Source organism: Corynebacterium sp. H78 (assembly GCF_037572275.1).
Taxonomy (GTDB): Bacteria; Actinomycetota; Actinomycetes; order Mycobacteriales; family Mycobacteriaceae; genus Corynebacterium.
The window spans coordinates 173,015-227,935 of record NZ_JBBHKX010000005.1 but is presented as its reverse complement, the minus strand read 5'-3'; the positions used below and the strand labels follow the sequence as shown (position 1 = coordinate 227,935).

53 protein-coding genes, 5 tRNA genes and 2 riboswitches (1 of these 60 running past the window's edge) are annotated in these 54,921 nt (G+C 56.3%); of the genes, 22 read left to right on the top strand and 36 right to left on the bottom strand.

The annotated features are described in order from the left end of the window. Positions 1-285: 285 nt before the first annotated feature. Positions 286-1,548: a UDP-N-acetylglucosamine 1-carboxyvinyltransferase gene (gene murA, locus WG934_RS09530; protein WP_339980040.1), complete on the bottom strand. Its 1,263-nt coding sequence runs from the start codon at positions 1,546-1,548 to the stop codon at positions 286-288. A 47-nt stretch (positions 1,549-1,595) separates the two neighbouring features. Here murA and WG934_RS09525 point away from each other — a divergent pair, with 47 nt between their 5' ends. Then, entirely contained in the window at positions 1,596-2,174 is a 579-nt protein-coding gene (locus tag WG934_RS09525) for a cob(I)yrinic acid a,c-diamide adenosyltransferase (RefSeq protein ID WP_339980039.1), read from the top strand. A gap of 75 nt (positions 2,175-2,249) precedes the next feature. On the opposite strand, the gene ramA is transcribed toward WG934_RS09525, so the two are convergent. The 5 genes from ramA to WG934_RS09500 form a co-directional block, all read right to left on the bottom strand. Then, entirely contained in the window at positions 2,250-3,086 is an 837-nt protein-coding gene (ramA, locus tag WG934_RS09520; protein WP_339980037.1) for an acetate metabolism transcriptional regulator RamA, read from the bottom strand. A gap of 317 nt (positions 3,087-3,403) precedes the next feature. Continuing rightward, a riboswitch (cobalamin riboswitch) is annotated at positions 3,404-3,663 on the top strand. A 198-nt stretch (positions 3,664-3,861) separates the two neighbouring features. Continuing rightward, positions 3,862-4,656 (bottom strand): energy-coupling factor ABC transporter ATP-binding protein, encoded by a 795-nt coding sequence (locus WG934_RS09515; protein ID WP_339989884.1) that lies wholly within the window; start codon positions 4,654-4,656, stop codon positions 3,862-3,864. A gap of 12 nt (positions 4,657-4,668) precedes the next feature. Further along, positions 4,669-5,421: a cobalt ECF transporter T component CbiQ gene (gene cbiQ / locus WG934_RS09510; protein ID WP_339989883.1), complete on the bottom strand. Its 753-nt coding sequence runs from the start codon at positions 5,419-5,421 to the stop codon at positions 4,669-4,671. Beyond that, on the bottom strand, positions 5,421-5,798 hold the full coding sequence (locus tag WG934_RS09505) for an energy-coupling factor ABC transporter substrate-binding protein (RefSeq protein ID WP_339989882.1): 378 nt from the start codon (positions 5,796-5,798) through the stop codon (positions 5,421-5,423). The genes cbiQ and WG934_RS09505 overlap by 1 nt, the downstream gene beginning before the upstream one ends. Positions 5,799-5,804: 6 nt before the next feature. Beyond that, positions 5,805-6,554, bottom strand: coding sequence for an energy-coupling factor ABC transporter permease (locus WG934_RS09500; RefSeq protein WP_339989889.1), 750 nt, complete (start codon positions 6,552-6,554; stop codon positions 5,805-5,807). Positions 6,555-6,620: 66 nt separating this feature from the next. Then, positions 6,621-6,856, bottom strand: a riboswitch (cobalamin riboswitch). A gap of 224 nt (positions 6,857-7,080) precedes the next feature. Here WG934_RS09500 and cysK point away from each other — a divergent pair. After that, entirely contained in the window at positions 7,081-8,013 is a 933-nt protein-coding gene (gene cysK / locus WG934_RS09495) for a cysteine synthase A (protein ID WP_339989881.1), read from the top strand. A gap of 99 nt (positions 8,014-8,112) precedes the next feature. After that, positions 8,113-8,706 carry a serine O-acetyltransferase EpsC gene (epsC, locus tag WG934_RS09490; RefSeq protein WP_339980030.1) on the top strand — a complete coding sequence of 198 codons (594 nt, stop codon included), beginning with the start codon at positions 8,113-8,115 and terminating at the stop codon, positions 8,704-8,706. Positions 8,707-8,796: 90 nt separating this feature from the next. On the opposite strand, the gene WG934_RS09485 is transcribed toward epsC, so the two are convergent. The 7 genes from WG934_RS09485 to WG934_RS09455 form a co-directional block, all read right to left on the bottom strand. Continuing rightward, entirely contained in the window at positions 8,797-9,078 is a 282-nt protein-coding gene (locus WG934_RS09485) for a GNAT family N-acetyltransferase (RefSeq protein ID WP_339980029.1), read from the bottom strand. Between the two features lie 76 nt (positions 9,079-9,154). Next, entirely contained in the window at positions 9,155-9,613 is a 459-nt protein-coding gene (locus WG934_RS09480; protein WP_339989880.1) for a hypothetical protein, read from the bottom strand. A gap of 157 nt (positions 9,614-9,770) precedes the next feature. Next, positions 9,771-9,843 (bottom strand) — tRNA-Phe (locus WG934_RS09475). A gap of 23 nt (positions 9,844-9,866) precedes the next feature. Beyond that, positions 9,867-9,943: transfer RNA gene (locus tag WG934_RS09470), tRNA-Asp, on the bottom strand. A 129-nt stretch (positions 9,944-10,072) separates the two neighbouring features. Continuing rightward, the gene (locus WG934_RS09465; RefSeq protein ID WP_339989879.1) at positions 10,073-10,390 is read right to left on the bottom strand and encodes a rhodanese-like domain-containing protein; all 318 of its coding nucleotides are present in this window, start codon (positions 10,388-10,390) and stop codon (positions 10,073-10,075) included. Positions 10,391-10,559: 169 nt separating this feature from the next. Then, a tRNA-Asp gene (locus WG934_RS09460) sits at positions 10,560-10,633 on the bottom strand. Between the two features lie 26 nt (positions 10,634-10,659). Beyond that, a tRNA-Glu gene (locus tag WG934_RS09455) sits at positions 10,660-10,735 on the bottom strand. 191 nt (positions 10,736-10,926) lie between these two features. On the opposite strand from WG934_RS09455, the gene WG934_RS09450 reads away from it, so the two are divergent. After that, a complete protein-coding gene (locus WG934_RS09450) occupies positions 10,927-11,445 on the top strand; it encodes an NUDIX hydrolase (protein ID WP_339989878.1) in 519 nt (172 codons plus the stop codon). 6 nt (positions 11,446-11,451) lie between these two features. Here the strand turns inward: WG934_RS09450 and WG934_RS09445 are convergent, their stop codons facing one another. Beyond that, on the bottom strand, positions 11,452-12,960 hold the full coding sequence (locus WG934_RS09445; RefSeq protein ID WP_339989876.1) for a succinate CoA transferase: 1,509 nt from the start codon (positions 12,958-12,960) through the stop codon (positions 11,452-11,454). A 146-nt stretch (positions 12,961-13,106) separates the two neighbouring features. Then, positions 13,107-13,179 (bottom strand) — tRNA-Lys (locus WG934_RS09440). 218 nt (positions 13,180-13,397) lie between these two features. On the opposite strand from WG934_RS09440, the gene WG934_RS09435 reads away from it, so the two are divergent. From WG934_RS09435 to phoU, 6 genes are all read left to right on the top strand, one after another. Continuing rightward, positions 13,398-14,951 carry a cytochrome ubiquinol oxidase subunit I gene (locus WG934_RS09435; RefSeq protein WP_339980023.1) on the top strand — a complete coding sequence of 518 codons (1,554 nt, stop codon included), beginning with the start codon at positions 13,398-13,400 and terminating at the stop codon, positions 14,949-14,951. Between the two features lie 20 nt (positions 14,952-14,971). Next, positions 14,972-15,976 carry a cytochrome d ubiquinol oxidase subunit II gene (gene cydB / locus WG934_RS09430; RefSeq protein WP_339980055.1) on the top strand — a complete coding sequence of 335 codons (1,005 nt, stop codon included), beginning with the start codon at positions 14,972-14,974 and terminating at the stop codon, positions 15,974-15,976. Between the two features lie 132 nt (positions 15,977-16,108). Beyond that, positions 16,109-17,731, top strand: a complete 1,623-nt coding sequence (locus WG934_RS09425) for an ABC transporter ATP-binding protein/permease (RefSeq protein WP_339989875.1) — start codon at positions 16,109-16,111, stop codon at positions 17,729-17,731. Further along, a complete protein-coding gene (cydC, locus tag WG934_RS09420) occupies positions 17,728-19,356 on the top strand; it encodes a thiol reductant ABC exporter subunit CydC (protein ID WP_339989874.1) in 1,629 nt (542 codons plus the stop codon). The genes WG934_RS09425 and cydC overlap by 4 nt, the downstream gene beginning before the upstream one ends. Before the next feature lie 41 nt (positions 19,357-19,397). After that, positions 19,398-20,588, top strand: a complete 1,191-nt coding sequence (dusB, locus tag WG934_RS09415) for a tRNA dihydrouridine synthase DusB (RefSeq protein WP_339980019.1) — start codon at positions 19,398-19,400, stop codon at positions 20,586-20,588. A gap of 243 nt (positions 20,589-20,831) precedes the next feature. Next, positions 20,832-21,560 carry a phosphate signaling complex protein PhoU gene (phoU, locus tag WG934_RS09410; protein WP_339980017.1) on the top strand — a complete coding sequence of 243 codons (729 nt, stop codon included), beginning with the start codon at positions 20,832-20,834 and terminating at the stop codon, positions 21,558-21,560. A 278-nt stretch (positions 21,561-21,838) separates the two neighbouring features. Here phoU and pstB read toward each other — a convergent pair whose 3' ends face one another. The 5 genes from pstB to mshD form a co-directional block, all read right to left on the bottom strand. After that, on the bottom strand, positions 21,839-22,615 hold the full coding sequence (gene pstB / locus WG934_RS09405; protein ID WP_339980015.1) for a phosphate ABC transporter ATP-binding protein PstB: 777 nt from the start codon (positions 22,613-22,615) through the stop codon (positions 21,839-21,841). Between the two features lie 40 nt (positions 22,616-22,655). Beyond that, positions 22,656-23,591, bottom strand: coding sequence for a phosphate ABC transporter permease PstA (pstA, locus tag WG934_RS09400; protein WP_339980013.1), 936 nt, complete (start codon positions 23,589-23,591; stop codon positions 22,656-22,658). A 20-nt stretch (positions 23,592-23,611) separates the two neighbouring features. Then, positions 23,612-24,655: a phosphate ABC transporter permease subunit PstC gene (gene pstC / locus WG934_RS09395; protein WP_339980012.1), complete on the bottom strand. Its 1,044-nt coding sequence runs from the start codon at positions 24,653-24,655 to the stop codon at positions 23,612-23,614. A 154-nt stretch (positions 24,656-24,809) separates the two neighbouring features. Continuing rightward, positions 24,810-25,910 (bottom strand): phosphate ABC transporter substrate-binding protein PstS, encoded by a 1,101-nt coding sequence (gene pstS, locus WG934_RS09390; RefSeq protein WP_339980011.1) that lies wholly within the window; start codon positions 25,908-25,910, stop codon positions 24,810-24,812. A 282-nt stretch (positions 25,911-26,192) separates the two neighbouring features. Further along, on the bottom strand, positions 26,193-27,116 hold the full coding sequence (gene mshD / locus WG934_RS09385; protein ID WP_339980009.1) for a mycothiol synthase: 924 nt from the start codon (positions 27,114-27,116) through the stop codon (positions 26,193-26,195). Positions 27,117-27,275: 159 nt separating this feature from the next. Here mshD and WG934_RS09380 point away from each other — a divergent pair, with 159 nt between their 5' ends. Together WG934_RS09380 and WG934_RS09375 are read left to right on the top strand one after the other, a co-directional pair. After that, positions 27,276-28,034, top strand: a complete 759-nt coding sequence (locus WG934_RS09380) for an LmeA family phospholipid-binding protein (protein ID WP_339980007.1) — start codon at positions 27,276-27,278, stop codon at positions 28,032-28,034. A gap of 135 nt (positions 28,035-28,169) precedes the next feature. Then, positions 28,170-28,820: an FABP family protein gene (locus WG934_RS09375; RefSeq protein ID WP_339980006.1), complete on the top strand. Its 651-nt coding sequence runs from the start codon at positions 28,170-28,172 to the stop codon at positions 28,818-28,820. Between the two features lie 41 nt (positions 28,821-28,861). Here the strand turns inward: WG934_RS09375 and WG934_RS09370 are convergent, their stop codons facing one another. Further along, positions 28,862-29,752 (bottom strand): aminodeoxychorismate lyase, encoded by an 891-nt coding sequence (locus tag WG934_RS09370; protein ID WP_339980005.1) that lies wholly within the window; start codon positions 29,750-29,752, stop codon positions 28,862-28,864. Between the two features lie 42 nt (positions 29,753-29,794). On the opposite strand from WG934_RS09370, the gene ygfZ reads away from it, so the two are divergent. Both ygfZ and WG934_RS09360 read left to right on the top strand, forming a co-directional pair. Further along, a complete protein-coding gene (gene ygfZ, locus WG934_RS09365) occupies positions 29,795-30,970 on the top strand; it encodes a CAF17-like 4Fe-4S cluster assembly/insertion protein YgfZ (protein WP_339989873.1) in 1,176 nt (391 codons plus the stop codon). A 222-nt stretch (positions 30,971-31,192) separates the two neighbouring features. Beyond that, complete coding sequence (locus tag WG934_RS09360; RefSeq protein ID WP_339980002.1) at positions 31,193-31,372, top strand: DUF3073 domain-containing protein; 180 nt, start codon at positions 31,193-31,195, stop codon at positions 31,370-31,372. A gap of 103 nt (positions 31,373-31,475) precedes the next feature. Here WG934_RS09360 and purM read toward each other — a convergent pair whose 3' ends face one another. Continuing rightward, on the bottom strand, positions 31,476-32,543 hold the full coding sequence (gene purM, locus WG934_RS09355; RefSeq protein WP_339980001.1) for a phosphoribosylformylglycinamidine cyclo-ligase: 1,068 nt from the start codon (positions 32,541-32,543) through the stop codon (positions 31,476-31,478). A 33-nt stretch (positions 32,544-32,576) separates the two neighbouring features. Continuing rightward, a complete protein-coding gene (purF, locus tag WG934_RS09350) occupies positions 32,577-34,124 on the bottom strand; it encodes an amidophosphoribosyltransferase (protein ID WP_339989888.1) in 1,548 nt (515 codons plus the stop codon). Between the two features lie 147 nt (positions 34,125-34,271). Between purF and nagB the strand changes: the two genes are divergently transcribed. Next, a complete protein-coding gene (nagB, locus tag WG934_RS09345) occupies positions 34,272-35,039 on the top strand; it encodes a glucosamine-6-phosphate deaminase (protein WP_339979999.1) in 768 nt (255 codons plus the stop codon). Between the two features lie 13 nt (positions 35,040-35,052). Here nagB and WG934_RS09340 read toward each other — a convergent pair whose 3' ends face one another. Then, entirely contained in the window at positions 35,053-35,430 is a 378-nt protein-coding gene (locus WG934_RS09340; RefSeq protein ID WP_339979998.1) for a sterol carrier family protein, read from the bottom strand. Positions 35,431-35,521: 91 nt separating this feature from the next. Here WG934_RS09340 and WG934_RS09335 point away from each other — a divergent pair, with 91 nt between their 5' ends. Further along, positions 35,522-36,490 (top strand): acyl-CoA thioesterase, encoded by a 969-nt coding sequence (locus WG934_RS09335; RefSeq protein WP_339979997.1) that lies wholly within the window; start codon positions 35,522-35,524, stop codon positions 36,488-36,490. Here the strand turns inward: WG934_RS09335 and WG934_RS09330 are convergent. After that, positions 36,487-36,927 (bottom strand): arsenate-mycothiol transferase ArsC, encoded by a 441-nt coding sequence (locus WG934_RS09330; RefSeq protein ID WP_339979996.1) that lies wholly within the window; start codon positions 36,925-36,927, stop codon positions 36,487-36,489. The genes WG934_RS09335 and WG934_RS09330 overlap by 4 nt on opposite strands. A gap of 85 nt (positions 36,928-37,012) precedes the next feature. On the opposite strand from WG934_RS09330, the gene WG934_RS09325 reads away from it, so the two are divergent. Next, positions 37,013-37,444 (top strand): ArsR/SmtB family transcription factor, encoded by a 432-nt coding sequence (locus WG934_RS09325; protein WP_339979995.1) that lies wholly within the window; start codon positions 37,013-37,015, stop codon positions 37,442-37,444. 181 nt (positions 37,445-37,625) lie between these two features. Here the strand turns inward: WG934_RS09325 and purL are convergent, their stop codons facing one another. The 3 genes from purL to purS are packed head-to-tail and all read right to left on the bottom strand — an operon-like array spanning position 37,626 to position 40,911. After that, positions 37,626-39,977, bottom strand: a complete 2,352-nt coding sequence (purL, locus tag WG934_RS09320) for a phosphoribosylformylglycinamidine synthase subunit PurL (protein ID WP_339989872.1) — start codon at positions 39,975-39,977, stop codon at positions 37,626-37,628. 23 nt (positions 39,978-40,000) lie between these two features. Then, on the bottom strand, positions 40,001-40,672 hold the full coding sequence (purQ, locus tag WG934_RS09315) for a phosphoribosylformylglycinamidine synthase subunit PurQ (RefSeq protein WP_339989871.1): 672 nt from the start codon (positions 40,670-40,672) through the stop codon (positions 40,001-40,003). Beyond that, positions 40,669-40,911, bottom strand: a complete 243-nt coding sequence (gene purS, locus WG934_RS09310) for a phosphoribosylformylglycinamidine synthase subunit PurS (protein WP_339979991.1) — start codon at positions 40,909-40,911, stop codon at positions 40,669-40,671. Before purS ends, purQ begins: the two co-directional genes overlap by 4 nt. A gap of 144 nt (positions 40,912-41,055) precedes the next feature. On the opposite strand from purS, the gene WG934_RS09305 reads away from it, so the two are divergent. Beyond that, a complete protein-coding gene (locus WG934_RS09305) occupies positions 41,056-41,841 on the top strand; it encodes a CHAP domain-containing protein (protein WP_339989870.1) in 786 nt (261 codons plus the stop codon). Between the two features lie 16 nt (positions 41,842-41,857). Here WG934_RS09305 and WG934_RS09300 read toward each other — a convergent pair whose 3' ends face one another. From WG934_RS09300 to WG934_RS09280, 5 genes are all read right to left on the bottom strand, one after another. Beyond that, on the bottom strand, positions 41,858-42,349 hold the full coding sequence (locus WG934_RS09300) for a glutathione peroxidase (RefSeq protein ID WP_339979989.1): 492 nt from the start codon (positions 42,347-42,349) through the stop codon (positions 41,858-41,860). Between the two features lie 11 nt (positions 42,350-42,360). After that, on the bottom strand, positions 42,361-43,110 hold the full coding sequence (locus WG934_RS09295; protein ID WP_339989869.1) for a polysaccharide deacetylase family protein: 750 nt from the start codon (positions 43,108-43,110) through the stop codon (positions 42,361-42,363). 100 nt (positions 43,111-43,210) lie between these two features. Continuing rightward, the gene (bluB, locus tag WG934_RS09290) at positions 43,211-43,876 is read right to left on the bottom strand and encodes a 5,6-dimethylbenzimidazole synthase (protein WP_339989867.1); all 666 of its coding nucleotides are present in this window, start codon (positions 43,874-43,876) and stop codon (positions 43,211-43,213) included. Next, entirely contained in the window at positions 43,876-46,035 is a 2,160-nt protein-coding gene (locus tag WG934_RS09285) for a S9 family peptidase (protein ID WP_339989866.1), read from the bottom strand. Before WG934_RS09285 ends, bluB begins: the two co-directional genes overlap by 1 nt. Beyond that, positions 46,032-46,925: a phosphoribosylaminoimidazolesuccinocarboxamide synthase gene (locus tag WG934_RS09280; protein WP_339979983.1), complete on the bottom strand. Its 894-nt coding sequence runs from the start codon at positions 46,923-46,925 to the stop codon at positions 46,032-46,034. Before WG934_RS09280 ends, WG934_RS09285 begins: the two co-directional genes overlap by 4 nt. Before the next feature lie 233 nt (positions 46,926-47,158). On the opposite strand from WG934_RS09280, the gene WG934_RS09275 reads away from it, so the two are divergent. From WG934_RS09275 to WG934_RS09265, 3 genes are all read left to right on the top strand, one after another. Further along, the gene (locus WG934_RS09275; RefSeq protein WP_339989865.1) at positions 47,159-48,481 is read left to right on the top strand and encodes an acetyl-CoA C-acetyltransferase; all 1,323 of its coding nucleotides are present in this window, start codon (positions 47,159-47,161) and stop codon (positions 48,479-48,481) included. Positions 48,482-48,580: 99 nt separating this feature from the next. Beyond that, positions 48,581-49,924 carry a 3-oxoacyl-ACP reductase gene (locus WG934_RS09270; RefSeq protein ID WP_339989864.1) on the top strand — a complete coding sequence of 448 codons (1,344 nt, stop codon included), beginning with the start codon at positions 48,581-48,583 and terminating at the stop codon, positions 49,922-49,924. A 43-nt stretch (positions 49,925-49,967) separates the two neighbouring features. After that, positions 49,968-51,002 (top strand): MaoC/PaaZ C-terminal domain-containing protein, encoded by a 1,035-nt coding sequence (locus WG934_RS09265; protein ID WP_339989863.1) that lies wholly within the window; start codon positions 49,968-49,970, stop codon positions 51,000-51,002. Positions 51,003-51,185: 183 nt separating this feature from the next. On the opposite strand, the gene WG934_RS09260 is transcribed toward WG934_RS09265, so the two are convergent. The 3 genes from WG934_RS09260 to purB all read right to left on the bottom strand — a co-directional run bounded on the left by WG934_RS09260 (position 51,186) and on the right by purB (position 54,340). After that, entirely contained in the window at positions 51,186-51,872 is a 687-nt protein-coding gene (locus WG934_RS09260; RefSeq protein WP_339989862.1) for an RBBP9/YdeN family alpha/beta hydrolase, read from the bottom strand. 72 nt (positions 51,873-51,944) lie between these two features. Next, positions 51,945-52,766 (bottom strand): MerR family transcriptional regulator, encoded by an 822-nt coding sequence (locus WG934_RS09255; protein WP_339989861.1) that lies wholly within the window; start codon positions 52,764-52,766, stop codon positions 51,945-51,947. Positions 52,767-52,909: 143 nt separating this feature from the next. Beyond that, positions 52,910-54,340 carry an adenylosuccinate lyase gene (purB, locus tag WG934_RS09250; RefSeq protein ID WP_339989860.1) on the bottom strand — a complete coding sequence of 477 codons (1,431 nt, stop codon included), beginning with the start codon at positions 54,338-54,340 and terminating at the stop codon, positions 52,910-52,912. A gap of 62 nt (positions 54,341-54,402) precedes the next feature. On the opposite strand from purB, the gene otsB reads away from it, so the two are divergent. Then, on the top strand, positions 54,403-54,921 hold the 5' portion of the coding sequence (otsB, locus tag WG934_RS09245) for a trehalose-phosphatase (protein WP_339989859.1). It continues 279 nt past the right edge of the window; the window shows 519 of its 798 coding nt (coding positions 1-519); it begins with the start codon at positions 54,403-54,405; its stop codon lies off the right edge, out of view.

The window sequence follows — 54,921 nt, the reverse complement described above, 5'->3', positions numbered from 1 at the left end:
CAAACCCCGCAGAACAAAGTCAAACCAGACCCGAACCACAACAAGGAACGAAACCATCCCCACCAACACAACAACCACAACCACCGGCCGCAGCCCGTCGCGCTGACTCCGATAACAATACACATACCGCTCCAACAAAGGCCAACTCCGCTGGTCACATGTGTTTTTTAGCCCTATTGACACCGTCGAGAAGCGGAATATTGCTGGAAACAGCTGTCAGAAATGGAGAAGGCGGCACCCAAGAAGGATGCCGCCTGTTGTGTTCTTACTTAACTTGTCTTGGAACTAGGAGACGCGTTCGATTTCTGCGCCGAGCGCAGTCAGCGTTTCTACGAAGCATGGGTAGCCACGATCAATGTGGTAGACATCGTGCACTTCGGTGACATCCCCCGGCTCCGCACACAGACCCGCGAGTACGAGTCCAGCTCCGGCACGAATGTCCGAAGACCATACGGGAGCGGAACTCAGCTTGTCCTTGCCACGGATCATGACATGGTGACCATCGATGGTGGCATCAGTGCCGAGTCGAATCATTTCGTCGACGAAGCGGAAACGCGACTCGAATACATTCTCGGTGAGAACGCTGGTTCCTTCGCTCACTGCGGAGAGTGCAATTGCCATCGGCTGCAAGTCAGTGGGGAATCCCGGGAAAGGCAGAGTTTGGTAGTTGACTGCCTGTGCGCGGCCATCCATACGAATGCGGAATCCGTTGGTAAACGTCTCGATCTGAGCACCCGCGTTCTTCAGCTTCTCCAGCGGAAGATGCAGATGACGCGGATTAATGCCACCAACAGTGACATCTCCACCGGTCATAGCCGCAGCATAAGCCCACGTACCAGCAATAATTCGGTCACCAACGACCTCGTGTGTCACGGGGTTCAAGGACTTCACGCCATCGATAGTGATGGTATTCGAACCAGCACCCTGGATCTTCGCACCCATCTCGATCAACATGTTGCACAAGTCGACGATCTCAGGTTCACGAGCAGCGTTGTCCAACACTGTGTGGCCCTCTGCCAACACAGCAGCCGTCACGATGTTCTCGGTTGCACCCACCGACGGGAAGTCCAACTTGATGTTCGCACCATGCAAGCCATCGGCTTCTGCCACGACGCAACCATGATGAATGAACGTCCGCGCACCCAGCTTCTCCAAGCCAGACTGATGCATATCCAAAGGACGAGAACCAATGGCATCGCCACCAGGCAGTGCAACTACAGCCTTGCGGCACCGCGATGTCAACGGGCCGAGCACGCATACTGATGCTCGGAACTGACGTACCGCCTCGAAGTCAGCGACTGGAGAGATGCTCTGGGGAACATCAATGCGGATGACATCCCGATCACGCTCGACGGTGCAGCCCAATCCTTCGAGCACCTTTTGCATCAGCGGTACGTCATCAATTTCAGGGCAGTTTGTAAGAACAGTCGTGCCTTCGGCAAGCAGGGCTGCGCCCATCAGCTTGAGCACGGAGTTTTTCGCGCCAGACACGCGGACCTGCCCGCTCAGCTGAGCGCCACCTTTGACAAGGAATCGTTCATTTCCCACGCAACCTACCCAACCACACTTTTGCGATTCACGCTTAGGCTGGGTGTATGTCTGTACATCTCACACGCATTTACACCCGCACGGGCGACGACGGAACCACCGGTCTTTCTGACTTTTCCCGGGTTCCGAAGGACGATCCACGACTGATCGCCTACGCCGACTGCGACGAAGCGAACACAGCTCTCGGTCATGTTATTGCTCTGGGCGAGCTTTCCGACGACGTCGCAAAGGTCATCCGTCACGTCCAGAATGATCTCTTTGATGCTGGCGCAGACCTGTCTACCCCGATCGAAGAGAACCCAAAGTATCCACCGCTGCGCATTACCCCGGAGTACATCGAGCAGCTAGAGAAGTGGTGCGACCAGTTCAACGAGGATCTGCCGAATCTAGATTCGTTCATTTTGCCAGGTGGTACGCAGTCCGCAGCGTGGCTGCACACGGCTCGGGTCGTCACTCGGCGCGCGGAACGTTCGGCATGGGCTGCCGTCCGCGAATTTCCTGACACCACCTCGGTACTTCCCGCAAAGTACTTGAACCGGCTGTCCGACCTCTTGTTCATTCTGGGTCGCGTCGCCAACAATGGCGATGATGTTAAGTGGGTTCCAGGCGGTCAGCGCGATCAGTAGCGATATATACAAACGGGGTCGTCGTTAAGCGGAAAACTTAACGACGACCCCATCAACGTTTGTACGACATGAAGCTTATGGCAGCGCGCCAATTCGACGCGCGGCGTTCACGGCTTCGTAACGGGTGTGAGCACCCAGCTTGCGCATCACCGAGCGCAAGTACGACTTCACCGTTTCAGCACCAATACCCATTTCTTCGGCGGCCTCGACATTCGTGTGACCGAGTGCGACGCATGCCAAGACATCGAGCTCACGCGCAGACAGCTTGGTGGTCTGCTTGACGCGAACTGGGGTGACCATCTGATCGCACAGTTCCTCGAGTTCCTGACGAAGCTTTTCGTCATCGACCCGGTTGGCCAACATGCGCAGCTTCGAGTGCGTAGAGCGAACCTGCTCCCACTCGGCGCCGTTCATTATTCGGCCGCCCTTACCGCCACTCGTGCGGTCCATGTTGCGACATGCATCTACGACCGCCAGGTCTTGTTCCAAGCAACGCGCAGTCATGGTGACCTCTTCGAGGACCTTGTCCCCTAGTCGCACCGACGAATGCACCCCTGCGTACAAGACGCCACGAACCAATCGGCTCACAATAACTGGAACTGCAACCAACGAGTGCAGGCCTTCGTCTTTCACTGCTTGGTCGTATTCATGTGTGATCACCTTCGCGCGAAGGTAGTCACTCACACCTACCGGACGACGAGTCGCCAGCACGCGGCCACCAACACCTGCGCCAGACTCTATTACCAAGTTCTGCATAGCGGGAGTGCGCAAGCCAACCCAATGGCTAATCTGCATCTTCCCGTGCTCAGTGACCTCTGCATACATGGTGACCGGAATCCCGGTGGCATTCTTAAGCGTCACGAGAGACGACTTAATAACCTCTGCATCATCCAGAATGCGGTGGGGGTCCATCTAGCATCCTCCTGCTCCGCGGAAACCACCCGCCGGGGCAACCCAAGCGGGGGCGAAATTTCGTACAGGTTAGATATTACCCTCCGTTTGGGTGCCCCTGCATTGAGGCAAAAATCACACCACTACTAAACAGCGCTCAAAAATTGTCACTTTCCCACAACCTTAATACATATTAACAATTCGCATGATTCACAGTTTGTCCACGTTATCTTTGATTGTCCTGTAATTGTGCAAGTTTGCTACCCCCACAACGGGAATCGTGTATCGCGCCTCCGAAATTTCGTATGCTGGCATGTGCACCAGGTCTTGTCTGATCGTTTTGCGTCATTCCTCCAAGTGATCCGAACTTTCATTGTCAAGCGCAAGAGGGAATCCGGTGAAATTCCGGAGCTGTCCCGCAGCGGTCAACTGGAACGAAATTCGACATGTGCACTGGGTGAATCAGCTCACCTGGGAAGCGTCGAAAAGTAGGCCATCTATCGTGTGGTGCTGCCAGCATTTGTGCGGCAGTCATCAAAAGCCACCGATAAGACAAACGCCAGTGAGCCCGAACACCTACCTGTTGCGTCGGATCCTGTTGATCCGGCCACTGAGGGCGCCCGTGGACAGGCGTGACGTGAAAGCCTGCAGGTAGACGACGCGACACGTTTGCTGCACTTCCGGCGTGCTGTTCCATGGGTCCTCTTAGTTTAGGTGTGCTCCAGTGCACGAGCTGCGACGTCACTACGCGAAGGCCCCACAGTGGAAAAAACGCTTCTAACTGGTCAGTTAGCGACTATTTCTCACCGAGAATATCGGCGGGAGTCCTCACCGTTCGCCCCAACGCCTCAGATACCACTGGTGCCCACGGCAACGTGAGTCGCGCTTTGTTGATCAATTCGGACCTCAGCAAAACATCATTCGGCTCACCCACCACGAGCTTCTTTTCGACGATCACCGCTGCGCTATGTGCAAAATTCCAAGCAATGTTGACATCGTGCGTAGCCATGACGATTGCGGTACCGCCGGTATGGAGACGTTGAAGAGTGTCCAGAAGCTTCGCCGTTGAGGCAGGGTCGAGCCCTGCTGTCGGTTCGTCGAGAAGCAAGATCCGTGGGCGCATCGCCAAAGCTCCGGCTAGAGCCACCCGTTTGCGCTGGCCAAAGGACAGTTGGTGTGGAACGCGGTCGGCGAGATCGGAGATTTCGGCAGCGTCCATTGCCTCGCGCATACGTGCGCGAATCTCAGGTTCTTCGAGGCCTTGGTTCGCTGGCCCATACGACACATCCGCAGAAACAGTAACGGCGAAAAGCTGTTCGTCGGGATCCTGCGTCACCATTTGGACACTTTCTCGGATCCGATTTCGCCCCCTGCGGTCATATTTGTAGGGAGCACTGTCAAGAGAAATGCTGCCAGTTGTGGGGACAAGCGACCCTGCCAACATCCGCATCAACGTGGATTTCCCAGAACCGTTCGCACCGAGGAGCGCAAGCTTTTCGCCAGGGCGGATATCTACGTTGATCGCGTCGAGAATCTGCATACCGGGGTACGAAAAACCGAGCTCAGACGCCGTAAGAATTGGATCTGGCATTGAAATTCCTCCTCACCGCGTTAGATCTGGCCCGTACCACTGAATTATCGCCCACACTGCAAGTACCGCGAAAAGCAGCCCGACAGAAACCACGACGAATCGCTTATCGACGGGCCGTATCTCAGCCAAAACCCTCGTTGCGCCTGGCTCCGCTCGAAGTTCTAGACCGTCTTGGAGCTTTTGTGCGCGGGCAAAAGCCACGATGAAAAGGTTCGCAGATTGTGCTGCCACGCCGGTTACCATCCCACGTCGAGTCGTATGCCCCAGCCTGCGTGCTTGTGATTCGTGCATGCCACGCGCAGTAGCGATCAGAGAGTCTGTCATGCGGTACGTCAGCTCGGCAACGTAGGTGATGGACCGCGGAATCCCACGGCGTTCCAGCCACACCAAGAGTTCTGACATGGGAGTAGTCAACGCAAACGTCATCGTGCAGGTTATGCCCGCAATAGATCTCATGACCACTTCTGCCGCCCGCTGTGGACCAGTCGGTGACCACATGATGCCATCTGTCGACACAGACACCAGGAGCGGAGTAATCCCCACCAGCACAAAAGTGGCAGGTGCAATGACCATTGCAGCGAGCAATCGCATTGGTACTCGTGCAATCCACGCTGTGACAACCGCGATGGCGAAAACTAGTGGAGCTACTGCCCAGGGCGATAGCGAGATCACCAGCAGCAGTAGCCCACCGAACAGCAGTACTTTCTCGCCCACATTTCGCTGCGCCCACAGACTTGCTGCGGCCGCTACTTCCAGGGCGTTCATTAGGACGTGGTGTTTCCTACATCAGATGCGCTTCGAGAAGCATTGTCAGTTTCACGACGGCTACGCTCCTGAGAGCGACCACGATAATTGCCAAGCACGTACCCAAGAACTCCAGCCCCGAGGCCAGCTTGGAGGGCAAAAATACCGGATTCCACTTCACCAGGAAGTTCTCCGATTACAGGTTTAAACCATGGTTTGTAGTCAGGGTTGGATTCTTCAACCAACTCCGTTGCTGCACCGTCGGCTCCTCCGAACGATTCCTCCGCCTCGGGATCGCCAAAGTTGAAGAACATAGGAAACGCGGCCAGCAGAGCGATCGCTGCGATGATCAGCGCGGTAATCCAGCCATTGTTTTTTGTTGTGTCTTTGGTGGACATGGTGTTTTACGCTCCCTGCTTGACCGCGACGTCGTCACGTGTGTTGTCTTCGTACTCCGCTGCAACTTCAGCTGCAACACTGTCTGATACTTCGCTGCGAGTGAGCACGCCGAGACCAAACAGTTCCTTTGCTGCTACAGCTCGCAACGCACGAACTACCAAAACGGTGAGCAGACCCTCGATGACGGCTAGTGGGATCTGAGTTATAGCGAAAATGCCCATGAAAGTCGCAAGTGCACCGAGGAACCCGCCAGGATCTGCCGGGTGAGCCAACGCGAGCTGAGCCGAAGTGACACAGTACGTGGACAAGTCAGCCAAGAACGCGGCAACAAAAACTGCGGGGAGCAAGCCGCTCCCCAGTTTTCGCGCTAATAGATAGCCGGCATAGCCTACCCACGGACCAACGACAGCCATCGAGAACACATTGGCACCAAGCGTCGTAATGCCGCCGTGAGCAAGCAATAACGCCTGGAATAGCAACACGATGGTGCCCAGCAGCGCCATCACTGGTGGCTTGAACACCACCGCACCAAATCCGGTTCCCGTCGGGTGCGAGGTAGACCCCGTCACAGATGGAATCTTCAGTGCCGACAGGACAAATGTGAACGCACCCGCCGCGCCCAACAACATGCCGGATCCGGGGTGCTCTTTCAGCGTCTTCTTCACCCGAACCGCACCATGAATGACAAATGGCGCCGAGGCAACAGACCAACCAATTGCATGGCTTACAGGGAGAAATCCCTCTGCAATATGCATTTTCTTCTTCTTTCCGCGACACCCATCACCTCGTGGATGACGCACGGTGAATCCAACCGCGTATGCGGCTGGGGCGATGCGACGGCCGGTCTCCTGGCTGACGAGGCACGCAACCACCATGCGCGAATCTGCATTGCAGTTTGCGACCAAACCGACGCCTTCCGCAACGTCACCGCACCTTTTCCATCGAGCACGATGCATCACGTGGCACCAACTGTCGGTTGGAGTCACCTCGATCACAGTGGCGAGGGCCGCTGTCCATTTTCAAGACATTCCCGTCCACCGTCGATCAGAATTGATTTTAGCAGTCACTTACGAACATTCTCGATTGCCTACCGCTACACATCTGTTCAGTGGCCAACCCTGCAATCACGCCCACTACCTGCACAGATAAACACATACCTGCCCGACCCCTGCCGCAAATAGACTAACCAGTCTGTACAAATGGAATAGTTGCGCGTACACTCGCCGTTGAATTCGACGATTAGACAATGAATCTCACAAACAGTGAAGGGAAAGACTACAAATGACAATCCACAACGATGTCACTGAACTCATCGGCGGCACCCCGCTGGTTAAACTCAACCGCGTAACCGAAGGCCTTCCAGGAACCGTCGTAGCGAAGCTTGAGTACTACAACCCGGCTAATAGCGTGAAGGACCGAATCGGCAAGGCGATTATCGATGCAGCTGAAAAGTCCGGCGAACTCAAGCCAGGTGGCACAATTGTCGAAGGAACCTCCGGAAATACCGGCATTGCGCTGGCTATGGTGGGCGCAGCGCGCGGTTACAAGGTCATCTTGACTATGCCGGACACGATGAGCTCCGAGCGTCGTGTTCTCCTACGCGCATTTGGCGCCGAGCTGGTACTGACTCCAGGCGCAGATGGCATGAAGGGTGCCGTCGATAAGGCAAAGGAGATCGTGGCTTCGACGGAGAACTCGATCCTTGCTTCCCAGTTCGACAACCCTGCCAACCCAGCAATTCATGAAATCACCACTGGTGAAGAAATCTGGGCGGACACCGATGGCAATATCGACTACTTCGTGGCGGGCATTGGCACGGGTGGCACGGTCACCGGCACCGGCAAGACCCTGCGCCGATACAACTCCGACATCAAGATCGTCGGCGTCGAGCCTGCTTCTTCCCCACTTCTCACCGAGGGCAACGCTGGCCCACACAAGATTCAGGGAATTGGCGCGAACTTCATCCCAGAGGTATTGGACCGCGAGCTTCTCGACGAAGTGATCGCGATCAGCAACGAAGATGCAATTGCAGTCTCGCGTAAGGTAGCGACCGCCGAGGGTATCTTGGGCGGCATTTCTGCCGGTGCAAACATCAAGGCAGCACTCGAGATCGCTGCTCGACCAGAAGCTGAAGGCAAGACGATCGTCGTCATCGTTCCTGACTTTGGCGAGCGTTACGTATCGTCAATCCTCTACGAAGACCTGCGTAACTAAGTCCCTAGACGCCTTCAACCCCCATGAGGCCACGACAGTATGCCGTAATTTCAGGCAGCACTGTTCGTGGTCTCATTCCACTCTGTAAGGTGTTTCCCTATGAACCGTATCTTCGAGATCCTCAAGGAGGATCTGGACAACGCACGTAATCACGACCCAGCTGCTCGTGGAGACGTGGAAAACGCTGTTGTCTACTCTGGCCTCCATGCGATTTGGGCACATCGGTTAGCTCATCGCCTATGGAAGCGAGGCGGAGCAGCCAAGGGAGTTGCGCGAGTTTTGGCGCAATTCACCCGCTTCCTCACTGGCGTCGAGATTCACCCCGGCGCAACCATCGGCCGACGTTTCTTCATCGACCACGGCATGGGCATTGTTATTGGTGAAACCACTGAAATTGGTGACGACTGCATGCTGTACCACGGTGTCACCCTCGGTGGCCGCAGCCTCGAGAAGGTCAAGCGTCATCCCACGCTGGAAAACGGCGTCACTGTCGGTGCTGGCGCCAAAGTACTTGGCCCAGTTGTAATCGGGGCCGGCTCTAGCATCGGTGCGAACTCGGTTGTCACGAAGGATTGCCCTCCGAACTCCATTGTTGTCGGCATCCCAGGCAAGGTACGGCAGGCCAAACCAACAGAGCATGAAAAGCTGTGTGATCCTGCTACCTACGTGCAAGGCGACGGCGACCGCAGCTAAGCGGATTCCCCTCGACTACAGCAAAACCCCAGGCATTTGCCTGGGGTTTCTTCTATCCACATGAAGTACGAACTACTTCGATGTAACTGGCTACTTCTGCACGACATCCTGGTATTCAGGATTCTTGGCAATAAACCGCTCCACGGCTGAGCAGGATGGGATGATCGTGCGACCGTTCACTCGAACGTCGTCAAGCGCAGCCTTAACGAGTGGCTTAGACAACCCCTGGCCCTGGAACTCTGGGTAGACCTCAGTGTGATTGAAGTCCAGGGCGTCACCAGCGGTCTCATAAGCTGCGAAACCAGCCTCGGCACCGTCGACAGTAATGACGTAACGTGAGGCGTCCTTATCGTGGGTAATTTCCTGCGACATGGTTACTTCCTTCTTTCAGAACTTTGGCAACAGCGTTTGTTTGTTTGAGTGTACTAGGACAGCAAACGCGTCGTCTTTAATTCTGGATAAGTGGAGGTTCGCCAGGATGCTCATCAGCAACGCCGACGGCTACACGGCATGGAACATTGCCTTCGGACTCTGCGCGCTCAGCTGCATGGCCTGAACGCCACCCTGGGCTCACGATGTCTGCGAGCGGACCGGACAAATCAGCCAGTTCCGCGTGGGACAACCCTGGAACGATGACAGAGATACGCTGACGCGCGCGATCGCCTGGATCCTGACCAGGGTTTGCCTGTGTCCACAAATCAGCCAACGACGACGTGCGATCGACATCCGGCATGACATCCTCGTAGACCGTGGCTTCACTCTCCGGAGCGAATTCAGTCAGCGCAGCTTTAATTTTTGCCGCAGCCTCCTTACGGCCTGCACCATCGGTATAGAGGAAAATACGAATTACCGATGGCAAGGTTGCGTCGCCAGACATCGTGCCGGCGGAAGCGTACTCAGTGGTCATAACCCCCATACTAGCGACCCCAATTCGCGGTTAAGCAATGTCCCCGAAACTCGTGGTCCATATAGTGAGAAATGTTGAAACTCGACGCATTTCTTGCCTCGATGGAGGTAACACCGACACAAAAGCCCCAGTTGACGAACCAACTGGGGCTACATTGTGGCCAGAAGCGGGATCGAACCGCTGACCTTCCACTTTTCAGGCGGACGCTCTACCGACTGAGCTATCTGGCCATAGCTTCACCATAAGGAAAAGCTGGCGACCCTGACGGGACTTGAACCCGCGACCTCCGCCGTGACAGGGCGGCGCGCTAACCAACTGCGCCACAGGGCCAAAATGTCTTTGCAGACATCTGCCGCGCTTGGACTTTCATCCTTGCACGAGAGGTTACTTTACACAGAATGGCATGAAAGCCACAAATCACCAGGTCATTAGCAATTTAGCCCAATGTGAAACAGCTCTCTACTGTGTTGCATTCCAGGAGCTTACGCCACCGGCCAACCAGTAGGCTTCGAAGCCTTCCTTTCGTAGCACGCTTGCCGCACGACGAGCCCGTGGACCATGCGCACATACCGCTACGATTGGATGCTTCATGTTCAGTTCTTTACTGCGAGACGACAATTCATGAACCGGTATATGAGCCGACTTCTTCAGTGGCTGAGACTTCCGCTCTGCAGCAGTGCGCACATCAAGCAAACGAGCACCGCCTTTAACCAAGGTGGCCGCCTCAAGTTCGCCAACCTTCCACTCAGAGCCAAACAGCTTGCTAAAGAAGCCCATGCTGATCCCCTATTCCACGTCTTAACGGCACGCGATTGACAACATTTCAGGAAATCGTACCTGCAGAGCACGGAAATTGAGGAGCGTTGGCTCCGTGGAACTCAACAAATAACCCACCCGGGAAAAGCAAAAAAGGCACAGACCCAAAGTCTGTGCCTTCACATAATTGCGACCCTGACGGGACTTGAACCCGCGACCTCCGCCGTGACAGGGCGGCGCGCTAACCAACTGCGCCACAGGGCCATGAAGAAAACTAAAAAGAATTTTAGTGGTACTCCCAACGGGATTCGAACCCGTGTTGCCGCCGTGAAAGGGCGGAGTCCTAGGCCTCTAGACGATGGGAGCCCGGCTTCATATTGCTCTTGCTTTCGCTGTAAGCAACGATAGAAAGCCTAAATCATAAGGCATAGAAAGTACAAAACAGCAGTTCACAGCCACCTTTTCGAGTGTTTTTGCTAGTTTTGGACACAGGTTTTACTTTACGACGACCGTCGCAAAGCCACCGTGCAAAGCCAGACCGAAAGGACTTGGTAGCTATGCCTACTCCACAGTTCATCGTGGATATTCGCGAGAAAATAGGACATGACTTACTGTGGCTGCCCGGTACAACATCAGTGGTGCTTCGAGAGCATGACTGCGATTCGAGCACACTCGAAGTCTTGCTCGTGCAGCGCAGCGATAACGGTGAATGGACACCTATTACCGGAATCTGTGCGCCTGGCGAAGAAGCACACGTGACCGCGGCTCGGGAGGTTCTTGAGGAGACGGGCGTTGCAGTGGATGTCGAGGCGGTCATCGGTGTAGTTACTATTCCGCCACTCGTTCATGCCAACGGCGACAAGGCGAGCTACCTCAGCGTATGGTTTCGCTGCTGCCCTAAGGGCAGTACGGCAGCACACGTGGCAGATGACGAATCCAGCAATGTCGCATGGGTTCCCGTCAACGAGCTACCGCCAATGCTCCACCGCTTTGAAGCGCCAATTCACGCCGCGGTGGAGCACTATCGAAATCCATCGGGTTTCACCGTGGTGATGGGAATGCCTCCCGAGGCCTAAGCAGCCCTACTTCCCCTTCATGGAACCTTCCGAGAGGAAACGCTTGTGGAAGTCGAATGCAGTTTCCAGGTCATGCGGAGTCTGCATGAACGGGGTGGCTTTCAGAGCCCGCTCGTAGTACTCCTCCAACATCGGGCGGTAGTCAGGGTGTGCAATTGAAATCATCTTTGCGACGCGCTCACGAGGTGCTAGGCCCCGCAGGTCCGCATAGCCATACTCCGAGACCACCACCATCACGTCGTGCTCGGTGTGGTCGTGGTGGGACACCATCGGCACAACCGCAGAAATCTTGCCTCCCATCGCCTCAGACGTCGTAATGAAAGACGAAATGTAGGAGTTGCGCGTGAAGTCACCACTACCGCCGATGCCGTTCATGATGCGAGAGCCAGCGATGTGGGTGGAGTTCACGTTGCCGTAAATGTCAGCCTCGAGCATGCCGTTTGCCGCCACCACATCGAGACGACGGATAACTTCAGGGTGGTTCGAGACCTGGAGCGGACGCAGGATGATCTTGTCGCGGTATTTCGCTGCATCACGGTTGAGACGCTCGGCGTACTCTGCCGACAGACCGAATGCTGTAGCAGAGGCTACTTCCATTTTGCCGGCATCAATCAGGTCGATCATGCCATCCTGGATGAGCTCCGTGTACGCGTGAATGTTTTCGAATTTCGATTCCAACAATCCGGCCATAACCGCATTAGGTACATTGCCGACACCGGACTGCATCACGTAATTGTCATAGGAGAGACGACCAGCGGCTACCTCGCCCTCCAGGAAATCGAGGTAGAAACCTGCGATCTTCTCGGAAATCTCGTCAAACGGCTTGAACGGCCCGTTCGAGTCCGGCCCATTCGTCTTTACAACCGCGACTACCTTGCTTACATCGATATCGATGTAGGTCGTGCCGATACGGTCTCCCGTGCTCGTAATCGGAATCGGCTGCCGCCCTGGTGAGGTACCAATGCGGTAGATGTCCGCCATACCTTCGAGATCAAGGGATGGCCATTCATTAACCTCAAGGATGATGCTCTTCGCTGCATCGAGGAGTTCGACCGAATTGCCGATACCTGACGACGGAACGATATGCCCCTCTTCAGTGATTCGTAGTGCTTCCACGATGGCGACGTCGATTTCGCCAAAGTAGCCTTCAGAAATCTGCTTGGCGGAGTGGGACAGGTGGACATCGTCGTAAAGCATGCTGCCGGCGTTTACCGACTTACGCATCGTTGGCTCACCCTGGTACGGCATGCGGAAGCGAATAGCGTTTGCCTCTGCGAGAACGCCGTCACACGTAGCGGAAATCGATGCGCCGGTGAGGAGGTCGATCTGGAAAGCTTCTCCGCGCTCCTGGTGCTCCTTAGCTCGCGTCGCGATGGCACCGGGAAGCTCTTTAGGGCAGGCAAAGCCTGTGAAACCGGAAATACCGACACGATCCCCGTGCTTAACGAATTCTGCAGCAGCTTCTGGGGTGGTGACCTTCGCACGAAGTGCGGAATTAGCAATACGATCAGACATACCTTCTCCTAGGAAACGAAATAGCCTGAACACTACTTACCACCCCGTATAGGCCCACCAGGCGGTTTCTGGGAAAACAGTGTGCGCCGATCCAAGCGGCATCTAGACACAAAAATGCCTGCAGTCGCGTGACTGCAGGCATTTTGTGGGCCCCGCGGGGCTCGAACCCGCGACCTACGGATTAAAAGTCCGCAGCTCTACCAACTGAGCTAGAGGCCCGTGAGTGAAGATTCTAGCGCTCACGTTTTTCATTGGGTAATCGACCTACCCAAGACACCGACAATTGCAGGTCAGAGCCACTAACCCACCCAATGAGACCAACACCACAATACCCCCCCTCCCATAATTCGGAACTTTATTAGCGGATTTAACGACCTACTAAGTGAACTCGCTAAAAGCGACCAAAATGTGCGTCGTTTAACAAATGAGGTTTTTCTATGGATGTCGTCGATATATCGCGGTGGCAATTTGGCATTACCACTGTCTATCACTTCATATTTGTTCCATTAACGATCGGTTTGGCTCCTCTCGTTGCGCTCATGCAAACGTTCTGGGTCACCACTAAGAAGGCTCACTGGTATAAGGCAACACGGTTCTTCGGAACTGTGTTCATCATTAACTTTGCGATGGGCGTTGCCACCGGTATCGTCCAAGAATTCCAGTTCGGCATGAACTGGTCGGAGTATTCGCGCATGGTCGGCGACGTATTCGGTGGCCCGCTGGCGCTCGAAGGTCTCATCGCCTTCTTCCTTGAATCGACATTCCTTGGATTGTGGATCTTCGGATGGGGTCGAATTCCTGCATGGCTGCACACACTGTCTATCTGGATTGTGGCTCTGGCAGTCAACTTGTCTGCATATTTCATCATCGTGGCCAACTCGTTCATGCAGCATCCAGTTGGCGCCGTGTACAACCCTGAAACTGGACGTGCGGAGCTTAACGACTTCGGCGCGTTGCTCACCAACCCCACAGCTCTCGCTGCATTCCCCCACGCAGTTGCGGGTTCATTCCTGACTGCAGGCACATTTATTCTCGGTGTTGCAGGCTGGTGGGTCGTTCGAGACAGTAAGAACAAGACCCACCGCTCAGCAATGAAGGTTGGCTTCTGGGCAACGATCTTATCGTCGATTGGTGTCGCTGTAACCGGCGATATCCAGGCGAAGCTGATGTTCGTGCAGCAGCCGATGAAGATGGCTTCGGCCGAATCTCTTTGTCATACCCAGACCGATCCAATGTTCTCGGTTCTCACCATCGGTACGCACAACAACTGTGAATCTGTCCACCACCTGATCGAGCTGCCTTGGGTGCTGCCATTCCTTTCAGATGGCAAGTTCTCGGGTGTCACTCTCGAGGGTGTCCTTGATCTGCAGCAGAAGGCCGAGGCTCTGTACGGCCCCGGCAACTACTCTCCCAACTTGTTCGTTACGTACTGGTCGTTCCGAGCAATGATTGGCCTGATGGTCGGTTCGCTGGCTATTGCCTTTTTCGCATGGCTGTTCACACGCAACGGCCGTACACCGCAGGGCAAGATGGCTAGCATTTTCGCGACGTGCAGTCTGATTGCTATTCCGTTTCCATTCCTCGCTAACTCCGCTGGTTGGATCTTTACGGAAATGGGACGTCAGCCATGGATCGTGCATCCGAATCCTGAATCAGTCGGAGACTCCCGCACTGAGCTCATCCGCATGACCGTCGACATGGGTGTGTCCAACCACGCACCAGCAACAGTAATCCTGACCCTGGTTGGCTTCACGCTGGTCTACGCGGCACTTGCAGTCGTGTGGTTTTGGCTCATTAAGCGCGCCGTGATTGCTGGTCCCCCAACTGAAGATGCACCAGTGCTTCACGACGGCGCTGCCACTACGGGTGCTCACCCAGCAGATGATCCTTCGGCTGCTCCTGGCCCATCTGCTCCGGTAGCCACCGCCATTGGCGCACGTATTCCGCAACCAGTCCGTTTCGCCGCACGCGACGATGAGAACGAAAAGTAGGTGAATCTGTCATGTTCGGTTTGGAATTGCCTGTCATCTGGTTCGTACTCGTAGCCGTGCTGTTTGCGGGCTACTTCTTGCTTGAAGGTTTTGACTTCGGCGTCGGTATTCTGTTGCCGTTTGTCGGTCGAGATGAGAATCGCCGTGCTGCACTTCTCAAGACCATTGGTCCAGTGTGGGATGGCAACGAAGTGTGGTTGATTACCGCTGGAGGTGCACTTTTTGCAGCATTTCCCGAGTGGTATGCGACCATGTTCTCCGGTTTCTACCTGCCCTTGTTCTTGATTCTGATTGGCTTGATCGTCCGCATTGTGGGCTTGGAATGGCGGTTCAAGGTCGCGGATGAAAAGTGGCGTCGTTGGTGCGACGCAGCAATCATCGTCGGCTCCTGGCTACCACCAGTCCTCTGGGGTGTAGCTGTCGCCAACTTGCTAGGTGGCATCCCTATTGATGCAAACCGGCAGATGGACGCTGGCCTTGGCGGGTTGCTTGGCTTGCTCAACCCTTACGGTTTGCTGGGTGGCGTCGCCCTGACTGCAGTATTCGTCCTACATGCAGTGGCATTCCTTCGCTTGAAGACCGCCGGTAGTATCCGCGAAGAAGTGGGCAATTCGCTCACGATCGTGGCTGCTCTCGCCGTCGTTTTCGGAGCGCCATTCGTCATTTGGACTCAGCTGGCACACGGTAAGGCTTGGACCTGGATCCCAACGGTTATCGCTCTTCTTGGCGTAATAGCAGGTGCTGTATTTGTGAAGATGGGCAAGGATGGTTTGTCATTCCTTGCAACATCGTTTGCAGTACTGTCAGTCACTGCTCTGGCCTTCGGATCCTTGTTCCCTAACCTGATGCCAACAACCTTGGCGGACGGAGTCACGTTGGATATCTGGAACTCGGCGTCGAATCCGTACACCCTGACAATCATGACCTGGTCTGCGCTCTTCATCACTCCATTGGTAATCGCCTACCAGGGATGGACGTACTGGGTTTTCCGCAAACGTATTGTGGCAGAACCTGTCACCGCCTAGCAGGCGCACAACTGCTACGTTGTTGCTCGACTATTTGTGCATGAAAGCTGGCTCAACTCGGGAAACGTATTCTCGGATTGAGCCAGCTTCTGTTTTTCTAACTCTCGCAGTTTTGTCATTCGTGGTCTAGGAGTGAGCACTATCAAGCCCGTCGACCCCCGTCTCCTTCGGCATTCTCGCCCGGCGCGCCAATGGATCGTATTATCTGGCGTTCTCACTGCAATCGGCAGCGTCGCTGTGATCGGCATGGGCATGATCGTGGCGACCATTGCAGCTGACATGATCACTTCTCCGGCATCTCCGTCACAGTTGTGGGAACGCCATGCATCGAAGTTCACGTGGCTGATTGCCTGCGCCGTGGTACGCATTGCCGTGGCGTGGGCGTTGGAGCGTTTCGGGAAACTTGCTGCTGCGCAGGTAATTGCAGATCTACGTCAGCGCGTACTCTCCCGCCTCGCTGTGTCCGATCCCCGCACGATTGATGTTCCGTTGTGGCGAGCAATCACCACCACCGGAATCGACGGTTTGAGCTCCTATATTTCCGGGTTCCTCCCGTCACTTGTTGCGATGTGTATTTCCACTCCGGTGGCGCTGGCAGCGGTAGCGTGGCTTGATCTCGGGTCGTTTGTCATTGCGATAATCACGCTGCCACTGATTCCCGTGTTCATGTGGTTGGTAGGCCTGCTCACTCAGGGCAAGACGGAACAGCGGCTACGCGATGTAGGCACTCTGCGCGATCAGATCCTCGATCTCGTCGTCGGACTGCCGACTCTTCGCGCACATGGAACTATTGACGCCCCGACACATGAGGTCAAGCGCCTTTCGGAAGCGCACCGCACCTCGACCATGGGCGTGCTGAGAATCGCCTTCTTATCCGGCATGGTGTTGGAGTTCTTCGCAACCATCTCGGTCGCTCTCGTCGCCGTCGGCATTGGTTTCCGACTCCTCGACGGAGCCATGGCATTATCCGCTGGCCTGGCAGTCCTCATCATCATTCCGGAGGTTTATGCCCCGGTTCGCGACGTCGGAAAGCAATTCCATAACGCACAGGATGGTCTGATTGCTTCCGCTGCTGTGTTGGATGTGCTTCACGACGAATCGTTGCACAGCGCCCAAGCAAACCAAGTAGATGAAGTGCCAGAACAGGTCTTGATGTCGGGATGGCCCGGCTTACACGTGGTGTTGACTGGTTTCACGGCTGAGGGGCGAGATGGTCAGCGTCCGTGGAACTTGTCAGTGCATGCTCGTCCCGGCGAGATCACAGTTCTGGCTGGCGAAAATGGCTCTGGCAAGTCTACGGCACTGTTAGGTGTGCTCGGCATTGCGACGGAAGGCATCAGCGGAACAGCAACGGTAGTGCAGGTTGCGAGCGGGCAGCCAGCTGAATGGAGGCCTGCCGGGACGGCACCCTCACCTCGGATTCTTCGCGATCAGCAACTGTGGGAGCACTGCGCCTATCTGCCACAACGGCCGGTCTTGGATTCCGACGCGGTTGGCGACACGTCGAATTTGTCGCTAGGGCAACGCCAGCGTGTCGCCCTCGCCAACGAACTAGCCGACCGGCAGCGCACGCTGCTCATTCTTGACGAACCAACAGCACACCTTGATGAGGCGAATGCACGCATAATGATGGATACTCTCCGCGACCGTGCCCACGCTGGCGATACAGTCCTCATTGCTAGTCATGATCCGATTGCGATGGAGGCTGCAGATTCCGTCGTCACGGTTTCTCACCTGGAGGCCCAAGCCTCATGATTATCACTACATTGCGAGAAATCACTGGGCTCAAGGCACGAGCGCTGGTCGGACCGGTAGTAGCGGGAACGGTGACATTGTTGTCAGCGCTGACGTTGACGATCGTGTCGGCGTGGTTGATTACCCGCTCCTGGCAGATGCCACCAGTCATGGATATCACCGTCGCAGTGACTGCTGTCCGTGCCCTTGGCATTTCCCGTTCCGCGTTCCGCTATTTGGATCGTGTCTTGTCGCACAATGTCGCTTTCCGAGCAGCATCTAACGCACGTGCGAATATGTGGACTCGAGTGGCACGGTCCAGGTCAGGCACCTTGTCCACGTGGTCACGGGGAAATGTACTGACCCGACTTGGTGATGACGTTGACGCGATTGCCGATGTCATCGTTCGTGCGCTCGTCCCTATCTGCGTTGCTGCACTGACCTCCTTTTTCGCGGTCATGTTTACCGCTCTTCTGTCACCGGGGGCTGCGATAGCGCTTGCGACGGGCTTACTCTTTGCGGGAGTAGCCGCGCCATGGATTGTCTACCGCGGCACGATGAAGGCCAATGCTTTGCATGCAGCCGCCCTCGACGAGCACGCCACAGCGGTGGATCGGGTGCTGACTGACGCACCATCGCTACGCGTCCACAATCAACTGGACACCGCCCTGGCGCGCACTCAGAAGTCCACCTTGGCGCTGGCTCACGCTACAAAAGCCGCTGCACCTCATGACGGTGCCAGCCATGCACTGTCCACCGCCGCGTCAGCTTTCACTGCGATTGCAACCATCGTCGTTGCCCTATGGACGTACACGGCAGCAGACCACACACCACTTCATACGCCGGAGTGGCTCGCGGTCATCGTCCTCGTTCCGTTGGCAGCATTTGAAGCCGTGTCCGTTCTGCCCAGCGCTGCGATAGCGTTGGCTCGAGCTCATGATGCTCTGACCCGGCTATCCGATGTCTGTGGCCTAGACACAGAGACACCACTTTCAGACGACCAGACACCCCAGCACTACGCTGTGGACGTTGACCATGAACTACGGCCACGACTGCGTGCACTTTCGCTCGTCACCGGCTATGACCGGGACTTGCAGACGTGGAACGCGGATGTGCCTTTCGGTGCTCGTCGAGAAATCATCGCTCCCTCTGGTGCCGGTAAGACCACTTTGTTGAAAACCCTGGCGGGTCTCGTACCCCCTCGCTCCGGAACAGTCCATATCACCGACGCTGACGGCCATGAACTGACCAGCTCCCCTGGTACACCAGCGCTCTTCGTCGCCGAAGACGAACATATCTTTGCCACCACCATTCGGGACAACCTTGCCATCGGCAACCCCTACGCTACGGATGCCGACATGATCGCGATTCTCACCGAACTGGGTCTCGGCGACTGGCTCACCGCCCTCCCCGAGGGTCTCTCTACTGTTCTCGCGGCTGGCGATGACAGTGTCTCTGGCGGCCAGCGTCGCCGCCTCATCGTTGCCCGCGCATTGCTCACCCACGCACCGATCCTGCTTCTCGACGAACCCACCGAGCATCTCGACACCCACAGCGATGACGTCTTGCAGAAGCTCCTTCACGACGAGACCCTGCCGGGCATACGTGCTGAACGGACAGTGATCGTCGTCAGGCATCCACGATAGGAATTTCGCAATATTAGGACGAAAGTGGAACAATAACCGCCGTGACTACCCCCACCGTTTCTTCCGCATCTGGCCTGCACATCGGACCTTTCGAGCTGCCATCCCCTGTCGTGCTCGCACCGATGGCGGGTGTCACAAACGTCGCTTTCCGCACCCTGTGCCGTGAGCAGGAACGGCAGCGGACCGGAACGGTGTCGGGGCTGTATGTCTGCGAAATGGTGACGGCACGAGCGTTGGTCGAACGCAACGAAAAGACGCTGCATATGACCACGTTCGCCCCAGAAGAGAATCCGCGCAGCCTGCAGCTGTACACCACTGATCCAGAGTGGACATACAAAGCTGCGAAGCAGATCGTCGATGAGAACCTCGCGGATCATATCGACATGAACTTTGGCTGCCCGGTTCCAAAGGTAACTCGAAAAGGTGGGGGTTCCGCACTTCCCTACAAGCGTCGCCTCTTTGCGAATATCGTGGCAGCTGCAGTGAAAGCTACCGAAGGCACTGACATCCCGGTCACGGTGAAGTTCCGCGTCGGTATTGATGACGAACACCATACCCACCTCGATGCCGGCCGCATTGCAGCTGAACAAGGCGCGAAATCAGTTGCTCTTCACGCTCGAACGGCTGCGCAGCGCTACTCTGGCCAGGCAGATTGGTCTGAAATCGCACGTCTGAAAGAGCACATGGTCGCGTCTGGTTTTGAAGACATTCCTGTTCTTGGCAATGGCGATATTTTCGCGGCAAGTGATGCCCGTCGCATGATGAACGAAACCGGCTGCGACGGGGTCGTTGTCGGCCGTGGCTGCCTCGGTCGCCCGTGGCTCTTTGCCGAGCTTTCTGCCGAACTCCGGGGGTTAGATGTACCCGCTCCCCCGACCTTCGGCGAGGTGGCTGCTATCATTCGTCGCCACGCTGAGCTACTAGTAGAGCACGACGGAGAGCGCAAGGGTTGCCGCGATCTTCGCAAGCACATCAGTTGGTACCTGCGTGGCTACCCAGCTGGTTCTGAGGTACGTAAGGCTCTCGCTCAGGTTTCGACTCTGCAAGAGCTGGACGATGCATTGGCACCGCTTTACGACGGTCCGAATGCCGCGGCTCTGCCGTGTGACGCCGATGGTGCCCGCGGCAGGCAAGGCTCGCCTGCAAAGGTAGTCTTGCCAGAAGGATGGCTCGACGACCCTGAGGATGACACTGTTCCAGAGGGCGCTGACATCATGCATTCAGGTGGATAGCTACACTTTTATGACCATCGACGTGGTGACTGGATTTCGGACCCACTAGCTGTTTACCCCGCAATAGGGGTAACACTGTGACCAGCACTACTCCAGGCTGTTTTAGTATTGTGACTAATGGTGTTCACATCGCGGTAAACACGCAGGTAGAAAGTTTGACGATAGAAAGTACGAGACGCTTTATCGTTTTCTGCCAATCATCAAGGGCGCGCATCTTAAACGATTAACCCTTAACATTTAGATATGCGCACTATTTACCGAGAACAGATGGACGCCCTTGCACATGGCCTCATTGTCATGTGCGATCACGTCCATGGCATGCACCGCGCAGCGGCAAAGGCTCTCTTCGATGCCGATTTGGAAGCTGCTGAACAGGTGCTCTCTAGCATCGACAAGCTAGACGAGCTTCGCACGTCGGCCGAAGAGCGCGCATTCGAACTGCTCGCCCGCGAAGCGCCTGTTGCACGAGATCTGCGACAGGTCGTGTCTGGTATCTATATTGTGGAAGATATTTCCCGCATGGGTGCTTTGTCCGTACACATCGCAAACGTGGCTCGTCGCCGTTTCCCTGAAAAGGCTTTGCCAGAAGATATCACTGGTTTCTTCCAGGAGATGGCTAAAGTCTCCGACCAATTGACGCATGACACGCGCCAAGTCCTCATCGATTACGACGTTGATCTGGCCATGAAGGTCAATCACGATGATGATGCAATTGATGATATTCATGCGCACCTGCTTCAGGTCACCACGTCACCAGAATGGACTGGCACTCCTGCTCAAACAGTCGACATCACGCTGCTTAGTCGCTACTTCGAACGCTACGCAGACCATGCTGTTGAGGTTTCAACCCGAGTTGTCTACTTGGCTACCGGATACAAGTGGGGCGATTACCTCGAACGAATCGAGGATGAGAAACAGCGTGACTCTATCTCACGTCGCCTGGAGTACTTGGAGCGTCACTTCACCATGTAGCGAGAGCATGCTCAACGATTAGTCATCAAGCATGTACCCCACGCTGATCACCGAACCCAGCCGCACTTCCTCTTGAGGATAGTGTTGCTGGATTCGTGCTTTCCACAGCCCGGAACTAGAGTTTGACTGCTGTCTCCAGGTGACTGGCTTAGCCACTGGATGACGACAACAGGCTATACGACTGCAAAAGCGCCACCATCCAGAATTGGACAGTGGCGCTTTCAGGCTTTGCGACGACAGCTCGTCGCTAAACACACAACTTCGCGGACGCGCTCGACTTAGCCGAAACGACCCGAAATGTAGTCTTCGGTTTCCTTCTTGTCTGGGTTCTCGAAGATCTTCTTGGTTGGGCCAACTTCAACAAGCTGACCTGGCTTGCCAGTAGCTTCGAGGGAGAAGAACGCGGTCTGGTCGGACACACGAGCAGCCTGCTGCATGTTGTGCGTCACGATGACGATGGTGAATTCTTCCTTCAGCTCGTGGATCAGGTCCTCGATTGCCAGAGTCGAGATTGGGTCGAGAGCGGAGCAAGGCTCGTCCATGAGGAGAACTTCTGGCTCAACTGCGATTGCACGAGCAATGCACAGACGCTGCTGCTGACCACCGGAGAGGCCACCGCCTGGCTTGTCAAGACGGTCCTTAACTTCATCCCACAGGTTTGCGCTGCGGAGAGACTTCTCTGCAACTTCCTTCAAACGCGCACGATTTTTCACGCCCGAAAGCTTCAGACCCGCAACAACATTGTCCTCGATGGACATGGTTGGGAATGGGTTTGGACGCTGGAAAACCATGCCGATGGTATTACGAACGGACACTGGGTCAACCTTTGGTCCGTAGATGTTCTCGCCATCAAGAAGAACCTCGCCCTTGACGTATGCGCCTGGGATAACCTCGTGCATACGGTTCAGGGAACGAAGAACAGTGGACTTACCACAGCCGGATGGGCCGATGAATGCGGTAACCGAGCGTGGTGGTACATGCAGGTTGACTTCCTTAACTGCGTGGAAATCACCGTAGTAGATGTTGACGTCGTTCAGATCAAGGCGCTTCGCCATTGTTCTTTACCTTCCTAGGAATCTGAGGCTTAGCGCCCGATTAGCTCTTTACAGAGAACTTTGCGGAGATGACTCGCGCGATGACATTGATGAGTGCAATGATCAGGACCAGCGTCAGAGCTGCGCCCCACATCTTGTCGAATGCCGCACCGGTGTTACCTGCCTTGTACATGTCCAGCATGAACAGTGGCAACGAAGACTGAGACTGACCGAATGGGTTCCACATGATGATTCGGGAAGTAGCAACCAGAATCAGCATTGGTGCCGACTCACCCATAACACGTGCAACTGCAAGCATGACACCGGTAACAATGCCGGAGAGAGCGGTAGGCAAAACGATCTTTGCGATGGTCTTCCACTTTGGAACGCCCAGTGCGTAAGACGCTTCACGCAGGTCGTGAGGAACAACGCGAAGCATTTCCTCTGTGTTTCGAACAACTACTGGGAGCATAAGCAGCACCAGAGCCAACGAAACTGCGAAGCCTGAACGGCTCATGCCGAACATAACGACCCACATGGAGTAAATGAACAGCGAAGCAACGATGGATGGAACACCCGAAAGGATGTCCACCATGAAGGTCGTGATCTTGCCAAGACGCGAGTTGCCCGCGTACTCGACCAGGTAGATTGCAACGAAGATGCCGACTGGCACCGTGATGATTGCAGTAACCAGAGCCTGAACAATGGTACCGATGATTGCGTGTGCAACACCGCCTTCTGCAGAACCAACGGTCACACCTCGCTGAGAGGCGGTCCACCATTCTGGAGAAAGAAGTGAGCTGGTGCCACGGGTGATGAGTTCGAACAAAACCCAGCCGAGTGGGATCAGTGCCAGCGCCATGCAGGCGTAGATCAATACGGTCGAAAGGTTGTCAACTACCTTGCGCGAACCCTTGAGAGGGGTAAAGGCAGAGTCACTCGTAGAGACCTTTTCATTAGGGTCCGCCACGATGACGCTATCGTTTTGGTTAGTCATGTCGATATCCTCTTTTCCGATTACTTCTTCGCAATCATGCGAGCAGCGGAGTTAACCACGAAGGTCAACAGGAACAAGACAAGACCTGCGGACATGTAAGCGCCGGCCTTCAAGTTGTCGTTGAACTCCGGAGCAGCATTAGCAATGGCCGTTGCGAAAGTGGTGCCACCATCGAACAGCGAACCACGGAACGCGTCAGACGTAGAGATAACCATGTACAGCGCCATGGTTTCACCGAGTGCACGACCAAGACCCAGCATCGAGCCGGAGATGTAGCCGGACTTACCGAATGGAAGAACCGCCATACGGACCATTTCCCAGCGGGTTGCACCGAGTGCGAGGGCAGCTTCGATGTGTCCACGAGGAGTCTGAACGAAAACCTCTCGGGTGGTAGCTGCGATAACCGGCAGAATCATAATTGCCAGGACGATGCCACCAGTGAAGAGGTTACGACCCGTCGCAAAGTCCGGAGAGTTGACGTAGGTCTGGAACAACGGAATGAACGACAAGTTCTTTGCCAAGGCCTCGTAGAAGCCTGACAGTGCTGGTCCAAGAGCCATGAAGCCCCACAGACCGTAAACGATGGATGGTACTGCAGCGAGCAGGTCAACTAGGTAACCAAGTGGCTTAACTAGTCGCTTTGGCGCGTAGGTGGTCAAGAAGATAGCGATACCAAGTGCAACCGGCATAGCCAGGATCAGGGCCAAGATCGAAACCGTGATGGTTACGAGGAACAGGTTTGGAATACCGAAGTGCATTGCTGCGGTATCAGCCAAGTTCCAGCGCTCTGAGTAGGTGAAGAAGTTCTCTTGGTTTCGGGAGATGGCCGGAATAGCGCGGAGCATCAAGAATGCCGCAATCGCGATAATGAAAACCGTAACCAAAGCCGAAGAACCGACCGAAAGCATGCGGAAGATACGGTCACCTGGGCGCACCACACCGTGTGCTACCTGGGCTTCACCCGGCTCATCTGAGCGGGTGCCAACGCGAGGCGCGTTGGACAACGTATCGGCAGTTACTTCTTTCAGCTCTTCGTTTCCCTTAGCGGATGTAGGGGAAGACATAATCAATTTCCTTGTCAAAGTATTTAGCTGCCATTTACGCACCTGAGGCCGATTGACCTATTGCACCGCTTTCAAAGAAAACACGTGTCAAATGGTCAACCGGCCGGCGGCTCTCGTGACTGCTAAAAGTCAGGATTATACGATTCGCAGAGACCTACTTGATGGCGTCGACTGCGTCGACCAGCTTCTGCTTGAACTCACCCTGAACTGGGATGTAGCCCAGCTCTTCGAGCTCTGGGGACTGACCCTTCTCAAGAACAACCTTGAAGAAGTTCTTGACCAGGTCGCGGGTCTGCTCGTCGTAGCCAGCGGAGCAAACGATCTCGTAGGTGGTCAGAACCAGTGGGTAAGCACCTTCCTGATCCATCGAGAAGAGCTTGTCGGAGTCCACAACCATGTCGTGGCCCTCGGACTTGTACTCAACGTTGTCCATTGCCTTACCAACGGTTTCAGCGTTCAGCTCAACTGGGCCGTTGCCGAAGTCCATCTTGGCGATGCCAAGATCCTTATCCTTAGCGAAGCCAGCCTCAACGTAGGTGATGCCACCGTCAATAGCTGCAACCTGGTCCACAACACCAGCGGAGCCGTTAGCGCCAGCACCGGTTGCGGTTGGGAAGGACTTCGAAGCCTCGTGCTTCCACTGATCTGGAGCGGAAGCCGACAGGAACTTCATGAAGTTGTCGGTGGTACCGGACTCTTCCGAGCGGTAGATAACCGAAATGTCCTTGTCTGGAAGATCTGCGCCTTCGTTCAGCTTGGCGATCTTTTCATCGTTCCACTTGGTGATCTTGCCGTCGAAGATTTCAGCAACAACTTCTGGCGACAGGTTAAGCTCAACGCCCTCGAGGTTGTATGCAACAGCAACTGGGCCGATGACCATTGGCAGGTGCCAAGCGTCGTTGCCACCGCAACGCTTCTTAGCTTCTGCGATCTGATCCTTGCCGTCCTTCTCCTTCAGTGGAGAGTCCGAGCCAGCGAATGCAACGGTGCCTGCGATGAACTGGGTCTGGCCAGAGCCCGAACCGGTTGCGTTGTAAGACAGGGTCGAACCGGTCTCTTCGTACAGGGTTGCAAACAGGTCCATTGCACGCTGCTGGGAGGTAGCGCCCTCACCCTGCAGCTCACCGGTGGTTTCGGTCAGACCTTCAACTTCAGATGCTCCGGTGTCTCCACCCTCAGAGCAAGCGGAGAGGGTCAGACCAGCAACAGCGGTCAGTCCCAAAATGGCAGCACGGCGACGAGTGTTCTTCAGCACGGGTTCCTCCGGATGAAAATTAATGCAGCATCTCTAGTACGCGCCAGGATTGGCGACAACCTTCAACACTTAACGGAATCAGGGGGGCGAACACGGTTCCTATTCAGCGAGCACAGCCGCAGACATCAGTTCCGCATCTTCCGTGGAACCAATGTCCAGGCCCCACTAGTAGGCGAAGATAACGTTCCAGGGTGACGCACTGCTGTTATCTAGGTTAACAATTGGTTAACTACTTAATTTTGACTGTGAGTACTGCAACAAATTCGCCATATATTCCTGTAATTACCCGTACATAACGTCCATTCGCGCAAGCTCGAATCCTGTCTTTTCGTAGGTTCGAATTGCCGTCGCGTTACCCCCTTCCACATAGAGAATGACCGCCCCGGCACCTCGCGCAACCAGATCTTTCAATCCAATTCGGGTTAACCAAGCCCCTACACCCCGTCCTCGAGCACGCTCAGCCAGCCCAATGACATAGACCTCACCTACACGTTCCTCCTGTTCAGGATGCATTTTTGTCCAGTGGAATCCAACGACTTCTCTACTATCTCGATCAACCGCGAAGAACACCCCGGCTGAATCAAACCAGTCAGCACTGCGCGCCAAATCTAGATCGCCCTGCGTCCAATTCCCCTGTTCTGGGTGCCAATCAAAGGCTTCATTATTGACGGCCAACCATGCGCTGTCCGCAGCTTCCCTACCTATGTTTTTCTCAAGTTCTGCATAGGTTTCGAGCTCAATCCCATCGGGGACCTCGCCACCCTCCGCAGCCAAGTCAAGCGACTCTCCTTCAATCGACATCTGCAGCAACTGCCGATTCATCTTCCGCCCCGTGACAGCTGCCAACTGCTGCGCACCCGGAAGATTGCCATGAGCCCATATCGGCAGACGCCCCGGCTTTACGACGATCTCATCAACGCTTTGCAGCAATCGTTGCCCGACTCCGCGACGTCGAAAAGCTGGGTGTACGACCAACTCGATGGAATCAGGGGCAATACCTGCGAGTGCTATGCATTGACCCGGCTGATCCGCGGAGAATACGGCCACGTGCTGATGGCCTCGCTGTGGTTCCGACAATCCACGTACAAAGGCCTCGCCGAATGGTTCGACGCGGTCCTGAGCCGTGGCGTCGACAAGGAGACGTCGAGCAGAGTTCAACGAATCACCGGAAAGAACGGATGGAAAGTGCTGCAAGTTGAGGTCCATGGCACCACTGTAGACAGCCTCAGGAGTCCTAGCTGGCGAATCGTACGCACAAACGAATACACAAGCGAATACTGGAACAAGCAGCCAATAGGGTATGAATGAGATGTGTCATCTTCTCGTCGTCGGAAAATAATAGGTGGAGTATGTGCCTCATTGGCCATGCTTTTCCTTGCCGACGCTGGGGTTGCCATCCACGCTGAACGCAGCTTCGCCAATTCCTTGCGGGCGGACGCGAATTTGCCCGCAGATCCGTACGTTGGACTGGGCGGCATGGCGTATTCATCCTCGTTTGTTACCGGGAAGCTGTCTTCAATTCGTGTGCGCGCTCGTGACCTCGAAGTCCCTGGATTTGGCCTCGTATCCGTCGAATCCGGCGCTTCCGATGCCAAAGTTCCGGCCCGCAGCGTCTGGAGTGGGGACTTCGAATCGACCTACGCAAAGAAGTTTTTCACCAATCTGCAGTTCGATGGCCTTGCCCTTGGTCAACACATGGGTCTGACCGACCTCGTCATTCAAAACCTTGACGACGTCTCCCCCGCTGGCGGTTGGGAAACCGAGGCCATCCTCGAAGCGACCCCGAAGGGGTATTCGGCACCAGTGACGGCCGTCGTAAAGCTGCGAATTAAAAGCGGTGACGTGTACTTCCTCCCGGATCATATTATTTCGGGTCCGGAAGATAAGGAGACGACGAAGGAGACTCCGGGTAAAGAGCTAAACGACGAGCTCACCCAGGAATTCTTGGATGTCTTCTATCTCGAACTTCCAGGTGAAAGTTTGCCTCTGGATATGCCTCCGACTCGTATTTACGTGTCGGGTGGCTTCATCTTCGTGGAAGCGGAGAAGATCCATGCAACAGTGTCTCCTCGTGATTTCCTCCCAGTTGCTGACGACAAATCTGATTTCGAAGGTTCACACTAAGAGGACTCCAATTAGTCTGCCGGGGACTGCATCGGTGTCGTTAGTTGCCACGGATCTCAGTCTTCACTACGCAAATTTGCGCTTCAACCTTGGCACCCCGCATGGTCGGAAAAGTGGATGCGTAAACTAAGAGGCATGACCGATGCCAATGAAGCGAACGAATCAAACGCACCACTCCTCAACGGAAATGAGGCAGTGAACCGTGCTGCACAAACTGCAGAATCCACGGCTTCGCGGAATATTTCTGAGCTACCTGGGCTGCCGATCCCAGAAGACACCGCGAATCTTCGCCAGGGACCAAACCTGCATGATGGTTTGCTGGCGTTGCTCCCGCTCGTCGGCGTGTGGCGTGGAGAGGGCAAGGCAGACACTGTCGTCGACGGCAACTATGCGTTCGGCCAGCAGCTGATTTTCAAGCACGATGGCGAAAATTACCTCAGCTACGAATCACGCTTCTGGAAGCTCGACGAAGACGGGAACCCAACGGGGCCAGACCTCCGCGAAACCGGTTTCTGGCGCATCAACGATGACGACGAGATCGAGTTCGTCTGCACCCACTCCACTGGCGTTGTCGAGATCTACTACGGCGAGCCAATTTCCGAGCGCGCATGGGAACTGCAGGCGGCCTCCACGATGGTCACCGCCACCGGTCCCGCATCTCTCGGCCCTGGCAAGCGCCTGTACGGCCTCATGCCAAACAACGACCTAGGCTGGGTCGACGAACGACTGCGTGACGACGAATTCGTGCCACGTATGTCCGCTCAACTGACGCGTTACGCCGGCTAGGCTCGATCTCGTAGCGGGCCATGAGCGTGGCTAACTGTGGGCTAGTTGCTGGCGAGGGCGTCGTCGCAAAGCTTGTGAAATGCCAGCTGCGATTCTGCAGACGGCTCTGCGAGTGGCTGCCCGTCCACAGTGGTGACGCGAACTGCAATGCGGACGGAAGAAACAAGCCAGACAGAGTCGGCGGTCTGTAGATCCTCAGGGGTGAGATTTGCTTCTACGCATGTCCACCCCTCTTTTTCTGCCTGAGCAAAGAGTGCTGCCTGCGTGGTACCCGGCAGAATGCCTTCCCCAGGCTTCGGTGTAAGCAACTCCGTGCCACGAACGATGATAATCGTCGACGTTGGGCCTTCCAGCAGATTTCCTTCGGCAGAAACGAAGATGACATCGTCAAAGTCGTTGGCTTTTGCGTATCGGAGTGCCGCCATGTTGGCCGCGTACGACAGCGTCTTCGCCCCAATTAGTGCCCACGGCGCCTTGCTCCCCAGGTCCAGTGAAAAACCACGCTGCGCAAGCATGACTTTCACTCCTTGACGACGCACCTGCCCCATGTCCGGTGAAATCGAGGCCAGAACATAGCCAGTAGGCTCACCAGTCGATTCTCGACCTCGGGAGTACACCCACCGCAACGAACCATCAGAATCGCCGATACCGAGCTTGCGCAGTTCTGCCAGAGCCAGTGCGTTGGCTGCGCGCCACTGTTCAAGATCCGGTTCCGGCATCTCCAGCATCGCTGAGGACGACAGGAAGCGGTCCTCATGTCGTTTGGTATTACACGTGTGTCCGTCGCGAACGAGGAGCGTTTCAAAGACTCCATCGCCACGTACAGCTCCTAAGTCATCAGCGAAAAGAAACGGCTGCGAGGCATCAACAACGAATGGGGTATCGCCGGATAAGACGTCGATAAGAACCAAAGAAGTCTGGGAATTCTTCATGACCCTTAGCCTATTACCAACAAGACACGATACGATGTCGGTGTGGCTATCGATTTTTCCAGTCCGATCGTCTCGCATCTTCCTGGCGCTGTTGCAGTCGAAGGTGATGATGTCGGCGGGCGTGCGGGCGTGGCATGGCATTACGGCTCCCCATTGGTCGAGCAGCGAGCAATACACGAATCAACCGCTTTAGTTGATCGCTCGTACCGCACCGTCATTGAGATCACCGGCGAAGATCGGTTGACGTGGCTCAACACCCTGTTTTCACAGAAGCTTGACGACGTTTCGTCGGGAACCGTCACCGAAGCACTCAATTTGGATCCTCAGGGACGCGTTCTTCATCACATGGTGGTGACAGTGCTGGAGGATTCCGTGCTGTTGGATGTCCCACCGCTTTCTGCCGAGTCGTTGCTGAAGTATTTGACCATGATGATTTTCTGGTCAAAGGTCGAGGTTCGCGAAACAGATCTTGCAGTGTTGTCAGTGGTTGGTCCGACCTCACCGGAAACATTGGCGGCGGCCCATCTTCCCTTTCCGCAGGTTGGCACCGCATCGCTTGCTGGCGCTGACTGTGCTGCACTTGGCGACGATGTCGCGATGATCCGACATCTTCCCTGGCCAGCTGGCGGGACGGTTGACCTTTTAGTTCCTCGCAGCGCCTCAGTTGCTGTCACTGACCAACTGTTGGCAGCTGGTGCGCGCCCGACTGGACTCATGGCATGGGAAGCCGAACGAGTGGTGTCACTGCGCCCCGAAGTCGGCCTTGATGTCGATGAGAAGATGATCCCCCACGAATCGCCACGCTGGATCGCATCTGAGTTCGATCCAGCGGCTGTGCATCTGGAAAAGGGCTGCTACCGTGGCCAAGAGACTGTGTCGAGGGTCCATAATCTTGGTCGGCCTCCTCGCACTCTGGTGATGCTGCAGATTGACGGCTCTGCGTCTGAACTTCCCGAAACCGGCGATGCTGTGAAATCTGGGAAGCGAACTGTTGGCTACGTCGGCACGGTTGTGCATCATTGCGACTTCGGTCCTATCGCTCTTGCGCTGGTCAAACGTTCAGCTCAGGAGGGTGTTGCACTCACTGTTGGCGAATGCGCCGTGTCAGTCGACCCATCCACTGTTGACCGCGACGATGCAATTCGTCCTGGTCGAGCCGCGGTAACACGTCTACGCACTGGAATCGACCCCACAAGCGACCTTCGCGACACGAATTAGGTGTGGCCTTATTGACAATCTACTGAACATCGTTTTTACATAACCGCAGGTCAGCGAAGTTTCACCTCGGCAATAGTTGTGACACGACACGATATTGTCCAAGGGCGGTCACCCGTGCGCTCTGTAATAGGCTATGGTGTCTTACAGGAATTGACGCATATAGAACATAGTGGGGCGGCCGAATCCCGTGCCGTACCCCAGACCACATGAGGGGGTCAGGCCATGGGTCGCGGCCGTGCCAAGGCAAAGCAGGCGAAAGTAGCTCGTCAGCTCAAGTACGACACGCCAGATATGGATCTGGAAAGGCTTCAGCGTGAGCTCGTTGGAAAGAAGGACGACTCCGACGTTGAAGACGATTACTCTGATTGGGAGGATTGGGCGTCCGGCGACGATCGCTTTTGACGCGTAACATGAACGTCTTCTCCACTTATGTGTGAGTAAATGCTTCAAGCGGAAACCCCGCCACACCGAATGGTGTGGCGGGGTTTCCGTCGTTTTTATATTCCTAGAACCGTGGGTGGTCGCCCACCAGAACTGCGCCAGCTTCGCCGTCCTGAGCAGCACGAACAGTTCCGATCTCCCAAGCATCGATGTGACGTGCAGTGAGCAATGCCAGCGCACGATCGCGATCTTCAGCGGCCACAATAGCGACCATGCCGACACCCATGTTGAAGGTCTTTTCCATCTCTTCGCGAGCAACCTGACCAACTTCAGCAATAGTGCGGAAGATTGGGCCAGGAGTCCACGTTGCACGGTTCATGTCAGCGCACAGTCCCTCTGGAATGATTCGGACCATGTTGCCCACCAAGCCACCACCGGTGACGTGGCAGAACGTACGGACCTCTGTCTCGTTCATCAGTGCCAAACAATCCTTGGCGTAAATGCGAGTTGGCTCGAGCATTTCTTCGCCCAAGGTACGACCAAAGTCCTCGACGTGCTCGTTCAGGTCCATGCCTGCGCGCTCCAGGAGTACGTACCGAGCCAGCGAGTAACCATTGGAGTGAAGACCTGAGGAGGCCATACCGATGACAACATCGCCCTCACGGACGCGGTCTGGGCCAAGCACCTTGTCTTCTTCGACCACACCAACTGCAGTAGCCGAAACGTCGTACTCGCCTGGCTCCATCACACCTGGATGCTCCGCGGTTTCGCCTCCGAGCAGTGCGCAACCAGCCTGAATACACCCTTCAGCAATCCCCTTGACGATCTCCGCTACGTGCTCTGGGACAACCTTGCCAATAGCAATGTAATCCTGCAGGAAAAGTGGTTCTGCACCGCAGACCACCAGATCATCAACAACCATGGCAACCAGGTCTTGGCCGATGGTGTCATGCTTGTCCATTGCCTGCGCAACAGCAAGCTTCGTACCCACACCATCGGAGCCTGCAGCCAACAGTGGCTTCTTGTACTCCCCTAGCGCGAAGAGACCGGCGAAACCGCCGAGACCTCCACGTACCTCTGGTCGAGTGGCCTTCTTAGCAATTGGCGCGAACAGCTCTACTGCGCGATCGCCTGCCTCGATATCCACACCGGCTTCCGCATAGGAGGCGCCACGGTTCTGATTGTCGGTCATATCCGCTTCTCGCTTCTTTCTTTTCAAACGTGGTTAGTCGCTACCCAGGGTAGCTGCATGGGCGGATTGCATTCGTGCGACGGCTTCCGCATTAGCGTCATTCTCCGGCAATCCCAGTGGATAGCGTCCGTCGAAGCATGCACGGCATAGCTCGGTGCCGGCCTGCTCTGTCGCCTCTGTCATACCGTCGACAGAAACGAAGCCGAGACTGTCTGCACCGATCGCACGCGCGATACCTTCAACAACGGCATCCTCTGACAAACCATTAGCAATGAGCTCACCTGGAGAAGCAAAATCAATGCCGTAGAAGCACGGCCACTTGACTGGTGGTGAGGCAATACGGACGTGAACTTCAGCAGCTCCCGCCTCGCGGAGCATACGAATCAATGCACGTTGGGTGTTGCCACGAACAATCGAGTCATCAACAACAACGAGTCGCTTACCTGCGATGACTTCCTTCAGGGGATTCAACTTCAGTCGGATACCCAGCTGACGAATCGTCTGAGAAGGCTGGATGAAGGTACGTCCAACGTAGGCGTTCTTGGTCAAGCCCTGACCGAATGGGATTCCGGATTCCTGGGCATAGCCAACAGCAGCTGGAGTACCTGAGTCCGGTGTTGGCATCACGAGGTCACCGTCTGCTGGGAACTCTCGCGCCAACTGGCGTCCCAGTTCCAGACGGACAGCATTAACAGAGCGACCACGGATCACGGAGTCTGGGCGAGCCAAGTACACATACTCGAAAATGCAGCCAGCATGCTTCGTCTCAGCAAAACGCATCGAGCGGACACCGGCGGCGTCGATAGATACCAATTCACCAGGCTGAATTTCACGTACGAAAGAGGCGCCAACAATGTCGAGCGCACACGTCTCCGAGGCGATGACCCAACCATTTGCAAGACGGCCCAGGCACAGCGGACGGACGCCCTGTGGGTCACGGGCAGCATAAAGCGTGTCGCCATCAGTGAACGTCAAACAGAAGGCGCCCTTAATGCGTGGCAGAACTCGCTTCGCAGCAACCTCCACCTTTGTTTCGCATCCGTCTTCCGTCGGATCGTCGACACGCCCGGTCTCATGAGCGATCAGCGCGCACATAATATCCGAATCGCTCGGCATGCCGTTGCTGTCATCGACCAGACCTAGAGCTTCTGCTTCCTCGAACAACGTCAGATGGTTGGTGAGGTTGCCATTGTGTCCGAGGGCGATGTCGGTGCCATCGTCTGCCATACGGAACATGGGCTGTGCGTTTTCCCATGACGGCGAACCCGCCGTGGTGTACCGCGTATGTCCAATGGCGACGTGCCCCTTCAGCGCTTCCAACGACTGCTCGTCAAAAACCTGGGACACAAGGCCTAGATCTTTGAAGACGAGAATCTGGTCGCCGTCGCCGACAGCAATGCCAGCGGCTTCTTGACCGCGGTGCTGCAGTGCGAACAAACCGTAGTAAGTCAGTTTCGAAACATCTTCGCCCGGAGCCCATACACCGAATACGCCACACTCTTCGCGGGGAGCATTCTCACCGCAATCGTCGAAAGGTGAAGTCGGCTGGGTTGGGCAACCTGTAAGGGAACCTGGGTTCATGGTATCGGCCACATCATTAAAGATAGTCGTGCCAGGTAGGTCAAAACCAAATAGGCGGTTAACGAGACGAAAACCGGGGGCATTAACCTGGCACCGCTAAACTTGTGCCCGACGTGTCAATGAACCTGTGGAAGGGTCGATCCAAGTATGGAAATCATCATTCTCGAGGATGAGGCTGCTGTCGCTAATCTCGCAGCTGACATCCTTGCCCGCTATGCCGAAGCTGAAGCCAATCTTGGCTTGGCAACGGGTTCGACCCCTGTTCCGACGTACAAGGAGCTCATCCGCCGCCACCGTGAAGAGGGACTGTCGTTCGAGCATTGCAACGCCTTCCTTCTCGATGAATACGTCGGCCTGCCACACGACCACGAGCAGAGCTACTACTCCACCATTCGTCGCGAGTTCACCAGCCACATCGATATTCACGATTCCGTGGTGTACTCCCCGAATGCACAGGATCCGCAGCACGCCTACCAGTACGATCGTCAGATCCAGGAAGCCGGTGGCATTGATGTCCAGCTGCTAGGTATCGGATCCGATGGGCATATTGGTTTTAATGAGCCAGGCAGTTCACTGCAGTCGATCACTCGGTTGAAGTCACTGCACCCACGCACAATTGCGGATAACGCGCGTTTCTTCGACTCTCTTGACGACGTCCCCAAGCAGTGCGTAACCCAGGGTCTCGGCACAATCTCGAAGGCGCGTCACCTGCTGTTGCTGGCCACCGGTTTGGGCAAGGCACAGGCCGTTGCCGATATGTGTGAAGGACCGTTGTCAGCCAACTGCCCTGCGTCGATACTGCAGATGCATCCACGTGCAACCGTGATCATTGACGAGCGCGCCGGCTCTCTGCTGCAGCACTCTGAGTACTACAAGTTCTCTTGGGAGAACAAGCCCGACTGGCAGGACGTGTAAGCCAGCCAAGCAGCTACAGCTTGACGACGGGCAGGTGTTCAGCGACCTCATGTGCTCGCGTGCCCGAAACGTCGAGCTCAGGCGCTGAGGCATCAAAAACACGCAGTCCTGTGGCTAGCTGAAGCCACGTCACGGCATCGGTTTCCACCACGTTGGGTGGCGTGCCACGAGTGTGGCGTGGTCCCTCGATGCACTGTACGGCCACATAAGGTGGCACTCGCAGCTCGACGCTATGCCCTGGCGCTTCCTGAGAAATCGTGCGCGCGGTAAGCCGCACCGCAGCTGCAATCGCTGCGCGCGTCGGTCGCGGTTCGTTCTCAGGGTCTTTTACCCACTCCGCGACACGGAGCACTGCGGCGCGAACTTCCTCTGGGTCAATGGTTTTGGCCATGCGTTGATGATACGAAACGACCGTCGTAACGCTGTTTTCAAAAGCTGCAATTCCGCTGCCAATCATCATGAATGTTGTTAGTCTGACAGCCATGAATTTGTCGCCATCGCTCACTTTGCGTTTCCTTGCTGCACCCACTGACGTACTAAATGCAGGCACCAATAGTGTGCATGGAGGGCGAGTATTGCAGTGGATCGATAAGGCTGCATACGCGTGCGCTTCGCAGTGGTGCGGAACGTACTGCGTAACGGCGTATTTCGGCCATATTCACTTCACACGGCCCATTCCGAGTGGCCATATCGTTGAGGTTCGCTCGAAGATTGCGTATACCGGTCGCACATCGATGCACATTGTGAATGAGGTGCTGTCGGCAGATCCGCGTGACGGCAAGTTCACGCGAGCTGCAGACTGCGTAGTCATCTTCGTTGCGATGGACGAGAACCGGAAGCCGACGGAGGTGCCAAAATGGGAGCCCGAGACCGAAGAAGAAAAGCGCGTGCAGGAAGCTGCGTTGTCGCGTTTTGATCTTCGTCGCGATATCGAGGCGTCAATGCGTGCTCAGACTTACTCCGCGGATTCTTCTGCCCCAGAAATGACGACTCGGTTCTTGGCTAAGCCGACCGACATCAACTGGGGTGGCAATGTGCACGGTGGCACCGCAATGGAATGGATTGACGAAGCCGCAACAGCTGTCACGACCAACTGGTCGGGGCGCCAAACAATCGCGGTGTACGCGGGTGGTATTCGCTTCTACAAGCCAATCCACATTGGTGATCTCGTAGAGGTTCGAGCACGCGTTTTGCGCACCGGCACCACGTCCATGCATCTCAGCGTCCACGTGCATTCGGGAGAGCCTCGCAAGGGCCGTGGTGGCCTGGAACTCGCGTTGCATTCGTCGATGACATACGTGGCTATTGACGATGATTTCAATCCGCAACCTGTTCCACACTTCACTCCGGTCACGGATGAAGATAAGCGCCTCGAAGCACACGACCTGTCCCTCAAGGCGCTGCGCGACAGGTACCAGCCACTGCCGCTGGTTCTGCCAGAGAAGGCTTAGAGCTCGTCGACCAGATTCTGTACGCGCTGGTCAATTTCATCGCGAAGCAGGTCCATGCGCCCGTCACCGTGGATGCCACGAAGTGACGGCTCGTCGACTTCCCATCGTTCGACGCTGGTCTTCATGCCGTCGTACTGTGGAATCTCCGCGCCACCGACAACGATGACACGGTCAGCGGTAGCCATAACGTCGCCGTCAATAGCGGTTGGTTCACCGTTCGACATATCTGCTCCGATTCGGCTTAACGACGCTACCGACTCAGCATTAACTTCCGAACCGGGCTTAACGCCAGCCGAACGCACGTCAACCGAGTCACCAGCACGCAGTCGCATAATGGCTTCGGCCATTTGCGACTTCCCGCAGTTTGAGTTGCATAAAAAATAAATTAATGGTTTATTATTTTCACTATTTTGTGGTGTGCTACCTGCGTTTGCCATGTCTTAATCCTTCCGAGGGTAAGCACTATCCACCTTACATTTAGATTCTTGCCTAATCATGTCCAAGCGAGTACACCTGTTGAATATGAACGCCGAAAATATGACTCCCCTGATCATCACGTCCGAGGAGTCGTCGGGTGCAGATTTTTGCGCTTCAGATGGCGAAAAGCCACTGCAAATATTTCAGCCTGCCATCGCACAGCGCCTCGCAGAGAAGTTCCAACTTCTTGGCGATGCCACTCGTGTTCAGCTGCTCACAATTCTATCATTTGCAGAGGGCCAAGAAGTATGCGCCTGCCACCTCGCAGAAGCACTTGAGCTGACACCTGCAACTATTAGCCATCACATGAAACGCCTGGTCAAGGGTGGACTAGTGGCAGTGAACCGAAAAGGGCGATGGGCACATTATCAGCTTGTCCCCGAGGGTTTCGAGGCACTTCGGAATGTACTCGACCTCAGTTCCGAAGCTCCTCCGGGTGTCTTGGTGAACGCGCCGTTGTCTGCGCACAACTCCTAACGATCTAGCTTGCTCACGCGTGAGCTGCTGACAATCTTCTTCAGAACGAGCAGCGCGGAGGCAGCTCAACTCGCACCGATTACGTAAGAGGGGCGGGAAACCATTGCGGTTTCCCGCCCCTCTTTTCGGAGCTACACCTCGCATAGAGGCCGAGCTGTCGCTCTTAAGTGTTCTGCTTCATTTACTCTGCTTCAACAACCGAGTTGGCACCTGCAGCGTGAGCAAACAGCTTTGGCAATGTCGAACGCCATGCATCCTCTGCCTCCGCTACTGGAATCTCGAATTCAACAGCGCCTGCGGCACCAGACACCTTGATCACTGGCTCATCGGCTGCAACGACAGCGCCAATGCGTGTTGCCTTCACGCCAGTTGCTGCGGCGCGCTCCTCCAGCTTTGCTGCGTCTACTGCTGGCACTGCGACTAGCGCACGCGATGCAGATTCGGAAAACAGGGCGACGAATGCGTCGGAATGGACGTCGTCAAGAGTGGCCTCAACGCCGACACCGGCTTGAACTGCAGCCTCCACCAGTGCCTGGGCAAGACCGCCCTCGGAAAGGTCGCGGGCCGCAGAGACGAAATGCTTGCCTTCTGCCTCGATGGTGCCGTGGAAGAAATCAACGAGCTTCTCTTCGTTAGCCAAATCGATAGCAGGTGGCATACCACCAAGCGCGTTGTGGGCAACCTGCTGCCAAATGGAACCGCCAAGTTCGTCAGCAGTCTCACCGAGAACGTACAGCACCTCGTCCTCGACAGTGCCGAGACGGTTGGTGATGGTGTTCTCAACGTTGTCCATAATGCCCAGCACAGCAATCACTGGGGTAGGAAGAATTGGCTCGTCGCCAGTCTGGTTGTAGAAGGAAACGTTGCCGCCAGTTACTGGAACAGCGAGTTCCGCACAACCATCAGCAAGTCCACGGACAGCTTCCGCGAACTGCCACATTGCATCCGGATTCTCTGGGGAACCGAAGTTCATGCAGTTCGACACTGCGTATGGCTTAGCACCCGACACAGTGACGTTGCGGTGAGCTTCAGCCAGTGCCAGCTGCGCACCGGTGCGTGGATCCAGCTTTGTGTAACGACCCGAAGCGTCGGTGGACAGAGCAACACCACGGCCAGTTTCTTCGTTCACGCGAAGAACACCGGCATCTGCATCCTTGGCAGCGACAGTATTGCCACGAACGTAGCGGTCATACTGTTCGGTGATGTGCGCACGGGAGCACAGTGCTGGGGATGCTGCCATCTCCAGAACGGTCTTCCGCAGCTCTTCGCTTGACGACGGACGCGCCAGCTCAGGTTCAACCTGAAGCGCATCCTGCCACTCTGGACGAGCGTATGGACGGTGGTAGGTCGGACCTTCATCAGCGATGGTCTTCGGCGGAGCGTCGACAACAGTCTTGCCATCGTGAGTGATGACCAGATTGGTGTTCTCGGTGACTTCACCAATGTCGGATGCGATGACGTCCCACTTGGCGCAGATAGCCATGAACTCGTCCATGTCTTCTGGGCGCACAATTGCACACATGCGCTCCTGGGACTCGGACGACAGGATCTCTGCTGCACTCATGTTTTCGGCGCGAAGATGGACATTGTCCAGGTTCACGGCCATGCCGTTGTCGCCGGATGCTGCAAGTTCGGAAACAGCACAGGACAGGCCTGCGCCACCGAGGTCCTGAATGCCGACCACAACGCCAGCCTTGTATAGGTCGAGGCAGCATTCGATGAGGACCTTCTCAGCAAATGGGTCGCCGACCTGTACCGCTGGAAGCTTGCGCTCTGCTCCTTCTTCGAAAGTGTCCGAAGCAAGAACAGATACGCCACCGATACCGTCCAGACCGGTGCGGGAACCGAACAGAACGACGCGGTTACCGGTACCGGTTGCGAAAGCCAGATGCAGGTCTTCCTTCGGAAGTACACCAACGCACAGTGCGTTCACGAGTGGGTTGCCAGCGTACGACTCGTCAAAGACAGTCTCGCCACCGATGTTTGGCAAACCGAGGCAGTTGCCGTAGCCACCGACACCTGAGACAACACCAGGCAAAACGCGCTGGGTGTCTGGCGCATCAGCTGCACCGAAACGCAGCTGATCCATCACTGCTACTGGGCGTGCACCCATAGCCATGATGTCGCGGACAATGCCACCGACGCCGGTTGCTGCGCCCTGGTACGGCTCGACGTACGACGGGTGGTTGTGGGACTCGACCTTGAAGGTCACGGCCCAGTCATCTCCGATGTCGACAACACCGGCGTTTTCGCCGATGCCTGCGAGCATCTTCGACTTCATTTCGTCTGTGGTGGTTTCGCCGAAGTAGCGAAGGTGCACCTTCGAGGACTTGTACGAGCAGTGCTCAGACCACATAACGGAATACATGGCGAGCTCTGCATCAGTTGGACGACGACCCAGGATCTCGCGGATGCGCTGGTATTCATCTTCCTTCAGACCAAGTTCAGCCCATGGCTGTTCCAGATCTGGGGAGGCAGCTGCTGCCTCAACGGTGTCGTCATGCACCGTGTACTCGGAGTTAGTTTCAGACATGTACGTTCTCGACTTCCCTGCTTCTACGCACCGATTGTGCCGACGACGGACAAGAAGAGCTCCAGGCCATCCAGCGATGGACCAGTCAGCTTTTCGACAGCATGCTCTGGGTGTGGCATGAGACCAACAACGCGACCATTCTTGCTAGTAACACCAGCAATCGAGTTGATAGAACCATTGAAGTTGTCGGTGTAGCGGAACACTACGCGACCTTCTTCTTCCAGTTCCTTAATAGTCTCTGGCGCTGCCTGGAATCGACCTTCACCATGTTTTGCTGGGATGAGGATCTTCTGCCCAACCTCAAAACGGTTGGTCCACGCAGTTTCGTTGTTTGCAACTTCCAAGTACGTATCGACGCAGTGGAAATGCAGTGCTTCATTGCGAGTCAAAGCACCTGGCAGCAGACCCGACTCCGTCAGGATCTGGAAACCATTGCAGATACCCAGTACTGGCATGCCACCTTCCGCAGCACCAATCACGGACTGCATGACGGGTGCCAGTGCGGAGATAGCACCGGAGCGCAAGTAGTCGCCGTACGAGAATCCACCAGGGACAACTACTGCATCTACAGACTTCAGATCGGCATCGGCGTGCCACAGCTCTACTGGCTCTGCGCCAGCAAGGCGAACTGCGCGCAACGCGTCGACGTCATCAAGAGTGCCGGGGAAAGTGATGACGCCAATCTTGGCGGTCACTTGGCTTCCTCGCGGACAACTTCGTAATCTTCAATAACCGTATTTGCCAGCAGGGTTGCTGCCAGTCGGTCCAAGTCTGCGTCGGTGATAGACTCATCCACTTCCAATTCAAACCTCTTGCCCTGACGAACATCGGCGATTCCATTCACACCGATGCGCCCCAGCGCACGCTGGACGGCCTGCCCCTGAGGGTCGAGAATCTCGGCCTTGGGCATGACATTGACAACTACACGGGCCACGCTTTGCTCCTGGTTGCTCGGACTATCCCACCTGGTACACCGGCATGTGCCGGCTGTGGGCGATTCCTACGAGACCCACTTTACAAGGCCATGCGGATAACAACCCCACTGCAGTCTCTCGTAGCCGACCTATATGGTTAATGCATGACGAAAACCGCCCACGACGTTGAGGACAGTGCAACCACTCCCCGCACGTCAAAGCTCAAAAGGATCTCCATCCCGCCATGGCCGATCCTGCTGTTGAGCTTCGTCTTCATCTTTGGCGCGGTTTTCATTTTGTGGGGTCCAGTACGCCCCATGGCTTGGCGGATTGATCAGTTTCCGGCCACCAATCTGGAACGTCCACAGTGGCAGCAAAATATAACAAACGTCACGCGCCAACAGTTCTTAGACAAACCCGATGGTTCCCGCTACTTCGGTCCAACGTGCACCGATCAGATTTTGCCGGAGCCCACTCCGCAACCGGAACCCCCGCGTGACGGCGATTCGCCTGCACCCGACGTCGTAAAGAAGGAGTTTCCATACGACTGTGACGGCAAGTGGGATGCGGCGTTCGTGTCTTGGGTAATGAATGAGGTGGGCATGCCACTTGCGGAGCCGACACCTGAGGACCCATACGCGTGGTTGGAGCCGGATGTTGATCGCATGATCGAGCGCTTTCGGGCTAACGACGCGTTTCATGAGGAGCCTGATTTCATGCCACAGATTGGCGATATCGTCTTTTATGACGACCCATGGCCGCTAGGCAAGCACGTCAACTTCGTTGTTGATGTGCAGGGCGATCTGGTCACCGTAGGTGGTGACGAGGTCGGCGGCGTAGGCGTTGCGACGATGAAGCTCGCCCATCGAGGTGGCATTCTCGGCTTCGGCGCGACCGGCAAGTTCGAACGCCCAGCTGAGGCTGCCCCCGAGGCCGTTGTGGCCAATTAGAACTTGTGGGCTCCAGTTAGACTGGCAGATTCTCCTCGATGAGGTCGAGAAGATCGTCGTCTTCTGGATCCACCGTAGGGCGGAAACGGCCGATGATTTCACCGGAATCGCTGACCACAAACTTCTCGAAGTTCCACTTCACGTCGCCTGCTTCACCGTCGCTATCAGCAAACTCCGTGAGCTTCTTGTACAGCGGGTGTGCATCTGGCCCGTTGACTTCGACCTTGGAGAACATCGGGAACGAGACCCCGTATTCAGAGCTACAAAAGTCGGCGATGTCGTCATCGCTGCCTGGCTCTTGAGCACCAAACTGGTTGCAGGGGAAGCCAAGCACGAAGAAGCCACGCGCAGCATAATCCTGGAAAAGCCGTTCCAGACCTTCGTACTGGCTGGTCAAGCCACATTCGCTGGCGGTGTTTACTACCAACCAGACGTGCCCTGCCCAGTCTCCAAGTGTCGTGGTCTTACCGTCGATGGTGGTTACTTCAATGTTGTAAAGGTCGCTCATGGCTACCAAGTCTAGGCAGCGACGCGCAATGGCACCATGGCATGACCAGTCGGCTGCGCACCCGCGTCGAGCGCTCGGTCGACCATCTCCAGCGCGGCATCGCGAACCTTCGGCTCGCGCAGGCGAGTTGCTGACACCGACAGTCGAATTGGACGGTTGCTACGTACTGCCCGATCGATGGAATTGCGCATCGCTCGGCGCCACCAACCTGCGGCACCGAAACCTTCTCCCAGTGCCAACACACGAGTTGGATCTACCGCGCCGGTATCCAGGTCATGCACACCATGAAGATCCGCTGCAATGCGGAAACCCAAACCTGGCAGAGCCTCCAGCGTGCCTGGAGACATTGCCCACTTCGGTGGGGCGAACATGTCAGTCTCCAGCCCCAGCGCCTTCATCTGACGCGTCGCGGCCTTCAAACGCAGGTGCGCTTCATGCGCATCCAACGTTGAAAACTCGCCTAACCTGCCACGCACGGACTGGTCGAATCCAGCCAACAGTACTTCCGTGCCTTCTTCTTTACGACGACGCACCCAGTCCAATACTGCCGGAGCCTTACGCAAAGACCAGTCCTTACCCGCGTGCGGTGCTATGAGCAGCGCAGGGCTGACATCGCGCTTGTCCATCGCCGCGACGAACCTTGCTGCATCCAGCAACGTGGAATCCCGCAACCCCGACACCGATACAACAAGCGCTGGCGGATGTGGATGGAAGCCAGCGAGGTGAACGGATGGGTCGAGAGGCACTGGTGCGAGGGTCATGCCTATACAACATCACTATTTCGTTAAATCAAAGTAAAACCAAGGCTACGCTGCAGAAAACGATTGCATACCAATTGTTGTCTAGTTAATCTTTAGCAACTTAGTCGTTTGCAACGGAATCGGCGATATCCCAGTGAACAACGGCATCGAGAGGCAAACCCTTGCGCCATCCGAAGGCTTCGAGGTCGCGTTCTTTCGCCAAGTGTGTCACCGGCCCCAGGCATAACCAGCCAACGGGGCGGACAGGTGCTTCCACCCCGATGAAATCAGCGAGGAATTCTTCCTTGTAAAAACTCACCCAGCCCATGCCAATGCCTTCAGCGGTTGCCGCTAACCACAGATTCTGGATTGCCAGCGCAACTGACATCAATCCGGTGTCAGCGATGGTGTCGCGACCCAAGATGTTGGTGCCACCGCGCGTCGGATCGTACGTCACCACAATGCCGGTGCCAGCCGCTTCAATTCCTTCGATCCGAATCGGATTGAACGTATCTTTTCGTTCACCGTCGAGCTTTGCAGCAAAGTCATCACGACACTGTCCGACGTGCTGAGCAAACTCAGCCAATCGCGCCGGATCCTGCACAATGTGAAAATCCCACGGCTGAGTCAACCCCACCGAGGGTGCCGCGTGCGCAGCTTCCAGCACACGCATCAGCATGTCACGGTCGATAACCTCACCCGAGAACTCACGACGCACGTCACGACGACGAAAAATGTTGCGATAGACAGTAGCGACATCGTCGGGAAGCTCATTGAACCACTCCACTATGCAGCTCCTGCCGTGCGCAGAATCCAGGCGTACTGGAAAGCAGTTTCGCGCCACTTTTCATAGCGGCCAGACACACCACCGTGACCGGCAGACATTTCAGTCTTAAGGAGGAACTTTTCAGCGGGCTGGTCCGCACATACATCGCGAAGCTTGGCAATCCATTTCGCCGGCTCCACATACAGCACGCGGGTGTCGTTCAAGCTGGTGATCGCCAGGATCTTCGAATAATCCATCTCAGCCGTGATGTTCTCGTACGGGGCATACGACGCCATGTAGTCATATACCTGTGGGTCATGGAAAGGATCTCCCCACTCATCCCACTCGACCACAGTCAAAGGCAACTCTGGCATCAACATCGATGTCAGACAATCCACGAACGGTACAACCGCTTGAATACCGGCAAACCGGTCGCCCGCCATATTCGCTACCGCACCCATGAGCATGCCACCAGCGGAGCCACCGTTGGCAACCATCTGCTCGCGCGTGGTCCAACCGTGTTCCAGCAAGTAGTCGGCCACATCAATGAAGTCCGTAAAGGTGTTCTTCTTGGTCAGGCCATGACCGTGTTCCCACCACAGTCGCCCCATCTCTCCACCACCGCGCACATGCGCGATCACAAAGATCATGCCCCGATCCATCAGTGACAATCGAGCCACCGAAAAACCAGGATCCATCGATGCTTCATAGCTGCCGTATCCGTACAGCATCACTGGATTCGGCTTTGCGACGTCTACATCCTTGCGCCGCACCAATGACACGGGGATGTCAGTTCCGTCGTTCGCGGGTACCCACAAGCGCTCCGCGACATAATCATCCCGATTGAATTCGCCCAGTACCGGCTGTTCCTTCAGTAGTTCTCGCTCGCCGGTTGCAAGGTCAATCTGCCACAACTGTGATGGTGTCGTGAACGAGCCATACGAGTACCGAAGCACAGGAGTTTCCCACTCTGGATTCCCCGCAGTACCCGCGGTGTAAAGCTCCTCGTCAAACTGCATATCGACGAAATCCAGCGACTCGACATCGGCACCGACCGAGGTCAGTGCCAGCCGACCAATGCCGCCCTTGCGGTAACCCACGACGATGTGGTCGCTGAAACAATCCACACCTTCGATGCGGGTGCCGTCGTCATGCGGGATAAGTTCGATGAGCTGTTCTACGCTGTCGAATGAGCCCACCGGTGTCGTTGCCAAGGCGAAGTTCTCGCCAGTCATATTGTGCGTGACCAACCAATGGTCGCGCCCACCAATGACAGCGTGATCAACGTCGTATTCCACGCCCGTTTCACGAGGTCGTACGCAGGTTAGTTCACCGCATGGATCGCTGCAGTCGAGATACCAGCTTTCCGACGTGATCTTTGAGGCAGCCTCGATGATGAGGTACTTCTCGCTTCGGGTGGTGCCAACGCCGGTCCAGAAAGCTTCATCGGCTTCGTGGAAAACACGGACATCTTCGTCGGCAGGAGTGCCCACCTTGTGGCGCCACACGGAATCTGGACGCCACGCTTCGTCAACGCGCTGATAGAAGATCCATTCGTTGCCGACCCAGGTCGCGCCAGCTGCGATGCCTTCGAGAGTGTCGTCGTAAAGTTCGCCCGTAGCAAGGTTCTTGATGCGAAGGGTGTAGCGTTCATCGCCAACGACATCCGTGGAGTACGCGAGCAAGGTGCCATCGACGGACACTGAGGCAGCACCCAGCGAGAAGAAAGAGTGGCCTTCGGCGAGCTCATTTGCGTCGAGAATAATGTGCTCGCCGATCGCCTGCGTCTCTGCGCTGCCCGGCGCGCCCTCAGGAATCTGCGGAGGGATCCAATTGCCTGGTTCGGCAACAATACGGCAGCTCATGCCGTAGGACTTACCCTCGAGGGTGCGGGAGTAATACCACCAGTCGCCGGAGCGAACTGGCACCGACATGTCTGTTTCCTTCACTCGAGATTTGATCTCGGTGAAAATGCTTTCTTGGAGTTCTTTCAAGTCCGCCGTGTGCGCGTCGGTGTACGCATTTTCGGCATCGAGGTAGTCGATGACGTCGGGGTTTTCTTTATCCCGAAGCCACTCATAGTCATCGGTGAAGCTGCGACCATGGTGCGACCGAACTACCGGCCTTTTGTCTGCAACTGGTGCGGAAGTGCTGGCCGGTGAGTTGGCGGCGTTGGTCACGCAGGGGCTCCAATCCAATCTGAGAAACGACGTCCCGAAATACGCTCGTATGCTTCGATGTAGCGTTCGCGGGTTGCCTCGACGACACTACCTGGAAGCGCTGGCGGTGGGGTGCCAGATCCCTTGTCCCAACCAGACTTCGCAGAGGTCAGCCAGTTGCGGACATACTGCTTGTCGAAGCTTGGGTTGACCTGACCCTCGACGTGAGTGTCGGCCTGCCAGTAGCGGGAAGAGTCTGGGGTCAGGACTTCGTCAGCGAGGACCAGCGTGCCGTCGGTGTCGATTCCGAACTCGAACTTGGTGTCTGCCAAAATGATGCCCCGCTCCAGGGCGAGATCTGCCGCCTGCTTGTAGATGGACAAGGTGGCATCGCGAAGCTCGTTTGCACGCTCCTCGCCGAGGTCCTTGACAACACGGTCGAACGACACGTTCTCGTCATGGTCACCGATTTCAGCCTTCGTAGCTGGCGTGAAGATTGGCTCTGGGAGCTTAGAGCCTTCGGTCAAGCCTTCTGGCAGCTCAATGCCACAGACAGTGCCACTCTCGCGGTATTCAGCCAAGCCAGAACCGGTGAGGTAACCACGAGCAACGCACTCGAAAGGAACCATGTCGAGCTTCTTGCACACCAGTGCTCGGCCCAGAGATTCGGCGGGGATACGGTCATCGTCTGCTGGACCGGCGAGGTGATTCGGGAAATCGAGTTCATCGAAGAAGAACACACTCATCGCGGTCAGGACACGTCCCTTGTCGGGGATTGGAGTGTCCAGGATGTAGTCATATGCCGAAATACGGTCACTGACGACCATCAACAGAGTCTCGGAGTCAATCTCGTAAATCTCACGAACCTTGCCAGCGGCAAGATGACTGTACGAGGAAAGTTCAGGGCGCATGGCAAGACAGTGTAGACCCCATGTACTCTGAAGACCCTTTTAACCCAGTCATTCCCCCTAATGTGGAGTAATTACACCGATCTGTCACAAGTTCTCGCCATCGTTTAAGCGCCCCAATCCATCAGCATTGTTCTATAAAAAGTGAAAACCCGTGACAGTGCTCGGACAAGACAAGTAAGGTCTAATTTTAGTAATTCAAGTCACATGCGAGGGACCCGGAAGGTACCAATTCCATGACGAATCAGACCACCAATTCTTCTCTCCGCCGCGCTGTCATCGTCGGCGGCAACCGCATCCCATTCGCGCGTTCCAATAAGGAATATGCCAACGCATCGAACCAGGACATGCTCACCGCAGTTATCGACGGCCTCGTCGCTCGCTACGGACTCGCCGGCGAACGACTCGGTGTAGTTTCCGCTGGTGCAGTGCTCAAGCACTCCCGCGATTTCAATCTCACTCGCGAATGCGTTCTCGGCTCAGCATTGTCCCCTGCCACCCCAGCGTTCGATGTGCAGATGGCCTGTGCCACGGGCATGGAGGCCCTGAACTCGGTGTCAAACATGATCAAAATGGGGCAGATCGACTCCGCCATTGCTGGTGGCGTAGACACCACCTCGGATGCACCTATCGCCGTTAATGACCGTCTCCGCAAAATCCTGCTGGAAGCCAGCCGTAAGAAGAAGCCACTCGACATGGCGAAAGTATTCGCCAAGGTACGCCCCGCTGATCTTGCTCCCGAACCACCGTCAACGGGCGAACCTCGCACTGGCCTGTCCATGGGCGAGCATCAGGCACTGACCACTGCCAAGTGGGGCATCACCCGCCAGGAGCAGGACGAAATCGCAGCTGCGTCACACCAGAATCTTGCCCGCGCGTACGACGAAGGTTTCTTTGCCGACCTCATCACCCCATTCAACGGTGTCACCAAGGACACGAATATGCGCGGGGACTCGACCGTCGAAAAGCTGGGCAAGCTGAAGCCGGTATTCGGTCGCGGTCTCGACGTGGAACCAACGATGACCGCAGGCAACTCCACCCCGCTTACCGACGGTGCATCCGCCGTGCTGGTTTCTTCCGTGGAGTGGGCGCAAGAGCGTGGCCTGCCGGTCCTCGCAGATGTGGTGGATTCGGAAGCTGCGGCAGTTGACTTTGTTCATGGCGACGAAGGCTTGCTGATGGCGCCTGCCTACGCCGTGCCACGCCTGTTGGCCCGCAACGGCCTCTCATTCGATGACTTCGATTTCTTCGAGATCCACGAGGCTTTCGCTGCTACCGTCTGCGCCACCATGAAGGCGTGGGAGGACGAGGAATACTGCCGCGAGCGCCTCGGACTCGACCAGCCACTCGGTTCCATCCCACGCGAAAAGCTGAACGTCAATGGTTCGTCCTTGGCCTGCGGCCACCCATTTGCAGCAACTGGCGGTCGCATTACCGCATCGCTGGCAAAGATGCTGCGTGCCAAGGCTGACGAAACCGGCACCACCACTCGCGGACTTATTTCCGTATGTGCAGCAGGCGGCCAGGGTGTCGTCGCAATTCTTGAAGCACGCGTCTAGCCGCAATTCCGCATCGTTCTCAGTACTCAGAGCACTCACAGCAATCACAGCAATCACAGCAATCAGAGAACTTTCACTCACCACCAGGAGTCGTACACCATGGCCGATAAGTACCAAGAACTCGTAACCGGCGGTCCCCTCACTGGCTTTGCCAAGGCTGCGGGATTGCCACAGCCACCGCTTCTTCGCCGTCACAAGGTTGGCGATCCCCTCCTCCGCAACGACATCGTGTTGGTCACGGGCGAGGGTGCGGATGCAGACGCCGTCGCAAAGCAACTTACCGATTGGGGTTTGCACGTTCGTCGTGGCTCCGCCGCCGATGACAAGATCGGCGCAGTTGTACTAGTGCTGACCGAGGCGCAGCGCCCCACCGATTTGCAAGAACCAGTGCTCGCTGCGGCAGGTCACCTACGCAAGCTGGATAAAGGTGGCAGGTTTATCACCTTGTCCCGAGCAAAGGGCTCCACTGATGACGTAGCTGTCGAGGCAGCGCGTGGTGGTGTCGAGGGGCTTGTCCGTTCGATGGGCCACGAAGTTCGGGGTGGCTCGACTGCGAACGGCATTCTGCTGGATGGCGATGTCAACGTGCTGGCACCATCTGTCATCGCGTCGCTGCGGTTCTTCCTGTCGGGCCGTTCAGCGTTCGTGGATGGCCAGTTCCTCCGCGTCTCTTCCGAGAATGGCACGCTGCCAGCCGATTGGGATCAGCCACTCGCAGGCAAGGTCGCCGCTGTGACCGGCGCTGCACGTGGCATTGGTGCGGCTATTGCGAAGCAGCTTCACGACGACGGCGCGACCGTCATCGTCATCGATGTTCCTCAGGCCGGTGAAGCATTGTCGAAGGTTGCCAACGAGTTGGGTGGCCTCGCATTGCAGCTGGACATCACCTCCGCTGATGCGGGAAATCAGATCGCCGATGCGGCGATGAAGCGCTATGGCGCGCTGGACATTGTGATTCACAATGCAGGTATTACCCGCGACAAGATGCTTGCAAATATGGATGAAGCAAAGTGGGCTTCGGTCATTGCTGTGAACATCGAGGCACAGCTGACCATGAACGAGCAGCTGCTGGCTCATGAGGCATTTCAGAAGTCGCCACGTATCGCGTCGATGGCGTCCACGTCCGGTATTGCGGGCAACCGTGGCCAAACGAACTATGCGGCGTCCAAGGCCGGAGTCATCGCGATGGTTGAGGCATCAGCTGCCGAGTTCGAGCGCCGTGGTGGAAACATCAACGCAGTCGCGCCGGGCTTCATCGAGACGGATATGACCGCTGCGATTCCATTCGTGAATCGTCAGGTCGCGCGTCGCGTGAATTCCTTGCAGCAGGGCGGGCAGCCTGGCGATGTTGCCCAGGCTATTTCCTTCCTCGTCTCCGATCAGGCTCTCGGTGTCAATGGCCATGTGCTTCGTGTGTGCGGCCAGAACATCGTGGGCGCTTAGCCGATGCTCTGTCGCGTATTGAACTTCCGAAAGGAGTTTCTCCATGGTTAAAACCTTGAAGGCCATTCCGTCGCTGGGCCCTCTCTATGCGAAGGCTGCTGCGGGCTCCGCAAAGAAGCGCCCTACGTCCACCGACGTAAAGGTGCCAATGCTCGCGGTGCATAACGTGGCAGTGTCGCGTTCTCGCGACGATAAGTTCCGCGATCTCGTCGGAGCTAGGACTGCAAGCGGTCTCGGTGTCGATGAGGCATTTTTCGGCCATGTCCATGCCCTGCTCATGCCAGTGCAAATGGAACTCATGGCTGCCGATGACTTCCCACTGCCCATGATGGGACTCATTCACACGTCGAACACCTACCGCCGTCTCGGTGCCGTAGAACTCGGCTCGACTGTCGACATCGAGGTCTCCATTCGGGAATTCCGCGCCCACCGCGCAGGAACCGAGGTAGTACTGGTTTCCACCGTCCGAGCTTCGCGTGACGACGACACCCACGAAGCAGCCACTCCAGAAAACACAGTGCTGCCGGAGATTCTCGTGGAAGAGGAATCCGTCTACCTGGCGAAGGGCGTGCGCTTGAAGGATGCCGCCGGGTTTGACGACGTCGAGAAGCAGCGCGCAGCTGGAGGGAACACTTGGCGTGAGTTGTTCGCTCCCCCGCTGCCAACTGCGCAATGGAAGCTAGCGAAGGATGTGGGGCGTCGCTGGGCTGCCGTATCCGGAGACTGGAACCCGATTCACATCAATGGTGTGGCAGCGCGGGCATTGGGTATGCCAGGAGTGATTGCGCATGGCATGTTTACGGCATCGAAGGCACTGGCTTCCTCTGATGTTCCTGCTGGTGAGCCATATGAGTTCGCCATTGACTTCGCGACCCCGGTCGTACTGCCAGCGTCAGTAATGCTGTCGATTACTCGTGCTGGTGAAGTTGCTGAGGGCACGGGAGCCGCAGGTGCTGGCGCTGCTGGTGCTGGCGTTGGCGTTGCTGATGCAGCGGATGCCCGCGGTGGCATGGACATTGTGGCATGGAATCGCAAGAAGAAGCGACCACACTTCACAGCGACCGTACGGGACATTTAGCGCACCTAATGCGTTGCGTGAACTTCGCGCAACGCCGGGATAGGGCCCACGCCAAAACGATCCACAACCATCCACAACCAGCCACCCGGCCAACCGACCCCCTGCCACCCCAGCTACGCCAGTCACCCCAGTCACATCGCCGCGACAACCAAAGCCGGCCGAAGCTGGGCCGAACGCTCCCAACTAGTCCAGCATCTCCATGACAAGATCGCGCACTTCCGGCACTTCGGTCACTCCATGCCCAAACAGGAAGTGCTTCGCGCCGGGCACCTCGACTGTTCGCACCGTCGTGTCCGTTCCCTCAACCGCCGCTTCCCAGCGCTTCGCCATCTCTTGGGGATTATGGATAGGCACCACGGGATCCTCGTCGGAGTGCACGATTGCAACATGACGAGTCCGACGCGCCACGCCGTCACTGTCAGCACCTTCACCGACGAAGCCATCGACCTCGGGAATTGCCTCAACCTTTTTGTCGAATGCCGTCACAAAAACAAGACCACGTGGCTTGTCTTCAGGGTGGTGCTCGATGTGGGAGATCGTCGCAACGCAACCAAGAGAATGCGCCACCACGATCGCATCATCCACAGAACCGACCTGTTCTTCGAGCGCCCGCTCCCACTCCGCGCGATCCGGATTCTTCGGCGACGGCAACGCAACCCGAGTCACCGGCAGACCAGCAGCGACCAGTTCATTTGCTAGCCACGGGTACCAGTGTTTCTCGGGGTAACCGCCGAAACCGTGCACGATTACGACACGACGCAAGCCAGCCAAGTCACGGCCATTCGGCGCGCGACCACCTAGTGTTTCTTCCAGTTCAGGGTGCGCTGCGAGGTATCCCTCTGGGACATCAGTGATTTCCGGATTCGTCATAGTGCAAACATATGTCGCAGATCACAGTTCCGTGGTGAAAACAAACGGATTTGAGTTGAATCAGGCGGATCCTCACCACGTCGCGGTGTCAGGATTGACACCATGCGCCCGCGCATCCGCCTCGATAGCTGCGACCAGCCACTCGACTGCACCTGGCACGCCTCCCTTGTCTTCGGATTCATATGCCTCGCGGAACCGCGAATCCGCGAGATACATCCTGGCCAAGCACACTTGCCGAGCATGTCCACACTCATAGTGTTTTTCAATCCCCGCTCGGTGCTTCGCCGAAATCTCACGCCCCTGCTCCGAGTCCGGGTTCGTGCCCGCGCGGACGGCTTCCGCAAGTGCTGCGACCAGCGCGTCCTGGTCTGCGTACATCTGCGCCCATTCGTCTTTCGTACGGTTCGCGTTGCGACGAGCGGACTCCGCGAATTCATCCGAGTCACCCCAGCGCTGCTCCGCTTCGTCAGCCCAGTCTTGTCGCCAGCCTCCGCCAAACTTTTCGGCTGCATCGCGGGCAGTCATCTTCTTATCCATGTCAATTGCCTCCAGAAGATTGTCGACTACGTCGATCATTCGGTGCAGATGCGAGGCACGTTCTTTCAGCAGGTGTCGCTGCCGAATGAGATGGTCTCGAGGATTAGTGGCACCGTCGACAAGTGTTTTGACTTCGTCGAGCGGAACACCGATTTCCCGATACACCAAGATCTGTTGGGCACGCTCGATATCAGCATCGAGGTAGAGACGATGGCCTGCTGCCGTGCGCCAGCTGGGCACGAGCAGTCCGATGGAATCCCAATGACGCAATGTTCGTGCTGTCACGCCAAGAACATCTGCGGCTTCACCTACCGTGAGCTCAGAGCCATCTGTGTAATCAATCTCTGTGTCTCGCATGAGACCAGTTCACTCCTTGACGCAGCGTTAAGTGCAAGTGGTTGACGGCCACAGCGCAGGCAAAGTAAACAAAGGGGCAGCCAGCAACAGCTGACTGCCCCTTTCGCTCTACCCCAGGCTTTCTACACCGCCAGGTATCGCAACTACAGAATCTCGCCTGGCTTGTATGCCGCAGCCTCTGGGTGCTTCTCAACCAGGGCGTTGACGCGTGCGCATACACGGTCAACCTGGGACTCTGCTGCACCGATGAATGCGTGACGGTCAGCCAATGCCTCAGTCAGGCCTGCTTCGTCCAAAGGAATGCGGGAATCTGCAGCCAGACGCTGCACCAAGTTCTGCTCCGCGCCCTTCTCACGCATATCCAATGCGGTTGCTACGGCGTGCTCCTTGATGACCTCGTGAGCCTCCTCACGGCCAACACCAGCACGCACACATGCCATCAGAACCTTGGTCGACGCCAGGAATGGCAGGTAGCGCTCCAGCTCACGGTCAATCATTGCTGGGAATGCACCGAACTCGTCCAACACAGTCAAGAATGTTTCGAACATGCCGTCCATAGCGAAGAACGCATCTGGCAGCGCCACACGACGAACAACAGAGCACGATACGTCGCCTTCGTTCCACTGGTTACCTGCGAGCTCCGACAGCATCGTCATGTAACCGCGCAAAATGACCTGGAAACCAGTCACACGCTCACAGGAACGAGCGTTCATCTTGTGAGGCATTGCGGACGAACCGACCTGGCCTTCCTTGAAACCCTCGGTCACAATTTCATTGCCTGCCATCAGGCGGATTGTGGTGGCCAGCGAGGATGGGCCAGCGCCCAGCTCGACCAGCGCAGACAGCGCATCGAAGTCCAGGGTGCGTGGGTAGACCTGACCGACCGAATCAAAGACACGGGTAAAGCCAAGACCTTCAGCGATTTCAGCTTCAAGTGATGCCAGTGCGGCTTCATCGCCATCAAGGAGATCCAGCATGTCCTGAGCGGTACCCATTGGGCCCTTGATGCCACGGAGCGGGTAGCGGTCGATCAATTCATTGACGCGCTCGATGCCCAGCAGCATCTCGTCTGCAGCAGATGCGAAACGCTTACCCAAAGTGGTTGCCTGAGCTGCCACGTTGTGGGAACGACCAGCCATGACCAACGACTGGTACATAGCGGCCTTTTCCGCGGTGCGCGCAACTACAGCCACTGCCTTGTCGCGAACAGCCTGCAAAGACTGCAGCATCTGCAGCTGCTCAACGTTCTCGGTCAAGTCACGCGAGGTCATGCCTTTGTGGATGTGCTCCGTACCCGCAAGGTCACAGAACTCCTCGATGCGGGCCTTGACATCGTGGCGCGTGATGCGCTCACGATTCGCAATCGACTCCAAATCAACCTGGTCCACCACGGCCTCGTACGCCTCGATGGTGCCCCCCGGAACCTCGATGCCACGAGCCTGCTGAGCCTTCAGCACGGCGATCCAGAGCTGACGCTCCAGAACGATCTTGTGCTCTGGGCTCCACAGCTGCGCCAGCGAAGCGGAAGCGTATCGGTTTGCGAGGACGTTTGCGATCTTCTTTTTCTCAGCCACGCTTCTAGTATTCCATGACAGCTGGATTACCTGGTCGACGGATTGGTGGAACACTGGAAACCATGAGTGAACGCGACGAACAGACAGCTCCCACCCCACCCACAACGCAGACCCCAGCCACGGCAGCCAACCTGCTCGTCGTGTCTGATTTTGACGGCACTCTCGCTGGTTACTCGACCCAGATTTATGACGTTCCTGTCCATCCGGACGCAATCAGCGCTCTGAACCGCCTCGCCACCATGCCACACACCAACGTAGCGGTGTTGTCTGGACGCGAGGTCGCGACTCTATCGACGCTTTGCCCCACTAGCGAAAAGGTCATGCTCGTCGGCTCTCACGGCGCTGAATCATCCACGCAGGCGGTGTCTCTCACGCCCGAGCAGCAGCAAATCTATGCGGAATTGCGAGACGATTTGGAGACGGTCGTCGCAAAGCATGAGGGTGCTTTTGTGGAGAAGAAGCCGGTGAATTTGGTGACACATGTGCTTGGCACACAGCAGCGTGATCCTGCAGAAGCTGAGGACATCATGGAGCGATCGCGTGCGCTGTGGGCGAGGAAGTACGCGGACCGTGAAGTGACG

Excerpts from the sequence above, each read along its gene's own strand:
- WG934_RS09340 (WP_339979998.1), bottom strand. The coding sequence starts at position 35,430 with ATGGCCAAAACCATTGACCCAGAGGAAGTTCGCGCCGCAGTGCTCCGT.
- purF (WP_339989888.1), bottom strand. The coding sequence starts at position 34,124 with ATGAACCCAGGTTCCCTTACAGGTTGCCCAACCCAGCCGACTTCACCT.
- cydC (WP_339989874.1), top strand. The coding sequence starts at position 17,728 with ATGATTATCACTACATTGCGAGAAATCACTGGGCTCAAGGCACGAGCG.
- nagB (WP_339979999.1), top strand. The coding sequence starts at position 34,272 with ATGGAAATCATCATTCTCGAGGATGAGGCTGCTGTCGCTAATCTCGCA.
- WG934_RS09525 (WP_339980039.1), top strand. The coding sequence starts at position 1,596 with ATGTCTGTACATCTCACACGCATTTACACCCGCACGGGCGACGACGGA.
- WG934_RS09280 (WP_339979983.1), bottom strand. The coding sequence starts at position 46,925 with ATGCGCCCTGAACTTTCCTCGTACAGTCATCTTGCCGCTGGCAAGGTT.
- pstC (WP_339980012.1), bottom strand. The coding sequence starts at position 24,655 with ATGTCTTCCCCTACATCCGCTAAGGGAAACGAAGAGCTGAAAGAAGTA.
- WG934_RS09465 (WP_339989879.1), bottom strand. The coding sequence starts at position 10,390 with ATGGGCTTCTTTAGCAAGCTGTTTGGCTCTGAGTGGAAGGTTGGCGAA.
- WG934_RS09480 (WP_339989880.1), bottom strand. The coding sequence starts at position 9,613 with ATGACCACTGAGTACGCTTCCGCCGGCACGATGTCTGGCGACGCAACC.
- WG934_RS09450 (WP_339989878.1), top strand. The coding sequence starts at position 10,927 with ATGCCTACTCCACAGTTCATCGTGGATATTCGCGAGAAAATAGGACAT.
- WG934_RS09375 (WP_339980006.1), top strand. The coding sequence starts at position 28,170 with ATGACCGATGCCAATGAAGCGAACGAATCAAACGCACCACTCCTCAAC.
- WG934_RS09380 (WP_339980007.1), top strand. The coding sequence starts at position 27,276 with ATGCTTTTCCTTGCCGACGCTGGGGTTGCCATCCACGCTGAACGCAGC.
- pstB (WP_339980015.1), bottom strand. The coding sequence starts at position 22,615 with ATGGCGAAGCGCCTTGATCTGAACGACGTCAACATCTACTACGGTGAT.
- WG934_RS09485 (WP_339980029.1), bottom strand. The coding sequence starts at position 9,078 with ATGTCGCAGGAAATTACCCACGATAAGGACGCCTCACGTTACGTCATT.
- WG934_RS09505 (WP_339989882.1), bottom strand. The coding sequence starts at position 5,798 with ATGTCCACCAAAGACACAACAAAAAACAATGGCTGGATTACCGCGCTG.
- cbiQ (WP_339989883.1), bottom strand. The coding sequence starts at position 5,421 with ATGAACGCCCTGGAAGTAGCGGCCGCAGCAAGTCTGTGGGCGCAGCGA.
- cysK (WP_339989881.1), top strand. The coding sequence starts at position 7,081 with ATGACAATCCACAACGATGTCACTGAACTCATCGGCGGCACCCCGCTG.
- ramA (WP_339980037.1), bottom strand. The coding sequence starts at position 3,086 with ATGGACCCCCACCGCATTCTGGATGATGCAGAGGTTATTAAGTCGTCT.
- WG934_RS09500 (WP_339989889.1), bottom strand. The coding sequence starts at position 6,554 with ATGCATATTGCAGAGGGATTTCTCCCTGTAAGCCATGCAATTGGTTGG.
- WG934_RS09255 (WP_339989861.1), bottom strand. The coding sequence starts at position 52,766 with ATGCGAGACACAGAGATTGATTACACAGATGGCTCTGAGCTCACGGTA.
- WG934_RS09360 (WP_339980002.1), top strand. The coding sequence starts at position 31,193 with ATGGGTCGCGGCCGTGCCAAGGCAAAGCAGGCGAAAGTAGCTCGTCAG.
- mshD (WP_339980009.1), bottom strand. The coding sequence starts at position 27,116 with ATGGACCTCAACTTGCAGCACTTTCCATCCGTTCTTTCCGGTGATTCG.
- pstA (WP_339980013.1), bottom strand. The coding sequence starts at position 23,591 with ATGACTAACCAAAACGATAGCGTCATCGTGGCGGACCCTAATGAAAAG.
- WG934_RS09515 (WP_339989884.1), bottom strand. The coding sequence starts at position 4,656 with ATGCCAGATCCAATTCTTACGGCGTCTGAGCTCGGTTTTTCGTACCCC.
- purM (WP_339980001.1), bottom strand. The coding sequence starts at position 32,543 with ATGACCGACAATCAGAACCGTGGCGCCTCCTATGCGGAAGCCGGTGTG.
- epsC (WP_339980030.1), top strand. The coding sequence starts at position 8,113 with ATGAACCGTATCTTCGAGATCCTCAAGGAGGATCTGGACAACGCACGT.
- WG934_RS09270 (WP_339989864.1), top strand. The coding sequence starts at position 48,581 with ATGGCCGATAAGTACCAAGAACTCGTAACCGGCGGTCCCCTCACTGGC.
- WG934_RS09370 (WP_339980005.1), bottom strand. The coding sequence starts at position 29,752 with ATGAAGAATTCCCAGACTTCTTTGGTTCTTATCGACGTCTTATCCGGC.
- phoU (WP_339980017.1), top strand. The coding sequence starts at position 20,832 with ATGCGCACTATTTACCGAGAACAGATGGACGCCCTTGCACATGGCCTC.
- WG934_RS09445 (WP_339989876.1), bottom strand. The coding sequence starts at position 12,960 with ATGTCTGATCGTATTGCTAATTCCGCACTTCGTGCGAAGGTCACCACC.
- WG934_RS09305 (WP_339989870.1), top strand. The coding sequence starts at position 41,056 with ATGACGAAAACCGCCCACGACGTTGAGGACAGTGCAACCACTCCCCGC.
- purL (WP_339989872.1), bottom strand. The coding sequence starts at position 39,977 with ATGTCTGAAACTAACTCCGAGTACACGGTGCATGACGACACCGTTGAG.
- WG934_RS09275 (WP_339989865.1), top strand. The coding sequence starts at position 47,159 with ATGACGAATCAGACCACCAATTCTTCTCTCCGCCGCGCTGTCATCGTC.
- WG934_RS09325 (WP_339979995.1), top strand. The coding sequence starts at position 37,013 with ATGAACGCCGAAAATATGACTCCCCTGATCATCACGTCCGAGGAGTCG.
- WG934_RS09435 (WP_339980023.1), top strand. The coding sequence starts at position 13,398 with ATGGATGTCGTCGATATATCGCGGTGGCAATTTGGCATTACCACTGTC.
- WG934_RS09330 (WP_339979996.1), bottom strand. The coding sequence starts at position 36,927 with ATGGCAAACGCAGGTAGCACACCACAAAATAGTGAAAATAATAAACCA.
- WG934_RS09260 (WP_339989862.1), bottom strand. The coding sequence starts at position 51,872 with ATGACGAATCCGGAAATCACTGATGTCCCAGAGGGATACCTCGCAGCG.
- WG934_RS09295 (WP_339989869.1), bottom strand. The coding sequence starts at position 43,110 with ATGACCCTCGCACCAGTGCCTCTCGACCCATCCGTTCACCTCGCTGGC.
- WG934_RS09265 (WP_339989863.1), top strand. The coding sequence starts at position 49,968 with ATGGTTAAAACCTTGAAGGCCATTCCGTCGCTGGGCCCTCTCTATGCG.
- WG934_RS09300 (WP_339979989.1), bottom strand. The coding sequence starts at position 42,349 with ATGAGCGACCTTTACAACATTGAAGTAACCACCATCGACGGTAAGACC.
- WG934_RS09335 (WP_339979997.1), top strand. The coding sequence starts at position 35,522 with ATGAATTTGTCGCCATCGCTCACTTTGCGTTTCCTTGCTGCACCCACT.